This is a genomic window from Pseudomonas sp. PS01297, assembly GCF_029959305.1.
Lineage (GTDB): Bacteria > Pseudomonadota > Gammaproteobacteria > Pseudomonadales > Pseudomonadaceae > Aquipseudomonas > Aquipseudomonas helleri.
In genome coordinates this window covers 1-57,671 of record NZ_JASCPQ010000010.1, presented here as the reverse complement: position 1 = coordinate 57,671, position 57,671 = coordinate 1, and the positions used below count along the sequence as shown (strand labels likewise).

Annotated in this window: 48 protein-coding genes (1 of these 48 running past the window's edge); 26 read left to right on the top strand and 22 right to left on the bottom strand. The window is 58.4% G+C overall.

Annotated elements, in window-relative coordinates; translation table 11 throughout:
- From QMX84_RS05745 to QMX84_RS05710, 8 genes are all read right to left on the bottom strand, one after another.
- Positions 1-1,086 carry the 5' end (the start) of an HD domain-containing phosphohydrolase gene (locus tag QMX84_RS05745; protein WP_282363381.1) on the bottom strand. The gene continues 1,866 nt to the left of window position 1, outside the view, so 1,086 of the gene's 2,952 nt are visible here — the first part of the coding sequence; it begins with the start codon at positions 1,084-1,086; its stop codon lies off the left edge, out of view.
- A 96-nt stretch (positions 1,087-1,182) separates the two neighbouring features.
- Positions 1,183-4,806, bottom strand: coding sequence for a transporter substrate-binding domain-containing protein (locus QMX84_RS05740; RefSeq protein WP_278939688.1), 3,624 nt, complete (start codon positions 4,804-4,806; stop codon positions 1,183-1,185).
- 8 nt (positions 4,807-4,814) lie between these two features.
- Positions 4,815-5,441 carry a response regulator transcription factor gene (locus QMX84_RS05735; protein WP_048368731.1) on the bottom strand — a complete coding sequence of 209 codons (627 nt, stop codon included), beginning with the start codon at positions 5,439-5,441 and terminating at the stop codon, positions 4,815-4,817.
- A 408-nt stretch (positions 5,442-5,849) separates the two neighbouring features.
- The gene (locus tag QMX84_RS05730; protein WP_282363379.1) at positions 5,850-7,181 is read right to left on the bottom strand and encodes a deoxyguanosinetriphosphate triphosphohydrolase; all 1,332 of its coding nucleotides are present in this window, start codon (positions 7,179-7,181) and stop codon (positions 5,850-5,852) included.
- Between the two features lie 138 nt (positions 7,182-7,319).
- Entirely contained in the window at positions 7,320-7,661 is a 342-nt protein-coding gene (locus tag QMX84_RS05725) for a hypothetical protein (protein ID WP_262126472.1), read from the bottom strand.
- The gene (locus tag QMX84_RS05720; protein WP_048368729.1) at positions 7,658-8,035 is read right to left on the bottom strand and encodes a phage holin family protein; all 378 of its coding nucleotides are present in this window, start codon (positions 8,033-8,035) and stop codon (positions 7,658-7,660) included. The genes QMX84_RS05725 and QMX84_RS05720 overlap by 4 nt, the downstream gene beginning before the upstream one ends.
- Before the next feature lies 1 nt (position 8,036).
- Positions 8,037-8,351, bottom strand: a complete 315-nt coding sequence (locus QMX84_RS05715) for a DUF883 family protein (RefSeq protein WP_048368728.1) — start codon at positions 8,349-8,351, stop codon at positions 8,037-8,039.
- Positions 8,352-8,509: 158 nt separating this feature from the next.
- On the bottom strand, positions 8,510-10,246 hold the full coding sequence (locus QMX84_RS05710) for a monovalent cation:proton antiporter-2 (CPA2) family protein (protein ID WP_282363378.1): 1,737 nt from the start codon (positions 10,244-10,246) through the stop codon (positions 8,510-8,512).
- Between the two features lie 248 nt (positions 10,247-10,494).
- Here QMX84_RS05710 and QMX84_RS05705 point away from each other — a divergent pair, with 248 nt between their 5' ends.
- The 3 genes from QMX84_RS05705 to QMX84_RS05695 all read left to right on the top strand — a co-directional run bounded on the left by QMX84_RS05705 (position 10,495) and on the right by QMX84_RS05695 (position 13,157).
- Entirely contained in the window at positions 10,495-10,734 is a 240-nt protein-coding gene (locus QMX84_RS05705; RefSeq protein ID WP_282363377.1) for a glutaredoxin family protein, read from the top strand.
- 56 nt (positions 10,735-10,790) lie between these two features.
- Positions 10,791-11,681, top strand: coding sequence for a pseudouridine synthase (locus QMX84_RS05700; protein ID WP_262126468.1), 891 nt, complete (start codon positions 10,791-10,793; stop codon positions 11,679-11,681).
- A 198-nt stretch (positions 11,682-11,879) separates the two neighbouring features.
- Positions 11,880-13,157 carry an outer membrane protein transport protein gene (locus QMX84_RS05695; protein WP_048368725.1) on the top strand — a complete coding sequence of 426 codons (1,278 nt, stop codon included), beginning with the start codon at positions 11,880-11,882 and terminating at the stop codon, positions 13,155-13,157.
- 98 nt (positions 13,158-13,255) lie between these two features.
- Here QMX84_RS05695 and QMX84_RS05690 read toward each other — a convergent pair whose 3' ends face one another.
- Positions 13,256-13,477: a YgdI/YgdR family lipoprotein gene (locus tag QMX84_RS05690; RefSeq protein ID WP_048368724.1), complete on the bottom strand. Its 222-nt coding sequence runs from the start codon at positions 13,475-13,477 to the stop codon at positions 13,256-13,258.
- Between the two features lie 101 nt (positions 13,478-13,578).
- Positions 13,579-14,148, bottom strand: a complete 570-nt coding sequence (mobA, locus tag QMX84_RS05685) for a molybdenum cofactor guanylyltransferase MobA (RefSeq protein ID WP_282363375.1) — start codon at positions 14,146-14,148, stop codon at positions 13,579-13,581.
- Positions 14,149-14,225: 77 nt separating this feature from the next.
- On the opposite strand from mobA, the gene moaB reads away from it, so the two are divergent.
- Together moaB and glp are read left to right on the top strand one after the other, a co-directional pair.
- On the top strand, positions 14,226-14,765 hold the full coding sequence (gene moaB, locus QMX84_RS05680) for a molybdenum cofactor biosynthesis protein B (RefSeq protein WP_048368722.1): 540 nt from the start codon (positions 14,226-14,228) through the stop codon (positions 14,763-14,765).
- Positions 14,749-15,975 carry a gephyrin-like molybdotransferase Glp gene (glp, locus tag QMX84_RS05675; protein ID WP_282363374.1) on the top strand — a complete coding sequence of 409 codons (1,227 nt, stop codon included), beginning with the start codon at positions 14,749-14,751 and terminating at the stop codon, positions 15,973-15,975. The genes moaB and glp overlap by 17 nt, the downstream gene beginning before the upstream one ends.
- A gap of 90 nt (positions 15,976-16,065) precedes the next feature.
- On the opposite strand, the gene QMX84_RS05670 is transcribed toward glp, so the two are convergent.
- Complete coding sequence (locus QMX84_RS05670; RefSeq protein ID WP_282363373.1) at positions 16,066-17,496, bottom strand: mannose-1-phosphate guanylyltransferase/mannose-6-phosphate isomerase; 1,431 nt, start codon at positions 17,494-17,496, stop codon at positions 16,066-16,068.
- A gap of 175 nt (positions 17,497-17,671) precedes the next feature.
- Between QMX84_RS05670 and yegS the strand changes: the two genes are divergently transcribed.
- The 3 genes from yegS to QMX84_RS05655 all read left to right on the top strand — a co-directional run bounded on the left by yegS (position 17,672) and on the right by QMX84_RS05655 (position 20,501).
- On the top strand, positions 17,672-18,565 hold the full coding sequence (yegS, locus tag QMX84_RS05665; RefSeq protein WP_262126464.1) for a lipid kinase YegS: 894 nt from the start codon (positions 17,672-17,674) through the stop codon (positions 18,563-18,565).
- A 116-nt stretch (positions 18,566-18,681) separates the two neighbouring features.
- Positions 18,682-19,617 (top strand): chemotaxis protein CheV, encoded by a 936-nt coding sequence (locus QMX84_RS05660; RefSeq protein WP_153355682.1) that lies wholly within the window; start codon positions 18,682-18,684, stop codon positions 19,615-19,617.
- Positions 19,618-19,694: 77 nt separating this feature from the next.
- Positions 19,695-20,501: an MOSC domain-containing protein gene (locus tag QMX84_RS05655; RefSeq protein ID WP_262126462.1), complete on the top strand. Its 807-nt coding sequence runs from the start codon at positions 19,695-19,697 to the stop codon at positions 20,499-20,501.
- 81 nt (positions 20,502-20,582) lie between these two features.
- Here the strand turns inward: QMX84_RS05655 and QMX84_RS05650 are convergent, their stop codons facing one another.
- Positions 20,583-22,511 carry a transglycosylase SLT domain-containing protein gene (locus tag QMX84_RS05650; protein WP_282363372.1) on the bottom strand — a complete coding sequence of 643 codons (1,929 nt, stop codon included), beginning with the start codon at positions 22,509-22,511 and terminating at the stop codon, positions 20,583-20,585.
- A 215-nt stretch (positions 22,512-22,726) separates the two neighbouring features.
- Here QMX84_RS05650 and QMX84_RS05645 point away from each other — a divergent pair, with 215 nt between their 5' ends.
- Complete coding sequence (locus QMX84_RS05645) at positions 22,727-24,643, top strand: ATP-binding cassette domain-containing protein (RefSeq protein WP_048368810.1); 1,917 nt, start codon at positions 22,727-22,729, stop codon at positions 24,641-24,643.
- A 74-nt stretch (positions 24,644-24,717) separates the two neighbouring features.
- Here QMX84_RS05645 and QMX84_RS05640 read toward each other — a convergent pair whose 3' ends face one another.
- Positions 24,718-25,158: a universal stress protein gene (locus tag QMX84_RS05640; protein WP_048368809.1), complete on the bottom strand. Its 441-nt coding sequence runs from the start codon at positions 25,156-25,158 to the stop codon at positions 24,718-24,720.
- Between the two features lie 115 nt (positions 25,159-25,273).
- On the opposite strand from QMX84_RS05640, the gene QMX84_RS05635 reads away from it, so the two are divergent.
- The 7 genes from QMX84_RS05635 (at position 25,274) to QMX84_RS05605 (ending at position 33,695) form a co-directional block, all read left to right on the top strand.
- On the top strand, positions 25,274-25,711 hold the full coding sequence (locus tag QMX84_RS05635) for a hypothetical protein (protein ID WP_123750242.1): 438 nt from the start codon (positions 25,274-25,276) through the stop codon (positions 25,709-25,711).
- 432 nt (positions 25,712-26,143) lie between these two features.
- Positions 26,144-28,291: a fatty acid oxidation complex subunit alpha FadB gene (gene fadB, locus QMX84_RS05630; RefSeq protein ID WP_123750243.1), complete on the top strand. Its 2,148-nt coding sequence runs from the start codon at positions 26,144-26,146 to the stop codon at positions 28,289-28,291.
- 27 nt (positions 28,292-28,318) lie between these two features.
- Positions 28,319-29,494 (top strand): acetyl-CoA C-acyltransferase FadA, encoded by a 1,176-nt coding sequence (gene fadA / locus QMX84_RS05625; RefSeq protein ID WP_048368713.1) that lies wholly within the window; start codon positions 28,319-28,321, stop codon positions 29,492-29,494.
- 86 nt (positions 29,495-29,580) lie between these two features.
- Positions 29,581-29,817, top strand: a complete 237-nt coding sequence (locus QMX84_RS05620; RefSeq protein WP_048368808.1) for a DUF1653 domain-containing protein — start codon at positions 29,581-29,583, stop codon at positions 29,815-29,817.
- Positions 29,818-29,931: 114 nt separating this feature from the next.
- On the top strand, positions 29,932-32,559 hold the full coding sequence (gene topA, locus QMX84_RS05615) for a type I DNA topoisomerase (protein ID WP_153334238.1): 2,628 nt from the start codon (positions 29,932-29,934) through the stop codon (positions 32,557-32,559).
- A gap of 262 nt (positions 32,560-32,821) precedes the next feature.
- Positions 32,822-33,343 (top strand): DUF6586 family protein, encoded by a 522-nt coding sequence (locus QMX84_RS05610; protein ID WP_048368711.1) that lies wholly within the window; start codon positions 32,822-32,824, stop codon positions 33,341-33,343.
- A 118-nt stretch (positions 33,344-33,461) separates the two neighbouring features.
- Positions 33,462-33,695, top strand: coding sequence for a hypothetical protein (locus tag QMX84_RS05605; protein WP_019408701.1), 234 nt, complete (start codon positions 33,462-33,464; stop codon positions 33,693-33,695).
- Between the two features lie 74 nt (positions 33,696-33,769).
- Here the strand turns inward: QMX84_RS05605 and sulA are convergent, their stop codons facing one another.
- A complete protein-coding gene (sulA, locus tag QMX84_RS05600; RefSeq protein WP_048389319.1) occupies positions 33,770-34,243 on the bottom strand; it encodes an SOS-induced cell division inhibitor SulA in 474 nt (157 codons plus the stop codon).
- An 11-nt stretch (positions 34,244-34,254) separates the two neighbouring features.
- Positions 34,255-34,863: a transcriptional repressor LexA gene (lexA, locus tag QMX84_RS05595; protein WP_048368709.1), complete on the bottom strand. Its 609-nt coding sequence runs from the start codon at positions 34,861-34,863 to the stop codon at positions 34,255-34,257.
- Between the two features lie 261 nt (positions 34,864-35,124).
- Here lexA and QMX84_RS05590 point away from each other — a divergent pair, with 261 nt between their 5' ends.
- The 3 genes from QMX84_RS05590 (at position 35,125) to QMX84_RS05580 (ending at position 37,776) form a co-directional block, all read left to right on the top strand.
- Positions 35,125-35,832, top strand: coding sequence for a TetR/AcrR family transcriptional regulator (locus QMX84_RS05590; protein ID WP_048368707.1), 708 nt, complete (start codon positions 35,125-35,127; stop codon positions 35,830-35,832).
- Between the two features lie 170 nt (positions 35,833-36,002).
- On the top strand, positions 36,003-37,013 hold the full coding sequence (nagZ, locus tag QMX84_RS05585) for a beta-N-acetylhexosaminidase (protein WP_048389317.1): 1,011 nt from the start codon (positions 36,003-36,005) through the stop codon (positions 37,011-37,013).
- Between the two features lie 25 nt (positions 37,014-37,038).
- Complete coding sequence (locus QMX84_RS05580; protein WP_262125664.1) at positions 37,039-37,776, top strand: S-methyl-5'-thioinosine phosphorylase; 738 nt, start codon at positions 37,039-37,041, stop codon at positions 37,774-37,776.
- Between the two features lie 67 nt (positions 37,777-37,843).
- On the opposite strand, the gene QMX84_RS05575 is transcribed toward QMX84_RS05580, so the two are convergent.
- Positions 37,844-40,546 carry a DEAD/DEAH box helicase gene (locus QMX84_RS05575; protein WP_262125665.1) on the bottom strand — a complete coding sequence of 901 codons (2,703 nt, stop codon included), beginning with the start codon at positions 40,544-40,546 and terminating at the stop codon, positions 37,844-37,846.
- A gap of 24 nt (positions 40,547-40,570) precedes the next feature.
- Positions 40,571-44,020, bottom strand: coding sequence for a transcription-repair coupling factor (gene mfd / locus QMX84_RS05570; RefSeq protein WP_262125666.1), 3,450 nt, complete (start codon positions 44,018-44,020; stop codon positions 40,571-40,573).
- A 287-nt stretch (positions 44,021-44,307) separates the two neighbouring features.
- On the opposite strand from mfd, the gene QMX84_RS05565 reads away from it, so the two are divergent.
- Positions 44,308-45,771: a glyceraldehyde-3-phosphate dehydrogenase gene (locus QMX84_RS05565; protein ID WP_153334247.1), complete on the top strand. Its 1,464-nt coding sequence runs from the start codon at positions 44,308-44,310 to the stop codon at positions 45,769-45,771.
- A gap of 152 nt (positions 45,772-45,923) precedes the next feature.
- On the opposite strand, the gene QMX84_RS05560 is transcribed toward QMX84_RS05565, so the two are convergent.
- Entirely contained in the window at positions 45,924-47,207 is a 1,284-nt protein-coding gene (locus QMX84_RS05560; protein ID WP_048389313.1) for an MFS transporter, read from the bottom strand.
- 523 nt (positions 47,208-47,730) lie between these two features.
- Here QMX84_RS05560 and sthA point away from each other — a divergent pair.
- Complete coding sequence (sthA, locus tag QMX84_RS05555) at positions 47,731-49,125, top strand: Si-specific NAD(P)(+) transhydrogenase (RefSeq protein ID WP_048368700.1); 1,395 nt, start codon at positions 47,731-47,733, stop codon at positions 49,123-49,125.
- Positions 49,126-49,167: 42 nt separating this feature from the next.
- On the opposite strand, the gene QMX84_RS05550 is transcribed toward sthA, so the two are convergent.
- Both QMX84_RS05550 and QMX84_RS05545 read right to left on the bottom strand, forming a co-directional pair.
- Entirely contained in the window at positions 49,168-49,890 is a 723-nt protein-coding gene (locus QMX84_RS05550; RefSeq protein ID WP_048368699.1) for a glycerophosphodiester phosphodiesterase, read from the bottom strand.
- A 52-nt stretch (positions 49,891-49,942) separates the two neighbouring features.
- Positions 49,943-50,527 carry a PilZ domain-containing protein gene (locus tag QMX84_RS05545; protein WP_262125667.1) on the bottom strand — a complete coding sequence of 195 codons (585 nt, stop codon included), beginning with the start codon at positions 50,525-50,527 and terminating at the stop codon, positions 49,943-49,945.
- A gap of 94 nt (positions 50,528-50,621) precedes the next feature.
- Between QMX84_RS05545 and QMX84_RS05540 the strand changes: the two genes are divergently transcribed.
- From QMX84_RS05540 to QMX84_RS05530, 3 genes are all read left to right on the top strand, one after another.
- Positions 50,622-51,869, top strand: coding sequence for a lipoprotein-releasing ABC transporter permease subunit (locus tag QMX84_RS05540; RefSeq protein ID WP_282363371.1), 1,248 nt, complete (start codon positions 50,622-50,624; stop codon positions 51,867-51,869).
- Positions 51,870-51,876: 7 nt separating this feature from the next.
- A complete protein-coding gene (gene lolD / locus QMX84_RS05535) occupies positions 51,877-52,560 on the top strand; it encodes a lipoprotein-releasing ABC transporter ATP-binding protein LolD (protein WP_173430604.1) in 684 nt (227 codons plus the stop codon).
- Positions 52,561-52,621: 61 nt separating this feature from the next.
- Positions 52,622-53,866: a lipoprotein-releasing ABC transporter permease subunit gene (locus QMX84_RS05530; RefSeq protein WP_048389308.1), complete on the top strand. Its 1,245-nt coding sequence runs from the start codon at positions 52,622-52,624 to the stop codon at positions 53,864-53,866.
- A 75-nt stretch (positions 53,867-53,941) separates the two neighbouring features.
- Here the strand turns inward: QMX84_RS05530 and QMX84_RS05525 are convergent, their stop codons facing one another.
- Entirely contained in the window at positions 53,942-55,297 is a 1,356-nt protein-coding gene (locus tag QMX84_RS05525) for a heavy metal sensor histidine kinase (RefSeq protein WP_282363370.1), read from the bottom strand.
- Complete coding sequence (locus QMX84_RS05520) at positions 55,297-55,977, bottom strand: heavy metal response regulator transcription factor (protein ID WP_123750253.1); 681 nt, start codon at positions 55,975-55,977, stop codon at positions 55,297-55,299. The genes QMX84_RS05525 and QMX84_RS05520 overlap by 1 nt, the downstream gene beginning before the upstream one ends.
- A gap of 153 nt (positions 55,978-56,130) precedes the next feature.
- On the opposite strand from QMX84_RS05520, the gene QMX84_RS05515 reads away from it, so the two are divergent.
- Both QMX84_RS05515 and queF read left to right on the top strand, forming a co-directional pair.
- Complete coding sequence (locus QMX84_RS05515; protein ID WP_262125674.1) at positions 56,131-56,667, top strand: cupredoxin family protein; 537 nt, start codon at positions 56,131-56,133, stop codon at positions 56,665-56,667.
- Positions 56,668-56,736: 69 nt separating this feature from the next.
- The gene (queF, locus tag QMX84_RS05510) at positions 56,737-57,567 is read left to right on the top strand and encodes an NADPH-dependent 7-cyano-7-deazaguanine reductase QueF (protein WP_282363369.1); all 831 of its coding nucleotides are present in this window, start codon (positions 56,737-56,739) and stop codon (positions 57,565-57,567) included.
- Positions 57,568-57,671: the final 104 nt, after the last annotated feature.

Genomic DNA, 57,671 nt, shown 5'->3' with positions numbered 1-57,671 from the left:
CCAGCCCAATGGCAAGCACAGCAGCAACATTGCCAACGCCACCAGCGTGCCTTGCCAGCGCAGCCGATAAGCGTCGGCCAGCAACTCGTCCTCCGGCACCATGAGCGCTAATTGCAACCCGTTGGAGCCGCCATCCTGCACCTTGGCCAACGACACGATCCATTGGCGATGGCCGTCATCAAGGTGGTGGCTGGCGTCTACGCCCTGGTTGATCAAGCGCTCCAGGGCCGGATTGAGTGACGTGACTTTGGCCAATTGCGTGGGGCTTTCTTCGCTTAACAGCTTGGCGGCGTCCGGGTACGCCACCGCCTGACCGCTCTCATCGAACAGGACGATTTGCGTGTTGGGGGTGATCAAGTGTTTGGCGAGGGTACTGGACAGCTCAGACAGCGTCAGGTCGGCGGCGATCACCGTCTTGGCCGAACTGCGCTTGGACAGAGTGGTACCGATTTCGCCGGTCGAGAAAAACAAGTACGGGCTGGTAGTGGATTGATCAATACTGGCGTGGCTTGGGATATACCAACTGCGCTTGCGCGGGTCGTAGCTGTCATTAATGGCGGTGCGCTGTGCCAGCAACGTCAACGACTCGTCATAAAAAAGCTTGGTGGATTCGGTGCCCTGGGTTTTGCCCGAGCGTTGCACGGACCACACCTCATAAGTGGCCTGTGCGGGGGCTTTTTGCCGATTTTTGATCGCCTCTGTGCGCAAAGGGCGGACCTGGAAAAAATTGCCCTGATTGTCGCCCATGTACAACGCTGACAACGCCGGGTTGTCATCCAGTGCCTGGACGAAGGTGGGGAGCAGTTCCATTCGCGCGTCGAATTGATCGGTCTGCACCGCCGGGTTGCGCGCCAGCAAGTTCAAGGTGTTGCGCAGCGGCTGATAGGTGTTCAGCAGATCCAGCTGCACGTCTTGCTCGATCTGGTCGAACAGCTTCTGGCTGCTGTCGAGGATGATGCGGGTATTTTGCAGGTAATTGAAAACACCCAGTGCGACGCCCATCAGGAGCAGCAGTAAGGTGAACACCACGCTGATATGAATATGCAGCGGAAACTGCCGCTGATGGGCGGGCACGGTAAAAGGCATGACATGTCTCCGCAGGCATCAGGGCGCTGATGCCTGTAAGCATAGTAAGCCGTGGCCAATCTGCCTGTGGATTGGCCGTTTTGTGCAAACAAATAGTCAGGTGGCTGCGGCGCGCTGGGCCAGCTCGCGCAGCAATGTCAGCTCAAGCGTCCTCATGGCGTGTTGTACGCCCAGACTGCAATCCTGGAGAGTGGCCTGGCTGGCGTGTTCGAGACGTTCACACTGGTTGATCAGTTGCACGGCTCCGACGATACGTGCTGCGCCTTTGATCCGGTGCGCAATGGCGGCAAACGGTTCCAGACCGTCCTCAACAGTCAGTTTTCTCAGGGTGCTGAGGTCCTGCTGGTTGGTGCGCAACAGCTCTTCGAGCAGCAGCTTTATTCGCTTGTCATCCTGGCCGGACAGCGCGTAGAGATTATCAATGTTGAAGACGTCCGTTGCGCAGGTCAGTGGCTCAAGGGCGGTTAATCGCTGGCTCAGCAAGGTCAGGCTGATGGGTTTGAACAGGCAGTCATTCATGCCCGCTTCAAGGCAGCGCTGGCGCTCTTCGGGTTGCGCGTTGGCGGTAAAGCCCAGGATGGTGCAAGGCACGTGCTGTGCGGCGTGTTCGTGGCGGCGAATAGCACGTGTGAGGTCGTAGCCGTTCATGACGGGCATGTTGCAGTCGGCAATCACCAGGTCGAAAGCGCCGCCTGTCCACAGTTCCAGCCCGGCTGCGCCATTATGCGCCGTGGTGAACTGGTGCCCCAGGTAACTCAATTGCTGGCACATCAGTAAGCGATTGGCCGGATGGTCATCCACCACCAGCACATTCAATTGCCGAACGGCGGGTGCAATGGCCGGTTCTTGCGCCTCGGTTTTGGCGCACGGTGCGAGGGTCTTGACGTTGAGTTTGATGTGGATCTGCGTACCGATGTCGGGCTGGCTGTTCAAGTTCAAAGTGCCGCCCATCATCTGGCACAGGCTGCGGCAAATCACCAGGCCCAGCCCCGCACCGCTGAGCGCCAATTGGCCGCAGTTTTCTGCCTGGGCAAAGGGTTCAAACAAGCGGGCCTGATCGAAGGTGCTGATGCCAATCCCGGTATCGATGACGTTTAACTGCAACTCCACCTCGTCAGCAATGCCGGTCGCCAGCATCTTCAGTTCAAGCGTGACCTGGCCGCGCTCGGTGAACTTGATCGCATTGCTGACCAGGTTGGTCATGATTTGCTTGAAGCGCAGGGGGTCGAGCAGCACATCGGGGGCATTGTCTTCGGGGGCGAAGATCAGCACCAGGCTGAGGTTCTTTTGCCGGGCCAGGCCATCAAACACCCTGACCACCGAGTTGGCCAGCTCGCGCAGGTTCACCCGCTCCGTGCTCAGGTTGAGTCGCCCTGACTCGATGCGGGCGATGTCGAGGATGTCGCCGATCAACTCCAGCAAGTCTTTGGCCGAGTTGTAGGCGACCTCAATGGAGGGGCGTTCCAGATAGCCCTGATCGGCGCGCTTCAAGGTGAGTTCAAGCATGCCGATGACGGCGTTCATCGGTGTGCGGATTTCATGACTCATGGTCGCCAGAAAGGTGCTTTTGGCGCGGTTGGCGTCATCTGCCTGTTCTTTGGCGGCGCGCAGTTCATCCATCAATTGGCGTCGGTCGCTGATATCAATCCAGCCACCGATAATGCCCTGGACTTCGCCCAAGGAGTCCCGATACGGCAGGATCCAGTGGTAAATGGTTTGCGTCTTGCCACCGATATGCAGCGGTCGGTCAACGATCATCGGCGTGCCTTCGCGCATTACGCGCTGGTAATCCGCCTCGTAGTCATGGGCTTCATGCTGATTGTTGAGCAGGCTTTGGGTCTGCATCACGTTTTTGCCGATCACGTCTTCGCGACGGGCCGAGAAGGCCTGCAAATAGCTGTCGTTGCAGGTTTGCAGAATACCGGCGCGGTCGCGCACATAAATGGGGTGCGGGGTGCCATTGACCAGCGCACTCATGAACTCAAACTGGTCGCTGAGCGCGCGCTCGGCTTTTTTTCGCTGATTGATCTGGCGGCGCATGTACGCATTCCAGACCAATGACAGCAACAGCAGCAGGCTGGTGCCAATAATGATCTGGTAAATCAGGCGATGGTAATTGCGCCAGTAACTGTCGGACGCCGGTACATAGCCGCGCCAGCGGCTGTTGATTACGCCCAACTCGTCGGGGCCAATGCTTAGCAGGGCTTTATTGAGTATGGAGCCGAGTTCGGTGGCATCCCGGGCTGTGGCGAGGGAGAACATGGCCGGTTGGGTGCCCAGGGTTGTGCTGATCTGCAAGCGGTCCTGGAACAGTTGCGAGGCGAGCAGGTAGTTGGCGATGACCAGCGTATTGACGGCGCCATCAGCTTTGCCTTCGGCCAGTAATTCAGTGGCCTGGTAGATGTCATCGGTCTCGACCAGGGTGATCTGCGGGTACTCGGCAACTAGGTAGTCGGTCAACGGGTTGCCGTGGGTCAATGCCAGACGCTTGCCGGCCAGTTGATCGAGGCTGGTGGGTTGCTCCGCACCTTTGCGGTTGAGCAACACAAATGAGTTTTCGAGATAGGGACGACTGAAGGCCAATGCGCTTTCTCGCGAAGCGGAGGGGCTGATGGCCGAAATGATGTCGGTATCGTGTTGCTGAACCATGTGCATCATGGTGCTGAGGCTGCGCTCGCGCTGGATTTCGAAGCGCAACCCGGTGCGCAGGCGCACCACTTCCAGGAGGTCAGCGGTAATGCCGCGGAAATTGCCGTCGGCATCAAAAAAAGTCAGGGGGGCCAAGGTTTCATTGACCGCCACTTTGACCACCGGGTGCTTGACCAGCCAACGCTCTTCGCGCTCAGTGAGTTGCAGTTTTTGATCGGTAAGCAGCAGGTCGCTGCCTGCGCTCCAGCGTTTGGCAATGCTTTCACGTTCGCTGTTGGGCACGGCCAGCAGGGTGGCGTTGATCATGTCGAGCAATTGCGGATTGTCGCGGCGTACGGCAAAGCTGAAGCCGTGGGCTTCATGCTTGCCAAAATTGGCCATTTTGATGTTCTTCAAATAGCCCTTGTTGATCATGTAATGGGTAGAGATGGTGTCACCCAAAAACACGTCGGCCTGATCGAACGCCACCGAGTTAATGGCGTTTTGCGTAGAGGGGTAAGACTGGATGATGGCGTTGGGGTAAAGCGCCTTGACCTCATCCAGTGGCAAATAGTGGTAGACCATGCTCAGCCGCAGGCCCGCCAGGCCGTCAGAGAGAGAGCGGGTCTCCCCCTCACGGGTGACCAGTACCGGCTGGTCGATGGCATAGGGGGCTGACAGCAGCAGGTTTTGATTGGCCGCTTCAAAACCATTCGACGTGCCCAGCACGTCGATGCTGCCGTCTTCCAGTGCCTGGATGGCTGCATCGCGAGACGCGAAGCGTTTGACTTTGATCGATACATTCAGTGCTTTAGCGAGGATGCCTGCGTAATCAGCGGTCAGGCCTTCGAAATCCTGACCGCTGACGGTCATGTCAAACGGTGGGTAATCGGGGGCGGAGGCCCCCAACTGTAATTCACGTTTTTCGTGTAACCAGTAACGCTGTTGTTTATCCAGCGGGACTTCCATGTGATAGGTGCCCGAGCGGCTGAGCAGGGGAAAGCTTTCGGGTTTGGGTAACTCGGCAAACACGGGTGCGCACAGGAGCAGTCCTGCGAGCAGATAAAGGTAATACGTTAACCGCATGGGCATCCTGTTTCTCACACTAGGGCGTTGCGTTTAGCCAATTCAATGAGGTCGACCAAAGAATTGGCTTTAAGTTTTTGCATGAGCCGTTTTTTATAAGTACTCACGGTTTTATTGCTAAGAAACATACCCGTGGCGATTTCCTTGTTTGTTTTGCCTTGGGCGAAGAGCTTGAGAACCATCAGTTCCCGGTCGTTGACTAATTTGAACAGCTCAAGCTCCGAAGAGTTGTGCCCTTCAATATTTTCAGGAGTCAATGCTTGACTTGGGAAGTAATTGTAGCCAGAGAATACAGCCTTAATTGCACTGACAAGTTCACTGAGTTCTTCTTGTTTACACACATATCCCGCTGCCCCCGATTGCATGCAGCGCATGGCAAACAACGCCGGTGACTGGGCCGTCAAGACCAGGGTTTTGAGGGTTGAGTTCATGGCGTTAAAGCGCGCCAGTACTTCCAGTCCGTCGAGTTTGGGGATGCTGATATCGAGAATGATCAGGTCAGGGACACATTCGCGAATCATTTGCATAGCATCTACGCCATTGTCGGTTTCACCGACTATTTCATAACCTTCATGTTCTAACAACATACGAATGGCCAAGCGGATTACTGGATGATCGTCGACAATAAAAATCGTGTTCATATTGAATTCCCATAAAGAGCTGCATAGAAAGCGCGCACCTTAGCTCAGATATATGGATTGAGACACGAAGCGATCAGCCTACAAACGTAGTATGGGAATATTCCTACATTAAATAAGGCGTGAACTCACGAATTGCTCGGGGAGTGGCGGCGGTTTAATATCGTGCTGAATCGTTTGATGGCTGTTTTGCCGTTAGTGTGTTTATAGAGTCTTATTAAAATTAGGACTATTCCTACATATACTTCTGTTTTTGTGTGGCGACTTTTTTGTCCGGATTTAAGTACTTGGTCACGTACATTTTTCTTGGTCTTGAACTACGTAGTGTTTAAAAAATAAAAACGGTTACAACGTGTGTGGTCATCACCTTGTGGTCGTTGCTTGTGCAGCGGCCACAAGGTGATGCCTTGCTCAGACAGGGCTCGAGCGGCCGGTCATCTCCTTGGCCATTTCGGTGGCATAGCTATCGGTCATGCCGGCAATAAAGTCGATGATGCGCATAAACGAGCGATGCAAGGGCCAGCTCGGGTCCGGGGCGTTGTGGCCGAGCAAATCGAGGATGCGACGGTTTTTGAACGATAAGGTTTTGTGCCCATGTTGTTCCAGTGCCGCGCCACAAAAAGCGTTTAACAAGATTTCCAGCGTGGTGTAAGCGCCGATTTCATGCAGGGTTTTGCGCTTGTCCTGGAAGATCTTTTTACGCGCCATGTTCTTGGCGTCCAGCACGCAGCGCTTGGCCGTGCCGTGCATGTGCTCTACCAGATCGCCGGGCAGCGTACCCGCGAGCAAGGCGTCCTGCTGTTCGACAAAGGCGCGGGCGGCGGCGTTGGTCAGGTGCTCAATGGCCTTGCCGCGCAAAATGGCCAGCTTGCGGCGTTCAGAGTCTTGCGGGCCGAGCTGGCGATAGGTCTCGGGCAAATCATCGCCCACCAGATTCAATAGCAGGGACTCGACCTCGGCGTATTGCAGCAGGTCCATCTCCAGGCCGTCTTCAAGGTCAATCAAGGCGTAGCAGATGTCGTCAGCGGCCTCCATCAGGTACACCAGCGGATGGCGCGCCCAGCGTTGCTCTTCGATTTGCGGCAGGCCCAACTTGTGAGCAATCCCTTCGAGCAAATGCAGCTCGCTTTGATAGCAACCGAACTTGTGCTTTTTGTACCCCAGAGAGTCGGCATGCCGGGCGGTCCACGGGTACTTGAGGAACGTACCGAGGGTGGCATGGGTTAGCCGTGTGCCACCGTCGAACTGATGGTATTCAAGCTGTGTCAGCACCCTGAACCCTTGGGCGTTACCTTCAAAGTTCAAGAAGTCATTGCGCTCGGCTTCGCTCATATCGTCCAGCCAGCCCTTGGCCGCAGCCTGCTGGAACCAATGGCGGATGGCATCTTCACCGGAGTGGCCGAAGGGCGGGTTGCCGATGTCGTGAGCCAGGCAGGCCGATTGCACCACCATGCCCAGGTCGGCGGGGTCGCACCATTCGGGCAGGGCGCTGCGAATGGTTTCGCCCACGCGCATGCCCAGCGAGCGGCCGACGCAACTGACCTCCAGCGAATGGGTAAGGCGGGTGTGAATGTGGTCGTTGCTGCTGACCGGGTGCACTTGGGTTTTGCGCCCAAGCCTGCGAAAGGCGCCGGAAAAAATAATCCGGTCGTGATCCTTGTGAAAGGGACTGCGCCCGAGCTCTTCGGCGCTGTAATGAGGTTTTCCGAGACGTTCGCGGTTAAGCAGGGTTTGCCAATCCAAGGCGCAGCGCTCCATCAAATGACTGATGCCGCAGCTTCTCGCTTCAGGCGGGTTGGTGCAAGGCTTGGCGCTTAAGTTAAGCCGCGAGCATGCCCGCGATCTTTTGATCATGAACACCAAAAGATCGCGAGCTGTGCGTCAGGGCTTGCGCGAAGAACCCTGAATCACCAGTTTGATCAACGGCAACAACCCGGTGGTCAGTCCGATTAAACGGGACACGCCACCGGCGCCTTTGCTTTTAGTGCCTTTGCCGGTCAAAAAACCCAGCAGAGTCACCACCGCCACACCCCACAGCGGGGCGTGCTTGATCCCCAGGTGTTCTTTCCAGTTGCTGGTGACACCGCGCATTTTGTGCAACGGCTCCAGCAATTGTTGCGACTCATGACGAATCTCCTGGCGGTGCATTTCCATGCGCAGGCGAATCAGCATTTTGCGCATGTCACGGCGCGAAGCGTTTTGCGGCATTTCAGGCAGGCTCATGGCAACAAACGCTCCCGGTCTTTGGCCAGCTCTTCGAGCGTGGCGTTGAAAGGAGAGGACTCATCAAACACGGCCGCTTTAAGGCGCAAACCACAGAACGCCGCTGCCAGGGTGTAAAAGACGCAGAGCCCGATAATGCCGGGCAGTCGATAACTGTCCCAGAGCACGATCAGCACCAGCGCCGACAGGCCGAGCAGCAATAACAACCCGAACACCAGTGCCAGCCCGGCGAACAGCAACAGGCTGACGGTCCGTGCCTTCTGTTCTTGCAGCTCGATGCCCAGCAACTCGACGTGGCTGTGCAGCAGACCCAGAAACGCGGCACCCAGGCGCCGCGGTGAGGAACGAGGGGAGCCGGATTCTTCGTTTGTCATATCAGCGCCGGGTGGCCAGCAGGCCAATCAAAAAGCCGACCCCGGCAGCAATGCCGACCGATTGCCACGGGTTGCTCTGTACATAGTCTTCGGCAGCCGTCACCGCAGCTTCACCGCGTTCGTGCAAGGACTCTTTGGTGTCCTCCAGCGATGCACGCGCCTTGTCCAGGCTCAACTTGATCTTGTCGCGCAGTTCATCGGCCTGATCACCGGCCAGCGCAGCGCTGTGTTCCAGCAGGCGTTCTGCGTCGTTGACCAGCGTCTGGAGATCGGCTTTGAGGATTTCTTGAGCATTCTTTGCTGTTATGCGGGCCATGATTAACTCCGTGTGTGGCTTCTTGATGGTTCGAGTGTAGGCATTCGCTGAAGGTTCACTACTTTTCTTCACATCAGATCAATGCGCTGACCTGCTGTTGCCCTGGAACACTCAGACTAGACGGCTTAACCCCGAGCGGAAGCAAACCTTACCTTAAATCATTCGTCGTCGCGGGGAAAACCCGGTGTGTCCAGTGGCTCGCTGCTCTCAAAACAACCTTCCAGCAAGTGATAGCGGTTATGCCGCACTTCATCGACGCGGTGGCGTACGGTTCTTTCGGGCAGCCCCAGCAATATCAGGGCGTGTGAGGCCAGCATCAAGCTGGATTCAAGCAATTCGGGCACCACTTCGGTGGCGCCAGCGGCTTTGAGCTCGGTAAGCCGGCTGTCGTCGCGGGTTCTGACCAGAATCGGCACTGCGATGGTGATGAGGCGGGCTTCTTTCAGCACGCTCATGGCGATTTCGGTGTTGTCCACGGCAATCACCAGCAAACGGGCACGATCAAGGCCCACCGCCCGCAACAAATCGCCACGCCGGGCATCACCGTAATGCACAGTGCTTTCGGTTTTGTTGGCTTTCTGGATCTGATCCGGGTCGTAGTCCAGGGCGATAAAGTCCTGATTTTCACGTTGCAGGAAGCGCCCGATGGACTGACCGACGCGGCCAAAGCCGCAGATCACCACATGCCCCTGCAACTCGGCACTTTGCTCGGTGATTTTTTCCAGCTCGGCTTCTTCGTTCGAGGTGTGGTGCAAGCTGGCGGCGATGCGAGGTGCGGCGCGCAGCAGCAGGGGGGTGAGCAACATCGAGCAGAACGTAGCGGCCAACAAGTAAGGGGCGTATTGCGACGGGATCAGCGCATTGAGCTGCATTTGCGCCATCAGCGCGAAACAGAACTCACCGCCTTGGGCCAATGCCAGGCCGCTGCGCCAGGCGGTCTCGCCGTCGCTGCCGCGCAGCTTGACCAGCGTCGCCACAACTGCGCCTTTGATGAGCATCAGCGCCAAGGTGAGGGCGACAATCAAAAAGCCGTGGTGCAGGAACAATTGCAGGTCGATGAGCATGCCGATGCTGACGAAAAACAGCCCCAGCAGAATGTCGCGAAAAGGCCGGATATCGGCTTCGATCTGGTGTCGGTAGTGGCTTTCACCCAGCAACATGCCCGCCAGGAACGCGCCGAGCGCCGGGGACAACCCCAGCAAGTGGGTCAACCAGGCCGTGACCAGCACGATCACCAGGGCCAGCAACACAAACAGTTCGGCAGAACGTGAGGCCGCCACTTCATGAAACAGGCGCGGCAGTACGAAGCGGCTGGTGATGAGTAGGCCGACAAACAGAATCACGGTCTTGCCCAAGGTGATCGGCAGCGCCCAATACCAGGCCTGTTCGCTGCTGCCGGCAAACACCGGTACCAGCGTCAGCAGCAATACGGCCACCACGTCCTGGAACAGCAACACGCCAATCGCGTTCTGGCCGTGGGGGCTGAAAATTTCCCCCAGGCTGGTCAGCTCTTTGCTGACGATGGCCGTGGAAGACAGGGCCAGGCCTGCGCCCAGCAAAAAGGCGCTGCTGGCTGACATGCCAAAGGCCAGCAGCAAGCCGCCCAGGACCACGGCGGTACAGATGACTTGCAGGCTGCCGAGGCCAAAGACCACGCGGCGCAGCTTGAGCATTTTGGGCAGCGAGAACTCCAGCCCCAGCGAGAACAGCAAAAACACCACCCCCAACTCGGCGAGGTCCGGCAGGTCCGGGCTGTTATTGACCCAGTTCAGCGCCGTTGGGCCGATGAACAGGCCAACGCACAAATAACCCAGCACCGGTGGCAGTTTCAGGCGTCGAAACAGGGCAATGACCACCAATGACGAGGCGAGGATGATTAACAAATTGGCAAACACTAAGCGCTTCCTTCACTCATTTTTCTAGCTGAGCACTCTGTAGCCGCTGATGCGCTACGAGGCTGCGATGGGCTGCGAAGCGGCCCTGTAAGGGCCACAAGAGCACGCCAGTACGTAGCGTAGTCGCAAGCAGCGGTGTAAAGCGATTGCTCTGATCAGCTTTGCTGCATAAGCGCTGTCGACAGGCGGGTCGACGTGCCCGGGCAAGGCTCCTAAACTGAATGCCCATCCCACACAGGTTAATGATCATGCTTCCCGAATGTCAGTTGCTCGGCACCGTGGGTTGCCATCTGTGCGAAGTGGCTGAAGACGTCGTGATGCCGTTGGTGCTGGATAACGGCTTGCTGGTTGAGCTAATTGATATCGCCGACAGTGAAGAATCTGTTGAGGCCTACGGCTTGCGCATCCCCGTATTGCGTCGGGTCGACACCGGCGCTGAACTGGACTGGCCGTTTGACACTGAGCAGGTTGCCCACTTTCTGCTGTAGCTTGTGGCGCACTGTGCGCGATAATCGCGGGCTGCTTTTCTTGCCCAGAGTTATTTATGTCGACCCAGCTTTTCAACGCCGCCGAGCATCAAGCCAGCACCTTGTACTTGCCACCGGGTCATTGGCAGACGGTACTCGACTGTTTGTGCGACCACTTTCGGGCAATCAGCCGTGAGCAATGGCAAGATCGAATCGCCCGTGGCCGGGTGCTGGACGCCCATGGCGTGCCGATCAGCCCGCAGTTGGCGTACAAAGAAGGCCTGCGCATTCATTACTTTCGTGAAGTGCCTAACGAAACGCCGATTCCGGTGCAAGAAACCATTTTGTATGCCGACGAGCATTTGGTGGTGGCAGACAAACCGCACTTTCTGCCCGTGACCCCGGCGGGCGAGTACGTCGAGCAAACCCTGCTGCGCCGTTTGATCCGCACGCTGGATAACCCCAATCTGGTGCCATTGCACCGGATCGACCGGCACACGGCGGGGTTGGTACTGTTCTCTGCGAACCCGACCAGCCGCTCGGCGTATCAGTCGTTATTCCCTACGCGCAACATTGAAAAACGCTACGAAGCCATTGCCCGGGCCTTGCCAGATCTGGCATTGCCGCGCGTGCACAAAAGCCGTCTGGTGGAGGGCGAACCATTTTTCCGCATGCAAGAAGGGCCTGGCGCCAGTAATACCGAAACCCGAGTCGAAGTGTGCGAGAAAAACGGCGATCTGTGGCGTTATGCGCTGTACCCGGTCACGGGCAAAAAACACCAGTTGCGCGTGCACATGGCAGCGCTGGGAGCGGGAATCTGCAACGATCCGTTTTATCCCGAGGTCATCAAGGACGCCGTGGATGACTATGCCAAGCCCCTGAAGCTGCTGGCGCAAGGCCTGCGTTTTGCCGACCCGCTGACCGGCGAGGAGCGTTTTTTCGAGAGCCGGATCCACCTTGACTGGTAATTGAGCGTCGCGAAAATCCTGACGAAACCGGGCAGTCAGATTGGGTCTCGAGGGTCTTGATGAGAGCCGAAAAACTAGCCAAAGTCGCTGAAAATGCCCGGATTGTCGGACAAAAACAAACATGAAAAACTCTTCATAAACTGCCTCCTCGAAGATTGGTAGCTTCCTCAGCGCTGCCCACTCATTCGAGTTCTAATAATGAATAAAAAAATGCTCAAAAGCGCTTTGGCGCTCTCTGTTGCTGTTGCCTCGACTCAACTGCTCGCCGGCGGTTTTGCCCTCAACGAACAAAGTGTCAGCGGGATGGGAACCGGTTTTGCCGGGCGTTCCTCTTCTGCCGACGATGCCAGCACCGTGTATGGCAACCCTGCCGGGATGTCTCGCCTCAAGCAAAACGAAGTCAGCGTTGGCGCCACTTACCTTGATGCCAAATCCACCATCAAGGACGCCAGCTCTACGCAGTTTGGCGCTGATAACCCGGGCACCAACAAAGGTGACATGGTACCCGGCATTGGCGTGCCGTTCGGCTACCTGGTCACTCCGATTGACGAGCATTGGGCCTTTGGTCTGGGCGTTTATGCCCCGTTCGGCCTGGTGACTGACTATGAAAGCAGCTTCCAGGGCAACGGCTTTGGCAGCAAAAGCAAAGTGCAAGTCATCACTACCCAGCCGACGGTCAGCTATGCCTTTAACGATAAAGTCTCGGTGGGTTTCGGGCCGACGTTCAACCGTCTGACCGGCGAGCTGGACTCCAAAGTGCCGGCGTTTGGCCTGGGCAATGAAACCGTCAAGATCAAGGGCGACGACAACGCTATCGGTTTTAACGCCGGGCTGTTGGTGCAGGCGCTGGACAGCACCCGCTTCGGTGTGACGTATCACTCGCAAGTGGTTTACCACCTGAGCGGCCACACCAACGCCTCGGGCCTGCTCTCTGATCTGGTGGACGGAGGGCCGCAGCGTTACGGCGCCAAGCTGAACATCACCACGCCGTCGTCGGTGGACTTCTCGGTCACTCATCAACTTAACGATGACTGGACCCTTTATGCGGGCAGTACCTACACCCGCTGGAGCCAGTTGAAGAAAATCACCGTCAACAACTCCGGCGTGTCTGACGGAAGCAGCGAACTGGCTTCAATTACCGAGGTGCAGAACTGGCATGACACGTGGTCGCATGCCATCGGCGCGGCGTACCGGGTCAATAAACAGCTGGTATTGCGCACGGGTTTAACGCTGGACCAGACCCCCACCAACAACACCGATCGTTCGGTACGGATTCCTACGGGAGACCGGACTGTATTCAGCGTGGGTGCCGGTTGGACACCCGTGGATAACCTGACCTTCGACGTTGCCTATTCCTACCTCAAGGAACAGCCGATCAAGGTTCATGACAGCCAGCCCGCGCTGGGCCTGACCTACGACGCCAAGTATGAAAACAGCGCCAATGGCTTTGGTGGCTCGGTGACCTATCGTTTCTGATCGTGCAGTCTCAGCAACAGCCAGATTTTTTGCAGACGCGTTAAACAACAAAACCCGCACTTGGCGGGTTTTGTTGTTTAACGCATAAACCCGAAGGCTTACAGTTCTTTAACGGTACGAACCTGGTCTTTGTTGATGCGGGTTTCTTTACCGTCCAATTGTTTGAACTGGTAAAAGCCCGACGACGAGTCGTACTTAGGGGCGTCGACTGTCTGGATTTCACGGCCATCGTTGAGTGTGATCACGCTTGGCGAGGAGCAACCAGCAAGGGCGGCCAGGCCTGCAGTGAGCATAAGAGCGGCCAGAGTCCGATGAGTCATGTTTATCTCCAACAAATAGGGGTGCTGTTATTAATCACTGTCCTTGAGACGTATACATCGCTCTCAAGTTCCGTGGTTAGCCACAAGAACAGCGCGTTAGCTTATATCAGTAAGTCAGCAGTGTTGAAGTTGCTTAACCGTGAATCATTTTCGGGGCATTGTACGGGCTGTGCATTGAGCTGGAACATGATTTTTCGCGGTCTGCGTTCGCCCGAGTGCCAGGCCGCTTCGAATGCCGGTGCCAGTGCCGTCGGGATCACACAAAACAACGGCTCCCAGTGTTCGCCCTGACGCACCATGTGCGGTGTGTCCGGCGCGAGGGCGGCTGCCGCGAGCAGGGTGCTGAGCAGCTCGCCATTGACCCTGGGCACATCGCACGGCAGCACCAGCAGGTGTGAATGCCGGGCTGCCGCCAGGCCCGCCCGAATGCCTGCCAGTGGCCCGTCAAAGTCATCATTGCCATCGCTCACCAACTGGTCGGCATAGGCGGCGTAGCGGTCGTGGTTGCGATTGCAGGAAATGATCAAGTCATCGGTCAGCGCGCGCGCCGCCTGCTGCACATAAGCAATCAACGGCTGCCCGCGCCACGGCACCAGGCCTTTGTCCTGGCCACCCATACGCTGGCCCCGGCCCCCGGCCAGAAGCAAAATCGAACTCTGAAACGGCTGCATGAATGGGCTACGCTCCGTCTGTCTAATAAGGGCGTGATATAACACCCACCTGTTTTTCCTACAACCGGACCCCGTTTATGAAAGCCAAAGTTGATGCTCCTTTCGTTCCTTTGAACATTGCGGTGTTAACCGTCAGCGATACCCGGACCCTCGAAACCGACACCTCCGGGCAAGTCTTCGTCGATCGTTTGAGCGAGGCCGGGCACCATTTGGCGGCGCGGGTATTGCTCAAGGACGACCTGTATAAAATTCGCGCCCAGGTGGCGACCTGGATTGCCGATGATGAAGTGCAAGTGGTGTTGATCACCGGCGGCACCGGCTTTACTGCGCGTGACAGCACGCCAGAGGCGGTGAGCTGCCTGCTCGACAAGCAGGTCGATGGTTTTGGCGAATTGTTCCGCCAGATCTCCGTGGCCGATATCGGTACTTCGACCGTGCAATCACGCGCCTTGGCCGGTTTGGCCAACGGCACGCTGGTGTGCTGCCTGCCGGGTTCGACCAACGCGGTGCGTACCGGTTGGGACGGCATTTTGGCCGAGCAACTGGATGCCCGTCACCGCCCTTGCAACTTTGTCGCGCACTTGAAGCAGGCACCGGCCTGTGAAACCCGTGGGTAAGCCGGGGCGCATGGGCGACTTGATGCCCGTTGAAGTCGCTCTGGCGCAATTGCTGGCGCTGGCCGAGGCCGCGCCGATCCGTGACAGCGAGTCAGTGCTGCTGGCCGACAGTGACGGGCGGGTGCTGGCCGATGACCTGGTGGCAAGCCTTGATTTGCCGCCGTGGCCCAACAGCGCCATGGACGGTTACGCCCTCAACCTGGCCGACTGGTCGGGCGAGCCGCTGCCTGTCAGCCAGCGGATTTTTGCCGGGCAAGCGCCAGAGCCGTTGACGCCGGGCACCTGCGCACGGATCTTCACCGGCGCGCCGGTTCCGCAGGGCGCCGATTGCGTCGAAATGCAGGAAAACGCTCAGGTCCAGGCTGATGAGCGGGTGTTGTTCACTGAGGCGCTGACCGTGGGGCAGAACATTCGTCCTCAAGGGCAGGAAACCACCGTGGGCGAAACCGTACTGCTTGCCGGTACCCGGCTGGGACCGATCGAGCAGGGCTTGGCGGCGTCTCTGGGCTGCGCCACGCTCAAGGTAATCCGCCGGGTCAAAGTGGCGGTGTTGTCGACCGGTGACGAGCTGATTGAGCCGGGCCAGCCGTTGGGGCCGGGGCAGATCTACAACAGCAACCGCGTGGTGCTGTGCAGTTGGTTGAAGCGCATGGGGTGTGAGGTGGTCGACGCCGGGATCTTGCCCGACGACCTGCCTGCCACCCGGCAGCGTTTGGCGGAGCTGGGCGCGGTTGACCTGATCTTGTCCACGGGCGGGGTCTCGGTGGGGGAGGCGGACTTCCTTGGGATAGCCCTGCGTGAAGAAGGAGAACTGGCCTTGTGGAAACTCGCGATTAAACCCGGAAAACCCCTGACCTTTGGGCATTTTCGCGGTGTGCCGGTGATTGGCTTGCCGGGTAACCCGGCCTCGACCCTGGTGACCTTTGCATTGCTGGCCCGGCCTTACTTGTTGCGCCGTCAAGGCGTGCAAGCCGTTGCGCCGTTGAAGTTTCAAGTGCCAGCCGGATTTGTCTGGGCCAAGCCGGGCAATCGCCGCGAGTACCTGCGTGGCCGGCTGGATCAAGGCCGGGCAATCATTTACAAAAACCAGAGCTCAGGCGTTTTGCGCAGCGCCGCCTGGGCCGATGGGCTGGTGGAAGTGCTTGAAGGCAGCACGCTGGCTGAAGGCGACGGGGTCGGCTTTATCCCGCTAAGCGAAGTGCTGGGCTAACCTGCAAACGCGTAGGAGCTGCCGCAGGCTGCGATCTTTTAGCGATCAAAAGATCGCAGCCTGCGGCGGCTCCTACGCGTTTATGGCGCTTTAGGGCGTTTCTGTGCGCCCATACACGTCATTGAAACGCACGATGTCGTCTTCCTCTACATAGTCCCCGCATTGCACTTCGATCATCACTAACTCAACGTCGGTTGGATTCACCAGGCGGTGCGCGCGGCCTGCTTTGATATAGGTCGATTCATTGCTGCCCAGCACAAACTGCTGGTCGCCATTGGTCACCTGCGCGGTGCCGCTGACGACGATCCAGTGTTCGCTGCGATGGCGGTGCATCTGCAATGACAAGGCACCTTGCGGTTTGACCACGATGCGTTTGAGTTTGAACCCGGGGCCTTCCTCCAGCACGGTGTAACTGCCCCAGGGCCGTGTCACGCTTCGGTGCAGGCGATACGTATCGTGGCCTTGTTGCTTGAGCGCCTGAGTGATGTATTTAACATCCTGGCTGCGGGCCGCATCGGCGATCAGCAGCGCATCGGAGGTGTCGATGATGATCAAATCCTTGAGGCCCACCCCGCCGACCAGCCGCGTGGGCGAGTCGATGTAGCAACCCTGCACATCGTGCAGCACGGTTTGCCCGGTGCATTGGTTGCCATCGGCATCGGCGGGGCTCAATTCACGTACTGCCTGCCAACTGCCAATGTCACTCCAGCCCAGTTGGCAGGGCACAACGGCGACTTTTTTCGAGTGTTCCATCAGCGCGTAGTCGATGGAAATGTCGGCTGCTTGAGCGAAGGTCTGGCTGTCGAGTTCGCGATGGCGTTGCTGCGGGCCTTCAAAAACCGGGCTGTGCTCAAGGCACAGGCTCACGGCCTGGAGGATCTGCGGTGCATGTTGCGCAAGCTCTTGCAGCAGGCTGTCGACGCGCATGCAGAACATTCCGCTGTTCCACAGGTGCTGGCCGCCCTCCAGGTACTGCTGGGCGGTGGCCGCATCCGGTTTTTCAATGAAGCGCGCCACGGCACACCCGTCGCCTTTTTCGATGTAGCCAAACCCCGTCTCGGCCCTGGTCGGCTGAATGCCGAACGTCACCAGCCAGCCTTGATCGGCCAACTGCCGGGCACTGTCGACGGCCTGCTGAAAGGCCGCGATGTCGCTGATCAAGTGATCGGCCGGCAGCACAAGCAGGTGCGCATCTGCTCCGTAGCGTTGGGCAACGTGCAGCGCGGCAGCGGCGATGGCGGGGGCGGTGTTGCGGCCGAAAGGCTCAAGGATAAAGTCCAGCGCGACGTCCTCCGCCGGCTGCTGGCGATAGTCGTCGAGCGTACGGAAATACACGTCGCGGTTGGTCACGGTCAGTAACTGGCGCACATCCGGCAAGCCGATGGCGCGTTGAAAGGTCTTTTGCAGCAGGCTCTGACCATCGGGCAGGCGCATAAAGGGCTTTGGCATGGCTTCACGCGACACCGGCCACAGTCGGGTGCCCGCGCCACCGGCGATGATGCAGGGAATGAGTGGGCTCATTCAGAACGCCTCCAGGGGCAATGGGCTGCGGTTGGGGGGAGGGAGTCTGACGGGTTCTGACGGTTTGATCGACCCGTTGACGGCCCTGAAAGGTTTTTTTGCAAATAAACCGACGGAGTTGGGCCTTTCTTGATCGGTTGTTGTCCAACCATACGGACTGACCAGGAGATGCGGCATGAGTGCAGGAAAGGCATTTTTGATTTTGCACGGCAAGCAAGCCATGAATGAAGACGTTCGGGCCGCTGTCGAGCAGCAACGTGCAGGCGGGCGTGAGCTGACGGTGCGCCTCACGTGGGAAGCCGGGGACGCGCAGCGTCTGGTGGGCGAAGCGCTTGAGGCCGGTTACGAGCAGTTGATTGCAGGTGGCGGTGACGGCACGTTGCGTGATGTGGCCGAAGCGATGGCGCAGGCGCAGACCTCTGCCAGCCTGGTGCTGTTGCCGTTGGGCACGGCCAATGACTTTGCCCGTGCAGCGGGGGTACCGCTGGAACCCGGCCCGGCCTTGGGGCTGCTGGACGTACCGGCCCGGCAGATCGATTTGGGTGAAGTCGGCGGGCAGTACTTTTTGAACATGGCCACCGGCGGCTTTGGCAGCCAGGTCACCGCCAATACTTCAGAAGACTTGAAAAAAGTCATCGGCGGCGCGGCGTACCTGTTTACCGGGCTCTCGCGTTTTACTGAGTTGCAAGCGGCCTACGCCGAGCTGCAAGGCCCCGATTTTCAGTGGCAAGGCCAGTTACTGGCGCTGGGCATTGGCAATGGCCGACAGGCGGGCGGTGGGCACGAGTTGTGCCCGCAGGCATTGGCCGATGATGGCCTGCTGGACGTGAGCATCCTGCCCGCGCCACAAGAGGTGGTGGGGACGGTGAAAAACCTCATGGCGGGCGGCTGGGGGCTGGATAACCTGTTTGTTCGGGCACGACTGCCGTGGGTAGAGATCAAGGCCGCGCAAGGGCTGGCGCTTAACCTCGATGGCGAACCGCTAACGGGCGATAGCTTGCGCTTCAGCGCTCACAAAGGCGCGTTGCGCGTGCATTTGCCGCAAAACTCACCGCTGTTGAGTTCATAAAAGCGAAAGATGTCATCTGGCCATTATTTTTAGGGCGTGAGGGCAGGGAAGGGTTAAGAATCGACATGTCGTGTCGATAGCCTAGGACCTTTCGCACACACGCCCAGGAAATATCTATGGCCGGCATTCTCGACACGGTAGACCAGCGCACACAGTTGGTCGGTGAAAACCGACTGGAACTTCTGATGTTTCGTCTTGCAGGGCGGCAGTTGTTCGCAATCAACGTGTTCAAGGTGCAAGAAGTGTTGCAGCTGCCCAAGTTGACCCTGATGCCCCATCGCCATCGGCATGTGTGCGGGGTCATCAACTTGCGCGGCAAGACCCTGCCCGTCATCGACCTCTCCCAAGCCATCGGCATGCGCCCGGTGGTGCCGGGGCCAGACAGCACGATCATCGTCACCGAGTACAACCGCTCGATTCAGGCCTTTTTGGTGGGCAGTGTGGACCGGATCGTCAACATGAACTGGGAAGCCATCCTGCCGCCGCCCGCCAGCGCCGGGCGTCACCATTATTTGACCGCCATCAGCAAGGTTGACGAGCAACTGGTGGAAATCATCGACGTAGAAAAGGTCTTGGCCGAAATCGTGCCTTACAACGCCAAAGTCTCCCCTGACAAGCTGGCCGACCCGGTGCTGGAGCGGGCGCGTGGCCGTGAAGTGCTGCTGGTCGATGATTCCAGCGTGGCCCTGGCGCAGTTGCGGGAAACGTTGTCGCAGTTGGGGATCAAAATGCATGTCGCCAGCGACGGCCTTAAAGCCTTCAACATGCTCAAGGCCTGGGCCGACTCCGGGCAGGTCATGACCGACAAGCTGCTGATGGTGTTCACTGACGCGGAAATGCCAGAAATGGATGGTTACCGTTTAACCACAGAAATTCGTAACGATCCGCGTCTGCGCAGTTTGTATGTGGTACTCCACACCTCCTTGTCCGGCAGCTTCAACGAATCGATGGTGAAGAAGGTGGGGTGTGACAACTTTCTGTCTAAATTCCAGCCGGACAAATTGGTAGATGTCGTTCGTCAGCGCCTGATGCTCGACGAAGTGCCTGCCTGATCCTGTCTCAATGGGGGATCTTTGCAGGCCCGAAGGCTTCTATACTGTGGCTTTTTTACCTTGCAGGGATCTGACCCATGCTTCGTCTGAGTGCGCTGTATCGCTTCCCACTGAAATCCGGCAAAGGCGAAAGCCTGCCGCAAGCCCGACTGGACAAGCTGGGACTGGTCGGTGATCGACGCTGGATGTTGGTGGACGAAGCGAGCGGACGATTCCTGACGCAGCGCACCGAGCCCAAAATGAGCCAGTTGTCGGCCCTGTGGAATGCTGCGGGCGGCCTGACCTTGAGTGCCCAGGGCTTTTCGCCTCTGGAGGTGGCGTTGCCAAACCCGGACGATAACTTGCGCGGTGTGACCATTTGGCGCGACACCTTGCGTGTGCCGGATGCCGGGGATGAGGCGGCGCAGTGGCTAAGCGGCTTTATCGACAAACCGGTGCGTCTGGTGCATGTGCCGCTGCAACGCGCGCGCATGACAGAGTCGGGCTACGGGCAGGATGATGACAAAGTGGCGTTCGCTGATGGCTACCCTTTGCTGTTGATTGGTCAAGCCTCGCTGGATGACCTTTCGCAGAAAGTAGGGCGCTCGATGGAGATGCTGCGCTTTCGCCCCAACCTTGTTATTGAAGGCAGCGAAGCGTTTGCCGAAGACGGCTGGAAGCGCATCCGTATTGGCGATGTTGAGTTTCGTGTGGTCAAGCCGTGCTCGCGTTGCATCCTCACCACGATCGACCCGCAGACCGGCGAGCGGGACGCCAATCGTGAACCGTTCGCGACCTTGAACAACTATCGCAAACAGGAAGGTGGCGCGATGTTTGGGCAAAACTTGGTGAACGACGGCGAAGGCGTGCTGGAAGTCGGCATGCCAGTCACCATTCTGGAATAACGGTAGGGGCGAGCTTGCCTCACGATCTTTTGACCTTAAAAAGATCGCGAGACAAGCTCGCTCCTACAGGGGTTTCGTTAATTATTGATCATCAAAATACCGCTCATGCCAGTCCACCAGCGGCTGTGGCACGTTGAGCTTCTGCCCGTAGATCACCGAATAAGACAGCACGTTCTGCACGTATTGGCGGGTTTCGTCGAACGGGATGCTTTCGATCCACACGTCAAAGCCCAGATGGTTGGCGCCTTTCAGCCATTGGCGTACACGGCCCGGGCCTGCGTTGTAGGCCGCTGAGGCGAGCACGCGGTTGCCATTGAACTGGCCGTGTACCTGGCTCAAGTAGGCGGCGCCCAGCTGGATATTTTTGTCCGGGTCCAGCACTTGCTGTGGCGAGGCCAGCGGGATGCTGAATTTGCGGGCAGTCTCTTTGGCGGTGGCGGGCATCAATTGCATCAAGCCGCTGGCGCCCACGCCGGAGCGGGCGTCATCCATAAAGGCGCTTTCCTGACGGGTAATGGCGAATACCCAGCTTGAATGCAGGCCGCGGACTTTAGCTTCGCGTACCAGGGTGTCGCGGTGCGCCATCGGGAAGCGAATGTCCAGATCGTCCCAATACTGCGCCTGACTGATGGTACGAATGGCCGGGAAATACCACTTCAGGTCGTAAGCCAGTTTGGCCTGGGCGACCATCTCGTCACGGTTGAAGTGGCGGCTAACGTAGTACCACTCACGCCGACCATCAACCACTTGGCCCCGCGCGTGGAACTCCAGGGCACGCTGAATACCCGGTGTGTTGCGTACTTTATTGACCAGTTGCGGGCTGAGCACCAGCGGCTTGTTGTTGAGCTTGTAAGGCGTTTGCGCCCGATCGGCGGCGAGGAAGCCGTAGAAATCACGTTCCTTGGCGACATTCTTGAGCAGCACCAGCGCTTGCGGGTTTTTCGGCTCGGCCAGCTCTAGGCTGCGGGCCTGCCAGTAGCGCCAGCGGTTAGTGGTTGCGAGGTCTTGCGGCAGTTTTTTGGTCAACTGATACGCGTCTTCCCAGCGCGCCAGGCGCAACAGCAGGCGCAGGCGCCACTCGGTGACGGTGTTGTCACGCAGCTCCGGGTCGTACTGGGTCATGATGGCCAGGCCGCGGCTGTCGTAACGACGGGCGAACGTCAGGCCGATTTCCCGGGCGATTGACACTTTTTCGTCACGGGAAAAGTGCATGTTGTTGGCATAGGTGTCGAGCAGCGACGCGGCTTTTTCCGGGTCCTGGCGGGCGAGGCGGCGCAAGCCCAGGCCGACCGCATCCGACATGGCTTCGCTGGCTGGCAGGAACACCGATGGCTGGCTGAGCATGTCGGGCTTTTGGGCCACGGCGATCATCAGTTTGGCTTGCGGGCCCAGTGTGGTCAGCCCGCTGGCCAGTGAGGTGGCCAGCGCATAGTTGCGTGCTTCGGCGGCGAGTTTGACCCGCTGCCAGCGCTTTTGCTCGGTCAACTGGCCTTTTGCTGCCCATTGCCCGAACAGGGCGTCGCACGCGGTAGGTTGAGCTTTGCCCACCAGCCAGAGTTTTTCGGCGCTGGCATAGCCTTCAGCCTTGAGGTTGTGGCTGATCTGGTATTGGCCATTGAGGCAGTCCAGCTCGGTGAAATTGAGCTTGGGGTCGTAATATTTGACGAAGGTTGCCCAGTCGCCACGCTCGGCCAGCCAGCGTAACCAGCGCAACCTCATCCAGTTGGATTGTGGCAGATCGCCATGCTCGGCCAAAAACTGTTCGATTTCGGCGTTACTGGCAGATTTCAGGCGTGCGGTCAGCTCGTCGTAGGCCAGGTAAGGGGTCAGCGGGTACGTGCGCAGGGCGGCGGCATTTTGAAAGTAAGGGCCGGAGTCACCTTTGGCCAGGGCGCGCTTGGCGTCATCGTACAGTTGGCGTTGTTGGGTCAGGTCTGCAGCCAGCGTGGATTGCACGGCGCAGGTAGAGAGCAGCAGGCAGGATAAAAAGTTGAAAAGGCGACTGCGCATGAGGCTTCCGTACAGATTGAAAACACGACACGTGCAGCGCTCGGCTGCACAGACTGTGTCGTAGCTTAGCCTTTTGCCGGCAACCCGTGAAAGCCTTGGCGGCTAACCGGTGCATCTTGTTCAGAAATGAACGGTAGACGCGCCCGTACACGAAATACCCGGCCGCCTGCGGGCTCAAATCAGGTAGAATGCGCGCCCAGTTTTTGGAGAAGCTCATGACCCTGCTCAAATTCAGCGATGTGTCCCTTGCTTTCGGCTCTACGCCGTTGTTGGACAAGGTGTCCTGGCAGATCGCCCGTGGAGAGCGGGTGTGCATCATCGGCCGCAACGGCACCGGCAAGTCCAGCATGATGAAGCTGGTTAAAGGTGATCAAAAGCCTGACGACGGCTCTGTCTGGCGCGCACCCGGGCTCAAGATTGGCGAATTGCCGCAAGAGTTGCCGGTAGCCGACGGACGGACAGTGTTCGACGTGGTGGCTCAAGGTCTGGACGGTGTCGGCGAATTGCTGGCCCAGTACCATCACCTTAGCCAGAACATCGTCACCGATGCCGACCTGGACAAACTGATGCACGTCCAACAAGACCTTGAAGCCCGTGATGGCTGGCGCTTGCAGCAATTGGTCGACAGCACCCTGAGCCGCCTGCAGTTGCCGGCTGACAAAACCCTCGCCGAGTTGTCGGGTGGCTGGCGTCGTCGCGTCCTGCTGGCGCAAGCACTGGTTTCCGAACCTGACTTGCTGCTGCTCGACGAACCGACCAACCACTTGGACATCGGCGCGATTGCCTGGCTGGAAGAGGCCTTGAAGGACTTCCAGGGCGCTGTGCTGTTCATTACCCACGACCGTTCCTTCTTGCAGAACCTGGCAACCCGGATTCTGGAGCTGGACCGGGGTGGCCTGATCGACTGGAACGGCGACTACGCCAGCTTCCTGGTGCACAAAGAAGCCACCTTGGCCGCAGAAGAAACCGCCAACGCGCTGTTCGACAAGCGTCTGGCTCAGGAAGAAGTGTGGATCCGTCAGGGCATCAAGGCCCGTCGTACCCGTAACGAAGGCCGTGTTCGTGCCTTGAAAGCCTTGCGTGTAGAGCGCAGCGAGCGTCGTGAGCGCACCGGCAAGGCCAACATTCAGCTCGATACCGCTGAAAAGTCCGGCAAACAAGTGATGGTGCTGGAAAACGTCAGCTTTGCTCACCCGGGCGGCCCGTTCCTGGTCAAAGACTTTTCGATGGTCCTGCAGCGCGGCGACCGCATTGGTCTGCTGGGCGCCAACGGTACCGGCAAGACCACGTTGCTCAAGCTGATGCTGGGCGGCCTGCAACCCACCGACGGCAAAGTGGAAGAGGGCACGCGCATCGACGTGGCGTACTTCGACCAATTGCGCCACCAGTTGGACCTGGAAAAGACCGTGATCGACAACGTGGCTGAAGGCCGCGACTTTATCGACATCGACGGTCAAAGCCGCCACGTCCTCAGCTATCTGGGTGACTTCCTGTTCAGCCCGCAGCGTGCCCGCACGCCGGTCAAGGCGCTGTCGGGTGGTGAGCGTGCGCGTCTGTTGCTGGCCAAGTTGTTCAGCAAACCGGCCAACTTGCTGGTACTCGACGAACCGACCAACGACCTGGACGTAGAAACCCTCGAGTTGCTCGAAGAAGTGTTGTTGACCTTCCAGGGCACTGTGCTGATGGTCAGCCACGACCGGGCATTCCTCGACAACGTGGTCACCAGCACGCTGGTCTTCGAAGGTGAAGGCAAGGTACGTGAATACGTGGGTGGTTATCAGGACTGGCTGCGTCAGGGCGGTTCGCCGCGTCTGCTGGGCGTCACCGAAAGCAAGTCGGGCAAGGCTGACTTGAATTCGGCGGTGGTCACCGCGGCACCGGCACCGGCCGCTGCACAGCCTGCACCTGCGGCGAAAAAGAAGCTCAGCTACAAGCTTCAGCGTGAGCTGGAAGCGTTGCCGGGCGACATCGATGCCAAAGAACAGGCTATTGCGGCTGTCGAGGCTGAAATGGCCGAAGCTGGCTTCTATCAGCGTCCTGCTGCTGAAACCGCAGCAGTGATTGCCAAGCTGGAGAAGCTGCAAGCCGAGCTTGATCAATTGGTTGAGCGTTGGGCCGAGTTGGATGCCTGAGTGACGGTGCGTTGAAACAAAAAGCCCGGCCCTTTAATCAGGGGCCGGGCTTTTTGTTGGGCGCAAGGCGGGCCTTACTCGGGTTTTTTCAGGCTCACGGCCAGTACATCGCACGGTGCGCCGTGCAGTACGTCGTTGGCGGTAGAGCCCAGTAACAGCGCCAGACCGTGGCGGCCATGGCTGCCGACGACGATCAGTTCGCAGCCGTGCTCTTTGGCAAAGCCGTGGATTTCCTGGCGTGGCTGGCCGTATTTGAGGTGGCAGTTGTCTTTGGACAGTTGTGGATAGATGTCGATCAGGCGCTCAAGACGCGCCTTGGCCTGGTCGAACTGCTGTTGCTGAAGCTGTGACAGGTCCATGGGGACGTCACCACCAAAGGCCATCGCCATGGGCTCGACGATATGGATGAGCGACAGTTTTGCATTGTTCGCTTCAGCGCTGGCGCTGGCGCGATAGATTACGGGGTCGCATTCTTCGGTCAGGTCGACGGCAACTAAAATATGTTTGTAGGGCATCGGCGAGGTCATGTGAAGCGTTCCTGTAAGGGAGATTAATGATGAGTATGGCCCGTTTATTGAGGCGTGTTATGGATCGGGATCAACTCGTTTATAAAGTGATGAGAGTAGAAATATGACGGTATGGATCGTGGTGTCAATCCTGGTGCTGGTTCTGAGCCCTTTGGCCTGGCTGCGACCTTCGCGGCGCCAGAGTGGTCGCATGGCATTACGCATGGAAGCCCGGCGCATGGGGTTGGCAATGCAACTGGCGAGCCAGGAGTGGCCGCACTGGCTTGAACCTGAGCCGCCGGGCTCGTGTGCGCAGTTTCATCGTCCGCGTCGGGGTACTAAGCCTGAAGTCTGGTGCTATTGGCAATCAGCGCCGGGAATATGGGTCAATCAGTGGCGTGAAGTCTGCACGGATGAACGCTTGCTGACCCAGTTCAATAAATTGCCGGCCAACGTGTACAAAGTTGAAGCCGGGCCACAAATGATTGCCTTGTACTGGGGCGAAAAAGGCGAGCCAGACGTCCTGCAAGCCATTGATCAAGTGCTTAAAGCCCTGGCGTAAGCCGCTTTCTACCTTGCCTCGGACCGTAGGAGCTGCCGCAGGCTGCGATCTTTAAAATCTAAAGATCGCAGCCTGCGGCAGTTCCTACCGTTGATTCTTCCTGCCGGTAAAAACCCCACGCCGCACTCAGCAAATCCCTGTCTATCCTTGTCTGCTCTTGCGCGGGTTTTAAATCTGACCGGTGAGTCGTTTTGTCATCCTTGTTTTGGACAATTGACAATCGTTGGCTTTTCCGTGAATGTGTCGACACCCAAATCAAACGGGCGTATGAATCGGGTGTTTGTCTTGTCAGACGATGCTCGCAGAATCCCGACTATCGCGTTGGCGGGTGTGCCTGGCGGATTGGCATCAGCATTGACACAACGGTCAATGACAGCCAGACGCTAGCGTCCGACGTGTACTGTTCAGCTTCCATATCGTGGAGATCAGTTGATGATTTACGAAGGTAAAGCCATCACGGTTACGGCTCTTGAAAGTGGCATCGTCGAACTCAAGTTCGATCTCAAGGGTGAGTCCGTCAACAAGTTCAACCGTCTAACCCTGAATGAATTGCGTCAGGCAGTGGATGCGATCAAGGCAGATGCTTCGGTCAAGGGTGTCATCGTTTCCAGTGGCAAAGACGTCTTCATCGTCGGCGCTGACATCACCGAATTCGTCGAAAACTTCAAGTTGCCGGATGCCGAGCTGATCGCGGGCAACCTCGAAGCCAACAAAATCTTCAGTGATTTCGAAGACCTCAATGTCCCGACTGTTGCCGTGATCAATGGCATAGCGTTGGGTGGCGGTCTGGAAATGTGCCTGGCTGCGGACTTCCGCGTCATGGCCGACAGCGCCAAGATCGGCCTGCCAGAAGTCAAGCTGGGCATCTACCCGGGCTTCGGCGGCACCGTCCGTCTGCCACGTCTGATCGGCGTTGATAACGCAGTTGAGTGGATCGCCTCGGGTAAAGAAAACCGTGCCGAAGACGCGCTGAAAGTCAGCGCGGTTGATGTCGTGGTGCCGGTTGCCAAGCTGACAGACGCTGCACTGGACGTGATCAAGCGCGCCATCAGCGGCGAACTGGATTACAAGGCCAAGCGCCAGCCAAAGCTTGAAAAACTCAAGCTGAACGCGATTGAACAAATGATGGCTTTCGAAACCGCCAAAGGTTTCGTTGCAGGCCAGGCTGGCCCGAACTACCCGGCGCCGGTTGAAGCGATCAAGACCATCCAGAAAGCCGCGAACTTCGGTCGCGACAAAGCGCTGGAAGTGGAAGCGGCAGGCTTTGCCAAACTGGCCAAAACCTCGGCTTCGAATGCCTTGATCGGCTTGTTCCTGAACGATCAGGAACTGAAGAAAAAAGCCAAGATCTACGACAAGATCGCCAAAGACGTGAAGCAGGCCGCCGTTCTTGGTGCCGGCATCATGGGTGGCGGTATTGCCTATCAGTCGGCTTCCAAAGGTACGCCGATCCTGATGAAGGACATCAACGAGCACGGCATCGAGCAAGGTCTGGCAGAAGCCGCCAAGCTGCTGGTGGGCCGCGTTGATAAAGGTCGCATGACCCCGGCCAAAATGGCTGAAATCCTTAACGGTATTCGTCCTACCTTGTCTTACGGCGATTTCGGCAACGTCGACCTGGTGGTCGAAGCCGTTGTTGAAAACCCGAAGGTCAAGCAAGCGGTACTCGCTGAAGTGGAAAACCACGTGCGTGAAGACGCCATTCTGGCTTCCAACACCTCGACCATTTCCATCAGCCTGCTGGCCAAAGCGCTCAAGCGTCCTGAAAACTTTGTCGGCATGCACTTCTTTAACCCGGTGCACATGATGCCGCTGGTTGAAGTGATCCGTGGCGAGAAGTCCAGTGATCTGGCGGTTGCCACCACGGTTGCCTACGCCAAGAAAATGGGCAAAAACCCGATCGTGGTCAACGACTGCCCGGGCTTTTTGGTCAACCGCGTCCTGTTCCCGTACTTCGGCGGTTTCGCCAAGCTGGTCAGCGCCGGTGTCGACTTTGTGCGTATCGACAAAGTGATGGAAAAATTCGGCTGGCCGATGGGCCCGGCCTACCTTATGGACGTGGTCGGTATCGACACCGGTCACCACGGCCGTGACGTAATGGCTGAAGGCTTCCCGGATCGCATGAAAGACGACCGTCGTTCTGCAGTCGATGCGCTGTACGAAGCCAACCGCCTGGGTCAGAAAAACGGCAAAGGTTTCTACGCCTACGAGGCGGACAAGAAAGGCAAGCAGAAGAAAGTCGTGGATTCGAGCGTGCTTGAAGTGCTCAAGCCGATTGTCTACGAGCAGCGCGACGTCACCGACGAAGACATCATCAACTGGATGATGATCCCGCTGTGCCTGGAAACCGTGCGTTGCCTGGAAGACGGCATTGTTGAAACGGCAGCCGAGGCCGACATGGGCCTGGTCTATGGCATTGGCTTCCCGCTGTTCCGTGGCGGCGCGCTGCGCTACATCGACTCGATCGGTGTGGCAGAGTTCGTAGCCTTGGCTGATCAGTACGCTGAACTGGGCGCGCTGTACCACCCGACTGCGAAGCTGCGTGAAATGGCCAAAAACGGTCAGAGCTTCTTCGGTTAAGCGCCCCATTAGAGTGAGAGTGAAATTATGAGCTTGAATCCTAGAGACGTGGTGATTGTCGACTTCGGTCGCACCCCGATGGGCCGCTCCAAGGGTGGCATGCACCGCAACACCCGCGCCGAAGACATGTCGGCGCACCTGATCAGCAAAGTGCTGGAGCGCAACAGCAAGGTTGACCCGGCTGAAGTCGAAGACGTGATCTGGGGCTGTGTTAACCAGACCCTGGAGCAAGGCTGGAACATCGCGCGCATGGCGTCGCTGATGACCCAGATCCCGCACACGTCGGCGGCACAAACCGTGAGCCGTCTGTGCGGCTCGTCCATGAGCGCACTGCACACCGCCGCGCAAGCCATCATGACCGGAAACGGTGATGTGTTTGTCGTGGGCGGCGTCGAGCACATGGGCCACGTGAGTATGATGCACGGCGTTGACCCTAACCCGCACATGTCGCTGTACGCAGCAAAAGCGTCGGGCATGATGGGCCTGACCGCTGAAATGCTTGGCAAGATGCACGGCATCACCCGTGAGCAGCAGGATGCCTTTGGCGTGCGTTCGCATCAGTTGGCCCACAAGGCAACGATTGAAGGCAAGTTCAAGGACGAAATCATCCCGATGCAGGGGTATGACGAAAACGGCTTCCTGAAAGTTTTCGACTACGATGAAACTATCCGTCCGGAAACCACCCTGGAAAGCCTGGCCGCCTTGAAGCCAGCCTTCAACCCTAAAGGCGGGACCGTGACTGCGGGCACTTCGTCGCAGATCACCGACGGTGCTTCGTGCATGATCGTCATGTCCGCCCAGCGCGCCAAAGATCTGGGTCTGGAGCCGCTGGCCGTGATCCGCTCGATGGCACTGGCAGGTGTGGACCCGGCAATCATGGGCTATGGTCCAGTACCGGCAACACAAAAAGCATTGAAGCGCGCAGGCTTGAATATGGCCGATATCGACTTCATTGAGCTTAACGAAGCTTTCGCTGCACAGGCCCTGCCAGTGCTGAAAGATTTGAAAGTGCTCGACAAGATGAATGAGAAGGTTAACCTGCACGGCGGTGCAATTGCTCTGGGCCATCCATTTGGATGCTCGGGTGCTCGCATCTCCGGCACTTTGCTCAATGTGATGAAGCAAAATGGCGGCACTTTCGGGTTGTCCACCATGTGCATTGGTCTTGGCCAGGGCATTGCCACTGTCTTCGAACGCGTTTAAAGCGTTGCGTTGATGGAAGCCGGGGCCATGTGCCCCGGTTTTTGTTTTTAGGCTTTTTTTTATTTTTTCTTGCAGGGGGCCGCAACATGCCGCTACAACCTGGGCTCTATCAGCATTACAAAGGGCCGCAATATCGGGTATTCAATGTGGCTCGCCACTCTGAAACCGAAGAGGAAGTGGTGTTTTACCAAGCCCTGTATGGCGATTTCGGCTTTTGGGTTCGCCCGCTGAGCATGTTCCTTGAGACGGTCATCGTTGACGGTGAGCAAGTCCCGCGTTTTGCCTTGATTGAGGCTGAACCGAGCATTTTTTCCCGGCCATGAGGCTTGGTCGCGCAGAACCCTGTGCTTGACCTCACCTTGTAGCCACTATATATAGCGGTGCCGCGTCAGGCGCTCACCGCCTTTCACTTCTAGAATTCAGGAATTTTCTGATCCATGGGCAAATCGCTGGTCATTGTGGAATCCCCGGCTAAGGCCAAGACCATCAACAAGTACTTGGGCAACGAGTACGTGGTGAAGTCGAGTATCGGCCATATCCGAGACCTGCCCACCAGCGGTTCGGCTAGCGCCAGTAAAGAACCTGCTGCCAAGCGTGGCAAGGCAGCGGCGGGCGAAGCGCCGGCCCTGTCGCCTAAAGAGAAAGCTCAAAAGCAGCTGATCTCGCGCATGGGGGTCGATCCCGAGCATGGCTGGAAAGCCAAGTACGAGATCCTGCCCGGCAAGGAAAAGGTCATTGAAGAGCTGCGCCGGCTCGCCAAAGATGCTGACACCATCTATCTCGCAACCGACTTGGATCGCGAGGGGGAAGCCATTGCCTGGCACCTGCGCGAAGCCATCGGGGGTGACGACAGCCGCTATAAGCGCGTGGTGTTCAACGAGATCACCAAGAAGGCGATTCAAGAAGCCTTCTCCAAGCCGGGCGAGCTGGATATCAACCGTGTGAATGCACAGCAGGCGCGTCGCTTCCTCGACCGCGTGGTGGGCTACATGGTCTCGCCACTGCTGTGGGCCAAAATTGCCCGTGGCCTGTCGGCTGGCCGTGTGCAGTCGGTAGCGGTCAAGCTGGTGGTTGAGCGTGAGCGCGAGATTCGTGCGTTCAACCCCGAAGAATACTGGGAAGTTCACGCAGACCTGGGCACTGCCAAGGGTGCGAAAGTGCGCTTTGATGTGGCCCGCGAAAACGGCGAAGCCTTCAAGCCGCTGAACGAAGCCCAGGCCATGGCTGCGCTGGAGAAGCTCAAGGCTTCCAGCTACACCATTGCCAAGCGCGAAGACAAACCGACCAGCAGCAAGCCGTCGGCACCGTTTATTACCTCCACCCTGCAACAGGCCGCGAGTAACCGCTTGGGCTTCGGGGTGAAGAAAACCATGATGATGGCTCAGCGCTTGTATGAAGCGGGCTACATCACGTACATGCGTACCGACTCCACCAACCTCTCGGCCGATGCGGTCGCGATGGCGCGCACTTACATTGAAAGCGAGTTCGGCGAGTCGTACCTGCCGCCGACGCCTAACGTGTACAGCAGCAAGGAAGGCGCACAAGAGGCTCACGAAGCGATTCGTCCTTCAGACGTGAATATGCACCCGAGCAAGCTGTCGGGCATGGAGCGCGATGCTGAGCGCCTCTACGAGCTCATCTGGCGCCAGTTCGTGGCGTGCCAGATGCTGCCGGCCAAATATCTGTCGACCACCGTCAGCGTGGCCGCAGGCGACTTCGAGCTGCGTGCCAAGGGTCGTATCCTCAAGTTCGACGGTTACACCCGCGTAATGCCGCAAATCACCAAGCCTGGCGATGACGATGTACTGCCGGACATGGCTCAGGGTGACGTGCTCAAGCTGATCCAACTGGACCCGAGTCAGCATTTCACCAAGCCGCCTGCGCGTTATTCGGAAGCGAGCCTGGTGAAAGAGATGGAAAAACGCGGTATTGGTCGTCCGTCGACCTACGCAGCGATTATCGGAACCATCCAGGACCGCGGTTACGTGGCGTTGCACAACCGTCGTTTCTACTCCGAGAAAATGGGCGACATCGTTACCGAGCGTCTGTCTGAGAGCTTCTCTGACCTCATGGACTACGGCTTCACCGCCGGCATGGAAGAGAACCTCGATGACGTCGCACAAGGCGAGCGCGACTGGAAAAACGTGCTGGACGAGTTCTACGGCGACTTCAAGAAAAAGCTTGAAGTAGCAGCAGCACCGGACGGCGGCATGCGTGCCAACGAACCGGTCATGACCGATATTCCGTGCAAGGAATGCGGTCGTCCGATGCAAATCCGTACGGCCTCCACCGGCGTGTTCCTGGGTTGCTCGGGTTACAGCCTGCCGCCTAAAGAGCGTTGCAAGGCCACCGTCAACCTGGTGCCGGGCGATGAAATCGCTGCGGATGATGAGGGTGAGTCCGAGTCTCTGGTGCTGTTGGGCAAACACCGCTGCCCGATCTGCAGCACGGCAATGGATGCTTACCTGCTGGATGAAAAACACAAGCTGCACATCTGCGGTAACAACCCGGATTGCGTGGGTTACGAGATCGAAGAAGGCAACTACCGCATCAAGGGCTACGAAGGGCCGAGCCTGGAGTGCGACAAGTGCGGCAGTGAGATGCAGCTCAAGACCGGGCGTTTCGGCAAGTTCTTTGGTTGCACCAATTCGGAGTGCAAGAACACTCGCAAACTGCTGAAAAGCGGTGAAGCGGCGCCACCGAAAATGGACCCGGTGAAAATGCCGGAGCTCAAGTGCGAGAAGGTCGACGACACCTACATCCTGCGTGATGGTGCTTCGGGGTTGTTCCTGGCGGCGAGCCAGTTTCCGAAAAACCGTGAGACCCGCGCACCGTTGGTGATCGAAATCATCCCGCACAAGGATGAGATTGATCCTAAGTACCACTTCTTGTGTGAAGCGCCGAAGAAAGACCCGGAAGGTCGCCCGGCCGTGATTCGTTACAGCCGCAAGACCAAAGAGCAATACGTACAGACCGAAGTGGACGGCAAGCCGACCGGCTGGCGTGCGTTCTACGACGGTGGTAGCTGGAAAGTAGAAGACAAGCGCAAAGAAAAAGACGCTTGAAACTGAACTGACCTCACTACATAAACCGCGCAAGGGCTGCATGCCTTGCGCGGTTTTTTTGATTTTGGGTGGGGCAGCTTCGCTACCCATCGCAGCCTTCGTGCCTCGGCAGCGACTACTGGCGGTGCAGCCTGTAGGAGCGAGCTTGCCTCGCGATCTTTTGATCTTGGGCAAAAATCCTCTCGTCATGGCCTTGCGCCCTTATCCCCTATACCTGAGACTGCTGTCAGCCCTTACCCCATTCGCTGTGGAGCGCCTCAACATGGCTCACGAACTCTATACCCGTACCAATCAGAAAATATATTTCGCCGGTTTGGCCCTTGAGGCCATGAACAAGGCCGGGGAGGGGCGGGCCATGAATGCTCAGGCGCTGGTTCAGGCTGAACGCGAATCGGCCATTTTTCATTTGTATGGGGCTTTACTCGGCTTATGCCATGAAATCGCCGGCTTTTATCGCTTGCCTCAAGCAAACGCTCCGCGGGTCGAGTTGCTGCTGACTCAAGAAGTTTTGGACGCCATAGCCATTCCAGAGTTGGCAGAAATGGTCGAACTGGCCAGAGCGCCGCATACCTGGCTGGCGCAATTGGTTGCCACTCACGCAGCGTTGTACCAGCCGTTGCAGGCGCCGAAGAAGGTTAAGGCAGACGTTTTTCAGCCCCTGATTGAGGCGGTCAATCTGGAGGATGAAGCGCCCGAAGAATTAAGCCGGGAGACGCTGGAGGAGTGGCGCCAAAACCTCAAAAGTTTGGCCATCAGGTTTCGTGACGGACTAAATGAGTGTTGAAGGTCGCGGATAAAACTGTACAGTCATTCATCAGTCGGTAATGAAACAGGCTCATATCCTGGAAAAATTACAATGGATGACTGATATAATCCCGCGCTTTCGTGGAGAACAAACCTTTATGCCAACGTCCTTTCTAGAAATTGTCGAATTACCAGACGGCCGTATCGAGTTGCGCCGGGCTGAAGACGAGGGGTCTTTGGTGACGCTTAACTTTTCTGAAGATGCCAAGGCCTTTCTACAAGGTCAGCACGTAGAGGTGGCCAAAGCCATGCTCAGCGTCGGTGTTCAGATGGCAGGCCGATTGGCCGAAGGCGAGCTTGAAAAAGATGAAGGCCCGCGCATCCTGCACTAAGTGTTCAGGCTGGCAGGCATTACTGGCAGGCTTGTGCAGGGCGCGCAAGCACTGTGGCAGTTAGTGACAACCGCTTAACCCAAACGAATATTCAGGCTTTGCCCGTGGCCGGTACGTGCTGCGCTGACCAATTGTTGGCGAGCGCCGGCAGTCAGCGGGTTGATCCAGCTGACCACAGTATGGCTACGGCCCAGGCGCAGTGCTTCGCAAGTCAGTTGCAAAGCACTTTTGTTGCCGTTGGGTTGCAGGAGCAGAATGCGCTCGCGGTTCAGCCCTGCCTCGCGCAACCAGCTTTGAGTCAGGCTGGCAGGCGGGGCAATCAGGGTCAGCCAACGGTCGTCTTGTTGCTCGCTGAGTTCGCGAAGCATGGGCGCCAGCAGGTTCAGGCAGTTTCCGGCAGCACCGCGCAGCGACAATTCACTGAAAACTTCAGGTTCGGCGCTCCAGGGTGCATCGAGCACTTCTTTGATCGCAGGGGCCATGGGTTGTGCCATGAACACTTCGAACAAGGGGAGTTGTGCTGGCAGCGGTGTGTGTGGGAACTGCATGACGTCTCCTATTAGCGGCGTATGACGCCGACGCTCAGGCCTTCGATAACCAGTTCCTGCTCTTTGAGATTGACCTCAATGGGCTGGAAATCCGGGTTTTCAGCGATTAGCCAGACCTTGTTGCCTTCGCGCTTGAAGCGCTTGACGGTCACTTCGTCGTCGATACGGGCTACCACAATCTGGCCGTTGCGGGCTTCGCGGCAGGTATGCACAGCCAGAAGGTCTCCATCAAAGATGCCGACGTCCTTCATGCTCATGCCCTGGACCCGCAGCAGGTAGTCGGCACGCGGATGGAAGAACGTCGGGTTGATGTTGCAGGACTCTTCGACGTGCTCTTGCGCCAGGATCGGCGCGCCGGCAGCGACCCGGCCGATGATGGGCAATGTGGATTCGTCGGCCTTGGCTTCAAAGCCAGGGATACGAATACCGCGCGAGGCGCCCGGGGTCATTTCGATGGCACCCTTGCGAGCAAGGGCCTTGAGGTGTTCTTCAGCGGCGTTCGGAGACTTGAAGCCCAGTTCCTGTGCGATCTCGGCACGGGTGGGCGGGTATCCGTTGTCATCCAGGCATCGCTTGATGAAGGCCAGGATCTCAGCTTGGCGTGGCGTCAGTTTTAACATGGTGATCGCTCTGTCTTTTTATACAGTGACTGGGATTATATACAGTGAAGGCTTATTGGCAATCCTCCATTTTCTGCCGTCCGCTGGACGGTCATCAATGCTTTGCAGGCTTAGCCTTTTAGAAGGCAAAGCCTTGCTGGCGGCGGCTGTGGTTAAATGCGAGACCGCCCGGTCGCAAACCGAACACGCCGCCTTGACTTTTTACAGGTCGAAACGTATGTTTCAAACAGATGTTTTAATGTTTTGTCAGGCGGAGTAGCCATGGCCCAGTCGGAAACCGTTGAACGTATCCTTGATGCTGCTGAGCAGCTGTTCGCGGAAAAAGGTTTTGCTGAAACTTCATTGCGGCTGATTACCAGCAAAGCCTCGGTCAACCTGGCGGCGGTCAATTACCATTTTGGTTCCAAGAAAGCCTTGATCCAGGCTGTTTTCTCGCGTTTTCTGGGGCCGTTCTGCGCCAATCTGGACCGCGAACTGGAGCGCCGTCAGGCCAAGCCAGAGCAGCGCCCCAGCCTTGAAGAATTGCTGGAGATGCTGGTCGAACAGGCGCTGGTAATCCAGCCGCGCAGTGGTAATGACCTGTCAATATTCATGCGCCTGCTGGGCTTGGCCTTCAGCCAGAGCCAAGGGCACTTGCGGCGTTATCTCGAAGACATGTATGGCAAGGTGTTTCGCCGCTATATGTTGCTGGTTAATGAAGCGGCCCCGCAGATCCCGCCGATTGAGCTGTTCTGGCGCGTGCACTTTATGCTGGGTGCGGCAGCGTTCAGCATGTCCGGGATCAAGGCCTTGCGGGCCATCGCTGAAACCGATTTTGGGGTGAACACCTCGATCGAGCAGGTGATGCGCCTGATGGTGCCTTTCCTTGCGGCCGGCATGCGTGCCGACAGCGGTGTCACTGACCCGGCCATGGCCAGCGCACAGCTTCGCCCCCGGACCAAAACCCCGCCGGTTGCCGCCAAGGTTTGACCGCGTGCGGGTGGGCGCGGCAGCTTTGTTCCGCTAAGCTAGCCGCCATGCCCAACCTAGACTTACTCCCGTCTCGCTCTTCGCCGCTGCCGCTCTGGCACGCGGCGCGCCGTGCTGTGCCTGGTGCGAAGAGCCGGTTGATAAGCGCTTTATTTCTTTAAGGATTTCCCATGAGTTCTGCCTTGCAAGGTTCCTTGATGGTGGACGTCGCCGGTACCTGGTTGACGGCTGAAGACCGGCAATTGCTGCGCCAGCCTGAAGTGGGCGGCCTGATCATCTTTGCCCGCAACATTGAGCACCCGCGTCAGGTGCGCGAGTTGAGTGCATCGATTCGCGCCATTCGCCCGGATTTGCTGCTGGCCGTCGACCAGGAAGGCGGCCGCGTACAGCGTCTGCGCCAAGGTTTTGTCCGCCTGCCGGCGATGCGCGCAATCGCCGATACCCCCAACGCCGAGTACCTGGCCGAGCAGTGTGGCTGGATTATGGCCACTGAAGTGTTGGCGGTCGGGCTGGACCTGAGTTTTGCTCCAGTGCTGGACCTCGATTACCAGCGCAGTGCGGTGGTGGGGACTCGCTCGTTTGAAGGTGACCCTGAGCGCGCCGCCCAATTGGCAGGCGCCTTTATTCGCGGGATGAATGCGGCGGGCATGGCAGCGACCGGTAAGCATTTTCCGGGGCATGGGTGGGCAGAGGCTGATTCGCATGTCGCCATCCCGACTGATGAACGTAGCCTGGAGCAGATTCGCAGCCATGATCTGGTGCCATTTGCCCGTCTGAGCAAGCACTTGGCAGGCGTGATGCCTGCGCACGTGATCTACCCGCAAGTCGACAGCCAGCCTGCCGGGTTCTCCCGTCGCTGGTTGCAGGACATTTTGCGTGGTGAACTGCAATTTGACGGGGTGATTTTCAGTGACGACCTGTCGATGGCGGGTGCCCATGTGGTCGGCGATGCGGCGAGCCGCATTGAGGCAGCCTTGTCTGCCGGGTGCGACATGGGCCTGGTGTGTAACGACCGTGCGGCTGCAGAGTTGGCCCTCAGTGCTGCTCAGCGCCTGAAAGTCACGCCTTCTGCGCGTATTGCGCGGATGCGTGCGCAAGCCTGGGCCAGCACCGACTACCGCCAGGACCCGCGCTGGCTGGTGGCCACGGGCGCCCTTAAAGATGCTCAATTGATTGATTAATGCACGTTTTCAAGAGGCAGATTCAATGACGGTTTACGCAATTATTGGTGGCACGGGGCTGACCCAACTCGACGGCTTGACCATCAGCCGTTCGCTGGCGTTGGATACGCCTTACGGCCCGACTTCAGCCGATATCCAGATCGGTGAATATGGCGGCCGTGAAGTGCTGTTTCTGGCCCGCCACGGCCATCCGCATCGGGTGCCGCCGCATCAAGTCAACTACCGCGCCAACCTGTGGGCATTGAAACAGGCAGGTGCCGAGGCGATTTTGGCAGTGAATGCCGTGGGCGGGATTCACATGGCGATGGGCACCGGGCATTTCTGCGTGCCGCACCAGTTGATCGACTACACCAGTGGCCGCGAGCATACCTATTTCGCCGGTGATCTGGAGCACGTAACCCACATCGACTTCAGCTTTCCCTACACCGAAGCCCTGCGTGAAAAACTGATCAGCGCACTGGCGGCCGAAGGCTGTTCCTACAGCACTCACGGTGTGTACGCTGCAACCCAAGGCCCGCGCCTTGAAACTGTGGCTGAAATCGCCCGTCTTGAGCGTGATGGCTGCGACATTGTGGGCATGACCGGCATGCCTGAAGCGGCGTTAGCGCGCGAGCTGGACCTGGACTACGCGTGTCTGGCGCTGGTGGTAAACCCGGCAGCGGGCAAGACCACGGCGGTGATTACCATGGCTGAAATCGAGCAGGCGCTGCACGACGGCATGGGCAAAGTTAAAGCGACCCTGGCGCGGGTGTTGACGGGTTAACACACGTCTTGCCTCGCGACCTTTTTAAAAGATCGCGAGGCAAGCTCGCTCCTACAGACAGGTTTTTTTAGCGTTTTTCGTTTTTAGGCGGCAATGGCGCGAACAAGGCGTCGATGTCGTCGTCTTGCAGTTTCCAGTCTCCGGCAATTCGCCCATCGAGTACGCCTGCCGCCAAATCTGATTTTTCCTGCTGCAGGTGCTGGATTTTCTCTTCCACGGTGCCGCGCGCAATCATCTTGTACACAAACACCGGTTTTTCCTGGCCAATGCGATAGGCGCGGTCGGTGGCCTGGTTTTCGGCGGCCGGGTTCCACCACGGGTCGTAGTGGATCACGGTGTCGGCTTCGGTCAGGTTTAATCCCACACCACCCGCCTTGAGGCTGATCAGGAAGATCTGCAGCTTGCCGCTCTGGAAGTCCTTGACCGGCGTACGTCGGTCGCGGGTTTGCCCGGTGAGCAGGGCGTAGCGGATGTTGCGCTTCTTCAGTTCGGCTTCGATCAGTTCCAGCATCGAGGTGAACTGCGAAAACAACAGGATGCGCCGCCCCTCGGCAAACAGTTCTTCAAGCATGGTCATCAAGCTGTCCAGCTTGCCCGAGGTGCTGCCTTTTTTCGGCGGGGTGTTGCTGACCAGGCGCAGGTCGCAGCACACCTGGCGCAGCTTGAGCAGCGCTTCGAGAATGATGATCTGGCTACGGCCTACGCCTTTGCGGGTGATTTCGTCGCGGACCTTTTTATCCATCGCCAGGCGCATGGTTTCGTACACGTCGCGCTGAGCTTCGTTGAGGTCGACCCAATGGATGATCTCGGTTTTTGGCGGCAGCTCGGTGGCGACTTGCTCTTTGGTGCGACGCAACAAAAACGGTTTTATCCGGGCATTCAGGTGCTGCAACCGCTCATCGCTGCCCTGGCGCTCAATCGGTACCCGGTAGTTGTGGTTGAAGGTTTTAATGTCGCCCAACCATCCGGGAAGCAGGAAGTGAAACAGTGACCAGAGTTCGCCCAGGTGGTTTTCCAGTGGCGTGCCACTCAGGCACAGGCGCTGGCGGGCCACCAGCTCGCAGGCGGCCAGTGACGCCTTGCTGCCAGGGTTCTTGATGTACTGCGCTTCGTCGAGGATCAACACGTGCAGCGCCAGTTTGGCCAACTGCACACTGTCTTTGGGCAACAGCGCGTAGGTGGTTAGGATCAGGTCGTAGTCGTTAAGGTGGTCGAAGTGTTTTTTGCGCGTTGCGCCCACCAATGCCAGCACCTTGAGTTGCGGGGTGAAGTGCGCGGCTTCGTCCAGCCAGTTGGGGATCAGGCTGGTGGGCATTACGACCATGGCCGGGCGGTCGAGGCGTCCGGCATTTTTCTCGCAGAGAATATGCGCCAGTGTTTGCAGGGTTTTGCCCAGGCCCATGTCGTCCGCAAGAATGCCGCCGACTTCAAGCTGGCGCAGTGACTGCATCCAGCTCAACCCTTCCAGTTGATACGGGCGCAGGTTGGCATTGAGCCCTTCGGGGGCGTCGACGCTGAAGTCTTTGATGTCGCGCAGGCGTTGGGCAAAACCGCGGATGTGCTCGCCGCCTTCCCAGCGCAACGGCATGGCGTCCAGCGCATTGAGACGCGGGGCGTCAGCACTTTTGATGCGCAATGCGGTGGCGCCCGGCTCACCCAGATAGAACTCGTCCAGGGTCGCCAGTACCGGTTTCAGGCGGCCGTAGGGCAGCGCCACTTGCAGCGGGCCGTGGCCGCTGTTGGGCGTGGCCGGGATATTCACCAGAATCAGTTCGTCGTCGCGGCGTCGGGCGAGTTTTTCGGGGCTGAGGATGTCGGTGTGCGAGCGCATCAGGTTCAGCAGAATCGGCAGCAAGCTCAGGCGCTGGCCGTTGACAATAATCCCCAGCTCCAGGTCGAACCAGTCGTGCTCCGGGGCTTCGTCGACGTTGGCGTACCAGTCTTCGATCGGCGACAGGTCAAAGCCGAAATCTTCGTCAATCTGTAGCTCCCAGCCTTGCTCGCGCAGGCCGGGCATCTGGTTCAGAGTGAAGTTGAGCCAGGCGCTGTCGTTGACCATTTCAAACAGCTCGCCGGCGCTCTCCGGCAGGGCTTTGCTCTGGCGGGTAGCGATTTTGAAGCCCAGCTCGCGCAACTGCTCGCGAAAGGCGTTTTCTGCCTCGGGCTGACGTTTGATGCGCAGGGTTTGGTGCTCCTGGCGTATCAGGATGTCTGCGGCTTTGTGCCCGCTGGCGTAGTGATCCAGGTAATTGAATGACAGCGCGGCGCGGTGCTGGGTGTAGCGCTGCATTTTCCCGTTGCGCGGTTCGAAGGCGCTGAATTCGGCGCTGGCCAGCCACAGCCGTGGCGTTGGCTGCACGTCTTCACTCAGCACTTCTGGGAGGTTGTTGGGGCGGCGCGAGTCGAGTACGGCCTGGAGTTTTTCCAGAAGCTCGGCGTCCTGGGCAGCAGCGGGGTAGTTCAAGGTGTCTTCAATCTTCAGTAAAACGGCAGCGGTGTGCTTGCAGTTAGTGCGTACAGGGCAAGTACAGTTCGCGCTCACCAGCAGCAGGGTGCCTTTGGCGGACTCGCGCAACTGTATGGTCTGGCGATAGGTGTTGTCCCCGGAACCCTGACAACTGGCCGTGATCATGCTGTCGCCGATCTGCGCGATTCTGACACGGTTTTCCCGGGCGTAGCGGCGGCCACGCTCCAGGCTTTGTTCTTTGAAACGACTGACCCAAGTCGGTGCGAGCGGCTTGGTCAGTCGCGGGTTCAGGTTCGGGGGCATGGGTGTTTCATTGCGCAGGTCCCATTACGACGACTTCGGCGTGAGGCGCTCCAGGAGGGCCTCGATGACATTGAAGCGCTCGTCCGGACGTTCCATCGGCACCATAAATTTAAACAGCGTGGCGCCTTCGAATTTATAGCGGTTGGGCTGGCTTTGGATCAGTTTGATCAAGGTCAGCGGATCAACCGGTGTGTCGGAGGCAAACTCGACACGCCCGCCTTGTGGCCCGGCGTCGATCTTCTTGATACCCAGATGTTCGGCCTGCAATTTGAGCAGGGTAATACGCACCAGATTCTTGGTCGGCTCCGGGAGCAGGCCAAAGCGGTCGATCATCTCGACCTGCAAGTCTTTGAGACCGTCTTCGTCGGTGGCCGAGGCAATGCGCTTGTAGAGGATCAGGCGCGCATGCACATCCGGCAGGTAGGCTTCTGGAATCAGTGCGGGGACGCGCAGGTTGATTTCAGGTCCGCCGCCCAATGGCTGCTCAAGGTTGGGCTGCTCGCCCTTACGAATCGACTTGACCGCGCGCTCGAGCATTTCCATGTACAGGGTAAAACCGACCGCCTGGATCTGGCCGCTTTGGCCGTCGCCGAGCAGCTCGCCCGCACCACGGATTTCCAGGTCGTTGGTGGCCAGAACAAAACCGGCACCCAGGTCCTGGGTGTTGGCGATGGCTTCGAGGCGCTTTTGCGCATCGCCGGTGATTTGCTGGCGCGGTGGCGTCAACAGGTAGGCGTAGGCCTGGTGGTGACTGCGCCCTACACGGCCGCGTAATTGGTGCAACTGCGCCAGGCCGAATTTGTCCGCACGCTCGATGATGATGGTGTTGGCGCTCGGCACGTCGATACCGGTTTCGATGATGGTCGACGCGATCAGTACGTTAAAGCGCTTGTGGTAGAAGTCGCTCATCACCTGTTCAAGTTCGCGTTCGCGCATCTGACCGTGGCCGATACCGATCCGCGCTTCTGGCACCAGGGCTGCCAGTTCGGCGGCACATTTTTCGATGCTTTTAACGTCGTTGTGCAGGTAGTACACCTGGCCACCACGGAGCAATTCACGCAGCAGGGCCTCTTTGACCGTGCTGTTGTTTTGCTCCATGACGAAGGTGCGCACCGACAACCGGCGCGCCGGGGGCGTGGCGATGATCGACAGGTCACGCATGCCCGACACTGCCATGTTCAGCGTGCGCGGGATCGGCGTGGCGGTGAGGGTCAGAATGTCGATTTCACTGCGCAGCGCCTTGAGTTGTTCTTTTTGACGCACCCCGAAGCGGTGTTCTTCGTCGATGATCACCAGCCCCAGGTTTTTGATTTTGACGTCGTCCTGCAGCAGCTTGTGCGTGCCGATCACGATGTCGATCTTGCCTTCGGCCAGATCGGCCACGGCCTGGTTGATCTCTTTGGCGGACTTGAAGCGGCTCATCACTTCAACGCGCACCGGCCAGTCTGCAAAGCGGTCGCGGAAGCTGTTGTAGTGCTGTTGGGCGAGCAGGGTGGTTGGCACCAGAATCGCCACCTGACGGCCGCCGTGCACGGCAATAAAGGCCGCGCGCATGGCCACTTCGGTTTTACCGAAGCCCACGTCGCCACACACCAGACGGTCCATCGGCTTGGGCGACAACATGTCGGCGCGCACGGCCTCGATTGTGGTTTGCTGGTCCGGGGTTTCTTCAAACGGGAAGCCGGCACTGAAGGTGGCGTAATCGGCCTTCGGGTCGGCAAACGCATGGCCTTCGCGGGCGGCGCGGCGGGCGTAGATGTCGAGCAGCTCGGCGGCCACGTCACGCACTTGTTCAGCGGCCTTGCGTTTGGCTTTTTGCCAGGTCTCGGAGCCCAGGCGGTGCAGCGGCGCCAGTTCGTCATCGCTGCCGGTGTAGCGGGCAATCAGGTGCAGGTTGGCTACCGGCACGTAGAGCTTGGCGCCCTCGGCGTACTCGAGGGTGAGGAACTCTGCCACCTGATTGTCGACTTCCAGCGTCGCCAGCCCCTGATAACGGCCCACACCGTGGTCAATATGCACCACCGGCGCGCCTTCGCGCAGTTCGGTGAGGTTTTTGATCACTGCGTCGTTGTTGGCGTCGGCGCGTTTTTCACGGCGTCGACGTTGCATGACGCGTTGCCCGAACAGCGGGCTTTCGGCGATCAGCGCCAGCGCCGGGTCATCCAGCAGCAAGCCTTCATCCAGCGGGGCGATGGTGATCGCCAAGCGGTGTTTGCTGGCGACAAAGTCAGGCCAGTTGTCGACGTTTTTCGGCCGCAGTTTCAGGCGCTCGAGCAGTTCGAGCAGCACTTCGCGGCGCCCGGCCGATTCGGCGGTGAACAGCACCCGGCCATCAAACTGCTCCAGGAACCCGGACAGCGCCGCCAACGGCTGGTTGGCCTTGGCTTCAATGGCCAGGTTCGGCAGCGGTTGCGCCGGGAAGCGTTCGCGACCGCTGCCTGCGTCGATGTCGTCCTGGCTGGCGACCACGCGTGGCCAGCTTTTAAGCCGGGCGAAGCAGTCTTCAACCGGCAGGAACAATTCTGCCGGGGGCAACAACGGGCGCGACGGATCGATGCGGCGTTCTTCGTAGCGGTTGCGCACATCCGACCAGAAGTTCTCTGCCGCTTGCTCGATACCTGGCAGCGAGAACACTTGCGTGTCCCCCGGCAGGTAGTCGAACAGCGTCGAGGTTTCGTCGAAAAACAGCGGCAGGTAATACTCGATCCCGGCCGGGGTGATCCCGCTGGTCAGGTCCTGAAAGATCGGGCAGCGACGGAAGTCGACATCGAAGCGCTCGCGAAAGCGCGCCTTGAAACGGGTCACGGCGTCTTTTTGCAGCGGGAACTCGCGGGCCGGCAGCAAGCGCACCGACTCCACTTTATCGATTGAACGCTGGGTCTCCGGATCGAAGGTGCGCAGGGTCTCGATTTCATCGTCGAACAGGTCGATCCGGTACGGCAGTTTGCTGCCCATCGGGAACAGGTCGATCAACGCACCGCGCACGGCGAACTCGCCATGCTCATACACCGTGTCAACACAGCGATAACCACTGGCCTCAAGGCGCGTGCGCATTTGCTCGACATCAAGCTTTTGCCCCACGTCCAGCACCAGGCTGCTGCCCAGCAAGAACTTGGTCGGCGCCAGGCGATGTAGGGCGGTAGTGATCGGCACTACCAAAACACCGTGGTCCAGCTCTGGCAGCCTGTAGAGGCTGGCAATGCGCTGGGAAATGATGTCCTGGTGCGGCGAGAACAAGTCGTAGGGCAGGGTTTCCCAGTCGGGGAAATGCAGCACCGGCAGTTCGGGGGCGAAAAAGCGTAATTCCTGCTCAAGGCGTTCAGCGCTTTGGCTGTCGGCAGTCAGGAGCAGGGTGAAGCGCTTGGCGGCGCTGGCGGCCTCGGCAATGGCGAGGCTCAGGGCAGCACCGGGCAGATTGCTCCAGTGCTGTTTACCTGCTGTAGCAGGGAGTTTGGGTAGACGCAGGACGGGCACGGAAGGTTGAGCTCCAAGCGTTGCGGCAAAGAGGCTAAGTGTAACGGCCAAGGGGATGGCTGTCAGTTGCCGTCTTTAATGGAGTCTTGAATTCACCGCTTCAAGGCGTAAAACAGTGGGCCAGAGGGCGTTGCAGCACGGCTTGAAGCCGCAAAAAAGCCCATTGTTAGAAAATTATTTACCTTTATTTATTGGTGCTTAAACGTTTCAGTTGAGGTGTGTGACAGGCGTGCATTGCCCATGTCTGGACACAACTGCATAATGTAGCCCCTTTTTTCAGCCCCTACATGTGGAAGGTTCCCGTGACTCAGAAGCCCGACCAGTGTCTTGGTGAATGGATCGACCGTGAAGCACTCGCAGAAGCGATGATTCCGCTCATCGGTCAGCTTTACCGCAATAACAATGTGGTGAGTTCGATCTATGGCCGCAGCCTGATCAACCGTTCAGTCATTGCGATTCTCAAAGCGCACCGCTTCGCCCGTCATCGCCAGTCCGATGACAGCGAATTGTCCGTGCACGAAACTTTCCCGCTGCTCAAAGCGATGAGCGAGCTCAAGCTCGGCGCCGCGTCGGTAGACCTGGGCAAGCTGGCAGTCAAGTTCAAGGCTGAAGGCAATGGCCGTACGGCCGAGCAGTTTGTTCGCGAAGAACTGGCCGATGTGGTTGGTCAGCAAAACGCTTCTGCACGTAAAGGCACTGACGTTGTGCTGTACGGCTTCGGTCGTATCGGCCGTCTGCTGGCCCGTATCCTGATCGAAAAAACCGGTGGCGGCGACGGCCTGCGTCTGCGTGCCATCGTTGTGCGCAAAGGCGCCGAAAACGATCTGGTCAAGCGCGCCAGCCTGTTGCGTCGTGACTCGGTGCATGGTCCGTTCGACGGCACCATCGTGGTCGACGAAGAAAACAACACCATCACCGCCAACGGTAACCTGATCCAGGTGATCTACGCGAAGAACCCGACTGAGGTGGACTACACCCAGTACGGCATTCAGAACGCCCTGCTGGTGGACAACACCGGTGTATGGCGTGACGCCGACGGCCTGGGTCAGCACTTGCAGTGCCCGGGTATCGACCGCGTTGTTCTGACTGCGCCGGGTAAAGGCAAGCTGAAGAACATCGTTCACGGTATCAACCACGGCGAAATCACCGCAGACGACAAGATCGTTTCTGCGGCATCCTGCACCACCAACGCCATCGTGCCGGTGCTCAAGGCTGTCAACGACAAGTTCGGTATCGTCAACGGTCACGTTGAGACTGTTCACTCGTACACCAACGACCAGAACCTGATCGACAACTTCCACAAAGGCGATCGCCGTGGCCGTAGCGCCGCGCTGAACATGGTGATCACCGAGACCGGTGCTGCGACAGCTGCTGCCAAGGCATTGCCTGAGCTGGCTGGCAAGCTGACCGGTAACGCGATCCGTGTTCCGACGCCAAACGTGTCGATGGCCATTCTCAACCTGAACCTTGAGAAGCCGGCTACCCGCGAAGAAATGAACGACTACCTGCGTCACATGGCGCTGCACTCCGATCTGCACAAGCAAATCGACTTCGTGAGCTCCCAGGAAGTGGTATCGACTGACTTCGTGGGTTCGCGTCACGCCGGTGTGGTGGATGCTGAAGCGACTATCTGCAATGACAACCGCGTTGTGCTGTACGTGTGGTACGACAACGAATTCGGTTACAGCTGCCAGGTAGTGCGCGTGATGGAAGACATGGCCGGGGTTAACCCGCCAGCGTTCCCGCGCTAAGCACTCGCTGCAACTAAAAACGCCCCGACTGGTTCGGGGCGTTTTTGTGTGCGGCATTTAAAAACTCAGTAGGAGCGAGCTTGCCTCGCGATCTTTTAAACGATCAAAAGATCGCGAGACAAGCTCGCACCTACAAATATGTGCAGGTCCGCTTAAGCCGCTTGCGCCACGCGCAACTGGTGCTTGTTACCGCGAAACAGTGCCACGGTGGCAATCAGGCCCAACACGGCGGCACCGGTGAGCCACAGGCCGGGCGCTGCTTTGTTGTCCAAGGCGTGGATCAGGTAGGTACACGCGGCCGGGGTAAAGCCGCCGAAGGTCGCGGTTGCCAGGCTGTAAGCCAGTGAGAAGCCTGTGGTGCGCACTTCTGCGGGCATGATTTCGGTCAGGGCAACCACCATTGCACCGTTGTACGAGCCGTACAGGAACGACAACCACAACTCCACGATCAGCAAGTGGCTGAAGCTCGGGTTGGCCACCAGCCAGGACAACGCCGGGTAGGCGGTGAGGATGGCGAGAATGGTTGCGCCCAGCAGCAGCGGTCGGCGACCGATTTTGTCAGACAGTGCGCCCATGATCGGCAGCCAGATAAAGTTCGACAGGCCGATGCAGACGGTCACCAGCAACGCTTCAAGATCTGACAGGTGCAGCTCGGTCTTGCCGAAGGTCGGGGTGTAGGCGGTGATCAGGTAGAAAGACACAGTGGTCATGACCACCAGCGCCATACCGCCCAGTACCAGGCCAAAGTTCTGGCCGATGGAGGTTATGATTTCGCGCAGGGTAGGGCGATGTTTGCGGGCTTCGAACTCCGGTGTTTCTTCCATGGACTTACGGATGACAAAGATCACCGGCACGATCATGCAGCCGATCAAAAACGGAATCCGCCAGCCCCAGTCGCCCATGTCTTCCGGGCTCAACCAGTGGTTCAAACCAACGCCCATCAAGCCTGCGAAAACCACCGCAGCCTGTTGGCTCGCGGACTGCCAGCTCACGAAGAAGCCTTTACGGCCCGGTGTGGCGATTTCCGCCAGGTACACCGATACGCCGCCCAGCTCCACGCCCGCCGAGAAGCCTTGCAACAGACGGCCGAGCAACACCAGCAGCGGTGCCGCGACGCCCAGGGTGGCATAACCCGGTACGCAGGCAATCAGCACGGTGCCCATGGCCATCAGGGCCAGGGTAATGATCAAACCTTTCCGACGGCCGTGGCGGTCGATGTAGGCACCCAGAAAAATAGCGCCCAATGGACGCATCAGGAAACCGGCGCCAAAGGTCGCCAGGGCAAGCATTAAGGATGCGAAAGCGCTGTCACTGGGGAAGAAGGTTTTGGCAATGGCCGTGGCGTAAAAGCCAAAGACCATGAAGTCAAACATTTCGAGAAAGTTGCCGCTGACAACGCGAAAAATCGCTTTGCCTTTGCCTGTACTGGAGGCCATCAGAAATCACCCGCTGTTATCTGTTTTATGCGTAATCCATGTTTGTTGCTTGTCCACACTGCAAGATCAAGGCGCACGCCGTTGTACAAAACAGTTTTGTAACGATATGTGTATCAAGCCGTTCAGGCAACTTTTGTTGCTGTTGCGCGTCGGATTCAAGTGCTAGGGGCCCGCAAAGGCTGGCGATTTTTTTTGATTAATCCTGGCAGGGTGAGCGAGATGCTCCGGCGAATTTTGGTCTTTTGATGATTTTTGGTGCGCAAAATGAACGCAACATTATGTGCATTACCGCTTTCTTGCTTTTGAGTGAACGCGGCTTTTGGCGAGGCTGACATGAGGGTGAAATGCAAACGGTGATGTAGTGCAGACAAAATTAGCCTACGACAAGACCAAGGGTTAATGTTCGCCGCGGTCAGGCTTCTATAGACTGTGCCCCACGTTTTGATCCTTCATGGCGCTGGCCGCGACATGATTTAGCCGTAGGTGCCCAAAGCGGTGCCACGGCCTGTTCTGAGGAGTACGCATGGCTGTCTACAACTACGATGTAGTGGTACTGGGCTCTGGCCCTGCAGGAGAAGGCGCGGCAATGAACGCCGCTAAAGCAGGGCGCAAGGTAGCAATGGTCGACAGCCGGCGTCAGGTCGGCGGCAACTGCACGCACTTGGGCACGATCCCGTCCAAAGCCTTGCGTCACTCGGTTCGCCAGATCATGCAGTTCAACACCAACCCGATGTTCCGGGCCATTGGTGAGCCGCGTTGGTTCTCGTTCCCGGACGTGCTTAAAAGCGCTGAAAAAGTCATTTCCAAGCAAGTGGCTTCGCGCACCGGTTACTACGCGCGCAACCGCGTTGACCTGTTCTTCGGTACCGGCAGCTTCAACGACGAACAGTCCATCCAGGTGGTATGCCCTAACGGCGTGGTTGAAACCCTGATCGCCAAGCAAATCATTATCGCCACCGGCTCGCGTCCTTATCGCCCGGCCGATATCGATTTCACCCACTCGCGTATCTACGATAGCGACACCATCCTCAGCCTGGGCCACACCCCGCGCAAGTTGATCATTTACGGCGCTGGCGTGATCGGTTGCGAATACGCATCGATCTTCAGCGGTCTGGGTGTATTGGTTGAGCTGGTCGACAACCGTGGGCAATTGCTCAGCTTCCTCGACGCCGAAATCTCCCAGGCGCTTAGCTATCACTTCAGCAACAACAACGTCACTGTTCGCCACAATGAAGAGTACGAGCGTGTTGAAGGCGTTGAAAACGGCGTGATCCTGCACCTTAAATCCGGCAAAAAGATCAAGGCAGACGCCTTGCTCTGGTGCAACGGCCGTACCGGCAACACCGATCAACTGGGCCTGGAAAACGTCGGCCTCAAGGCCAATGGCCGTGGCCAGGTGCATGTGGATGAAAACTACCGCACCGACGTGCCGAACATCTACGCCGCAGGCGATGTGATTGGCTGGCCAAGCCTGGCCAGTGCTGCTCACGACCAGGGCCGTTCAGCCGCTGGCAGCATTGTCGACAATGGCAGCTGGCGCTTCGTCAATGACGTACCGACCGGTATTTACACCATTCCGGAGATCAGCTCGATCGGCAAGAACGAGCAGGAACTGACCCAGGCCAAAGTACCGTACGAAGTGGGCAAGGCGTTCTTCAAGAGCATGGCGCGTGCACAGATTGCCGGCGAGCCTCAGGGCATGCTGAAAATCCTGTTCCATCGCGAAACCCTTGAAGTGCTGGGCGTTCACTGCTTCGGTTATCAGGCTTCAGAAATCGTACACATCGGCCAGGCGATCATGAACCAGCCGGGCGAACTGAACACCCTGAAGTACTTCGTGAACACCACGTTCAACTACCCGACCATGGCCGAAGCCTATCGGGTAGCCGCTTACGATGGCCTCAACCGGCTTTTTTAAGTGGCTCCGGCCGGTGGCCTGAGCCGGCCGGGGAGACCGATTTCAGCCATTCCCAAGGGTGGCAGTGGCCAAACCGGGAAAGTCTGTAATCAGGCTGTCGACGCCGAAATCAGCGAGTCTGCGCATCAGTGCAGGCTCGTTGACTGTCCATACCGACACATGCAAGCCCTGACGCTGAGCCTTGGCCAGACGTTCAGGCGTGCAGAGTGTCCAGTTCAATGCCAACATCTCGCAACCGTAATTCTGGGCGACCTTCAGCGGGTCGAGCCAGGCGTACTCGGCTACCAGGCCGCGTGACAGGTCCGGGGTCAGTTCCAGCGCGGCCTTGAGCACTTCCCGCGAGCTGGAGGTGACGGTGACTTTGTCCATCAGGCCATGGCGTTCAGCCATTTCGCGGATCGCCAGCACGGTGGTGGCAGCGCGGGTGCGTGAGGCGCTTTTGACTTCCAGTTGCCAGTGCTCAAAGTTGCACTTTTCAAACAGTTCTTCCAGACGCGGAATCGGGCACGGATGCACCCAGCCCGGGCCGCCTTTACGTGCGTCATAGGTCACCAGGTCGGCAGCGGTTTGTTCAATCACCTTGCCGCGTCGGTCGGTGGTGCGTTTGAGGGTCGGGTCGTGGATCACCATCAACTCGCCATCTTTGGACAAGTGCAAATCCAGTTCGCAACGACGGACGCCGTGCTTGAGGCATTGCTCAAAGCTGGCAAGGGTGTTTTCCGGTGCTTCGCCTTTGGCGCCGCGATGGCCATAAATCAGGGTCACAATTGCTCCTTTATGCAGCATTCACTGCGTCTACAGAGAGGCCGTTGAAGGCTTACTCGGTCGTTGGATCGTCTAAGTCGCGCGCCAGGCGCCGTGCCTGAGCCTGTTTTTGCAAGATATGGCGTGCCAGCAATTGGCGCTGGGTTTCGCTCAGTGCTTCAAATTCTGTCGCTATCCAATAACGCCCGGCGTCGGCCCGGCATTCAATGACCCGGGCGCGCAGCAACAACCCCAAGGCTTGCGGCATCAGCACCAGCTTGACCGATACATGGCTATCAACCGGGTACGCTTGCGGGTGGTGAAAGTCGATACCGCCTTCGGACAGGGTGACTGGCTGCAGTTCGCCGACTTTACCCAGCACGGTTTGCGCGACGATCTGGCTGAGCAGGTCGACGCGTTTGTTCAGGGTTTTAAGGTAACTGGACAGCGTGCGGTCGCGCTCACTGATCTGGCGCAACAGGTGTTGGGACTCGAATTCGCTGAGGTGCAATTCACTGAGCAAATTGAAGAGCGGGGATGCATCCTGCAACACTTTACCGCTGTCGACCTCGGCGGCCGACAGTGGGGTGATTTCCAGTGCGATCACATCCTCGATACGGTAGTATTCGCGGCGATTTGCTTCATCTAATGTCGACATGGCGAACCCATGATGGCGGCTGTGGTCAGAGTGTAAAGCTGCTTATCAGGCCCCGCCACAAGGACGCCTTCTTTTCCCCAGAACAAGCCCCGACATGTTCAGACCTCTCTTCGTATTTATTGGCACGCGTTATACCCGTGCAAAGCGTCGCAATCATTTTGTGTCGTTTATTTCCCTGACTTCAATGATCGGGCTCGCTCTTGGCGTGGTCGTGATGATTGTCGTGCTCTCGGTGATGAACGGCTTCGATCATGAGATGCGCACCCGCGTGCTGGGCATGGTGCCCCACGCGACCATCGTCGGCGATCAACCGATTACAGACTGGCAAAGCCTGGCCGCCAAGGTCCAGCAGAACCCGAAAGTGGAGGCTGTTGCGCCGTTCACCCAGATGCAGGGGTTGCTGACCCATGATGGCAATGTGCAGAAAGTCCTGCTCAATGCCATCGACCCGGTGCAGGAGCGCAAAGTCTCGATCATCGATCACTTCATGCTGGAGGGGCAGCTCGACTCCCTGACGCCCGGCAGCTTCGGCATCATTATTGGTGACAAGGCTGCCAAGGCGCTGGGCGTGGGTGTAGGCGACAAGCTGACATTCGTGGCCCCGGAAGTGTCCGTGACCCCAGCCGGCATGTTCCCGCGCATGAAACGCTTCACCGTGCAGGGCATTTTCCATGTTGGTGCGGGCGAGATCGACGGCTACCTCGGTCTGACCAATTTGCAGGACCTGGCGCGCATGCAGCGCTGGAAGCCTGATCAGGTACAGGGCTTGCGCCTCAAGTTCGGTGATTTGTTCGAGGCCCCGCGCGGCGCGTGGGAAATCGCCCAGCATTTGGGTGACAGCTATTACGCCCGTGACTGGACCCGTACCCACGGCAACCTGTACCAGGCCATCCGCATGGAAAAAGCCATGATCGGCCTGCTGCTGTTGCTAATCGTGGCCGTAGCCGCGTTCAACATCATTTCCACGCTGGTGATGGTGGTCAATGACAAGAAAGGCGACATCGCCATTCTGCGGACCTTGGGCGCGACACCGGGCACCATCATGGCGATCTTTATGGTGCAGGGCACGGTGATTGGCGTGGTTGGCACGGCCATCGGCGCGGTGGTGGGCATCCTTGCCGCGCTGAATGTGAGCGCTGCGATTTCGGCCCTCGAAGGCCTGATCGGTCACAAGTTTCTCAATGCTGACGTGTACTTTATCGACTACCTGCCGTCGCAATTGCAGGCGCAGGATGTGTTGATGGTGTGCGGTGCGGCGTTGGTTCTGAGTTTCCTCGCGACCTTGTACCCGGCCTGGCGTGCTGCGCGCACCCAGCCTGCGCAGGCGCTTCGTTATGAGTGAGTTGGGCATGAAAGAACAAGCAGTGTTGAGTTGCCGCGACCTGGGCAAGGCCTACGAGGAAGGCCCGGAGTCGGTGGTGGTGTTATCGGGCCTGCAGTTAGAGCTGCACCCGGGTGAGCGCGTGGCGATTGTCGGTACCTCGGGTTCGGGTAAAAGTACCTTGCTGAACCTGCTCGGCGGCCTCGATACCCCGACCACCGGGAGCGTGTGGCTGGCCGGCGAAGAGTTGTCGGCGTTGGGCGAAAAGGCCCGTGGCCTGCTGCGTAACCGCTCGCTGGGCTTTGTGTACCAGTTCCACCACTTGCTGCCGGAGTTCACCGCACTTGAGAACGTGTGCATGCCGCTGCTGATCGGCAAAACCCCGATCCCGGAGGCGCGCGAGCGTGCCACAGCGTTGCTGACCCGTGTCGGCCTGGGCCATCGCCTTGAGCACAAACCCGCCGAGCTGTCCGGTGGTGAGCGCCAGCGTGTGGCAATTGCCCGTGCACTGGTGAACAAGCCGGGGCTGGTGATGCTCGATGAGCCCACCGGTAACCTCGACTCGCACACCGCCCAAGGCATTCAGGATTTGATGCTGGAACTCAGCACCTCGATGCGCACCGCGTTCCTGGTGGTGACCCACGACATGAACCTGGCCCGGCAGATGGATCGCGTGTTGCACCTTCAAGAAGGTCGCCTGACCGCGATTTGATCGGCCAAGCCCGACGCTGAATCACGGCGTCGGGCCTTTTATTTTTATACGGTGCCCGCGAATGTTCAGACCGTTATCGATTTTTATCGGCACGCGCTATACCCGCGCCAAGCGCCGCAATCGTTTTGTTTCGTTTATCTCCATGACCTCGATGATCGGCCTCGCCCTGGGCGTGCTGGCGATGATCGTGGTGTTGTCGGTGATGAACGGTTTTCAGCGCGAGATGAGTAACCGCATCCTCGGCATGGTGCCGCACGCAACCATCGTTGGCGTCAAGCCGATTGATGACTGGCGCCCGGTGGCCGAAGCAGCGATGAAAAACCCGGAAGTCACGGCGGCTGTGCCGTTTACCGAGATGGACGGCATGTTGTCGTACAAAGGCTCGATGCAACCGATCCAGATCAGCGGTGTGGATCCGGCATTGGAAGGGCAGGTGTCCATTGTCGCCAAGCACATCGTGCAGGGCAAGCTTGAAGACCTTAAGCCGGGCGAGTTCGGTGTTGTGCTGGGGGATATCACGGCGCGGCGTTTTCGCTTGAGCGTCGGTGACAAAATCACCTTGATCGTACCCGAGGCCAGCACCGCACCCGGCGGGATTACCCCGCGCTTGCAGCGTTTGAACGTGGTCGGCATCTTCAAGGTCGGCGCTGAGCTGGATGGTTCGATGGGCCTGGTGAACATGGCCGATGCTGCGACCATTCAGCATTGGCAGCCTAATCAGGTGCAGAGCGTACGCCTTGCGGTCAAAGACTTGTACGCAGCGCCAAAAGTGTCGCAGCAAATTGCTGCCGGGCTGGGCGCGGACTACAAGGCTGATGACTGGACCCATACCCAGGGCAGCCTGTTCAGCGCCATGAAAATGGAAAAAACCATGATCGGCCTGTTGCTGCTGATGATTGTCGCCGTGGCGGCGTTCAACATCATCGCCACCTTGATCATGGTGGTGAACGACAAGGGTGCGGACATCGCGATCTTGCGCACCATTGGCGCGACGCCGCGTCAGATCATGGCGATTTTCATGGTGCAGGGCACGGTGATCGGCATCGTCGGTACGTTGATCGGTGGCGTACTGGGCGTGATTGCCGCCTTGAATGTCAGCGAGCTGGTGGGCTGGATCGAGCGGATTTCCGGGCAGCATATTTTCAGCTCGGACGTGTACTTCGTCAGCAACCTGCCGTCAGAGCTGCAAGGTGGCGACGTCGCGTTGATCTGCGGCGCGGGGTTCTTGTTGAGCTTTTTGGCGACGTTGTACCCGGCCTACCGCGCGGCCAAGATCGAGCCTGCACACGCGTTGCGGTATTCCTGATTGTAGGAGCGAGCTTGCCTCGCGATCTTTTAAAGATCAAAAGATCGCGAGACAAGCTCGCTCCTACAGGATGGGTCAGGTGTTGCGTGGCAACTCAATCACAAACTGTGTCCAGCCTTCCTGCGATTCACACCTGATCTGCCCGCCATGGGCGCGAATGATCGATTGGGTGATGGCCAACCCCAGCCCTGCATGCTCACTACTGCCTTCGCTGCGCGCCGGGTCGGCCCGGTAAAAACGGTCGAACAAGCGCGGCAACAAATCGGCACTGATTCCGGTGCCGGTGTTGGACAGGCTGATGCGTACAGCGGTCGCCGCTTCGCTGATCACCACCTTGATTTCCCCGCCAGCCGGTGTGTAACGCAAGGCGTTATCCAGCAGGTTGGAAAGGGCGCGCCGCAACATGCTGCGGTCTCCGGCGATTTGGGCATGGCCTTCGCGGGTCAGTTCGATCTGTGAATCTTCGGCCAGCAACGCATAAAACTCCAGCAGCGAATCCACCTCATTGGCCAGCTCCAGGGGCTCGCGGCGCGGGGTCAGCAAGCCGTGGTCGGCTTTGGCCAGGTACAGCATGTCGTTGACCAGTTGGGCCATCCATTGAAGTTCTTCAAGGTTGCTGTGCAGCGCTTCTTTGTAAGCTTCGATGTCTCGCGGCCGGGTCAGGGTGACTTGGGTGTGCGTCAGTACGTTGGACAGCGGTGTGCGCAGTTCATGGGCAATATCGGCGGAGAACGCCGACAGGCGCTGAAAGGAGTCGTCGAGGCGCTCCAGCATGGCGTTGAAGGCGATGGCCAGCTCCGCCAGTTCGGGCGGCATCTGTGCGTGAGGCAGGCGGGCATTCAACGAGTCGGCGGACACGCTGCCAGCAATCGCGCTCATACGGCGCAGCGGGCGCAACCCGCTACGGGCCGCCCAGGCACCGAGCAGGGCGGTGGCCAGTGCCGAAAGCCCGACCGTCATCCAGATCAAGTGCTGCATGCGTTGCAGAAAGTGCTGGTGATGGGTGATGTCGAGCAATAACGTCAGTTGCGGCGCATCAGGGTTGTCAGTGCGAGGGTTGAGGACCCGGTAATCGGTGCCATTGATCTGCAGGCTGCCCAGCCCCGGCTGTGTAGGCAACTCCAGCGGCAAGCGCGTCGAACTGTCAAACCACAGGTGTCCGTCCGGGCCGCGCACTCGTACCGCCAGGTCGGGCTGATGGCTGAGGTCTTGCAGCAGTGCCGGCAAGCGTTGCTTGAACATGTCGAGGGAATCCACGCCATGCAATGTGCTGCGCAAGACCGCGAGCCGGCTTTCCATCAGTTGTTGATCAAGCTCGACGAAGTGCATCTCGCTGGCGCGGCCAAACAACACCCCGGCAAATAACGAGACGACCGCCGTGCAGCCGGCAAACAGCAGGGCCAGGCGAGTGCTCAGTGACAGACGCCGCATCAGGGCGCGCGCTCTTCAAGCACGTAACCCATGCCGCGCACGGTGTGGATCAACTTGTGTTCATGGTTGTCGTCGATTTTCAGGCGCAGGCGGCGAATCGCCACTTCGATCACGTTAGTGTCGCTGTCGAAGTTCATGTCCCACACTTGCGAGGCGATCAACGATTTGGGCAGCACTTCGCCCTGGCGGCGCAACAATAACTCCAGCAATGAAAACTCTTTGGCGGTGAGATCGATGCGCTGACCGGCGCGTTCGACGCGGCGGCGAATCAGGTCCAGGCGCAAGTCGGCCAATTGCAGGCTGGTCTCTTGGGTAGTGCTGCTGCCGCGCCGTAACAAGCTGCGCACCCGGGCCAGCAGTTCAGAAAAGGCGAACGGTTTGACCAGATAATCATCGGCCCCCAGCTCAAGGCCATGCACGCGGTCTTCTACGGCATCACGGGCGGTCAAGAACAGCACGGGAATATCCAGCCCGGCGCTGCGCACCGCTTGCAAAATCTGCCAGCCGTCGCGACCGGGCAGCATTACATCGAGAATCAGCAGCGAGTAATCGCCCGTCAGGGCCAAATGCTGGCCAGTGATGCCGTCGGTGGCCAACTCGGTGGTAAAGCCTGCCTCGCTCAAGCCTTGGCGCAGGTATTGGCCGGTTTTGGCCTGGTCTTCGACAATCAGCAGTTTCATGGGCAACTCATCACAAAATTCACCTCAGCCTTATACAGGGCGGCTTTGTTCGTAGGGTCAAGCTTACAAAGTTGTAATCTAGCGGTCAGTTGAATGCCAGTCGCGCCGCTTTAAGGTGGTACAAAGTCTGACTGCATGTTTCTGGAGGTAAGTATGGCGGTACACAAGCGTTTGTCTCTTGCGGGTTGTTTGCTGGCGCTGAGTTTGCCGGTCATGGCCTCGCCGGGGGAGCACTTTGACTTTGGTCATCCGGCGCCTGCCGCCAGTGCCGCGCGCACGGTGGAAGTCGACATGACCGACATTGCCTTTAACCCCAAGACGCTGGATGTAAAAGCCGGCGAGACCGTGCGTTTTGTGCTGGTCAATAAAGGCCAATTGCTGCACGAATTCAACCTGGGGCACGCGGCTATGCACGCGGCGCATCAAAAAGAGATGCTCGACATGCAGCAGAGCGGCATGTTGACGCCCACCGGCATCAATCACGCAGGTATGGATCACTCGGCGATGGGGCATGGCGGGATGAACATGCCGGGCATGAAGCATGATGACCCTAACAGCGTGCTGGTGGAGCCGGGTAAAACGGCCGAACTGACCTGGACCTTCAGCAAAACGGACAACCTGGAATTTGCCTGCAATGTGCCGGGGCATTACCAGGCGGGCATGGTGGGGCAGTTGAAAGTTGCACCTTAAATCGGTCTGATCGTCTGCGGGGGCTGAAAGCCTGTAGAATTGCCGGGTTTTTCTAGCCAGGTTTTTGTCATGCATCCCGCAGCCGAACATTCGCCGCTGGGCAAGTCCAGTGAATACATCAGTACCTACACCCCGTCCTTGCTTTTCCCGATCCCGCGTGCGGCGAAATGGGCGGAGCTTGGGCTGAGCGCCGACACGCTGCCTTATGTGGGAGTGGACTTCTGGAACTGCTTCGAACTGTCGTGGCTATTGCCCTCGGGCAAGCCCGTGGTGGCCATTGGTGAATTCGCGTTTGCCGCTGATTCGCCGAACATCGTTGAATCCAAGTCTTTCAAGCTGTACCTGAACTCGCTGAACCAGACCGTGTTTGCCGACACGCAAGCCTTGGAAGCCACCTTGCAGGCGGATTTGTCAGCCGCTTCTGGTAAGCCTGTGAGCGTGCGTGTGCGCAGCTTGAATGACGTTCAAGCAGATGGCGTAGGCGTTTTGCCGGGTGTATGCATTGATGATCTGGACATAACGGTCAGCGATTACGCGCACCCGCGTCCTGAGTTGCTCAAGTGCGACGCCTCGCAGGTTGTGGAGGAGAGCGTGTACAGCCACTTGCTCAAGTCCAACTGCCCTGTCACCAGCCAGCCAGACTGGGGCACCGTGGTGGTGGAGTACCGTGGTGCAGCGCTGGATCACGCCAGTTTGCTGGCGTATCTGGTGAGCTTTCGCCAGCACTCAGACTTCCATGAGCAGTGTGTCGAGCGGATTTTTCTCGATGTGCAGCGTTTGCTCAAACCCGAGAAATTGACCGTATATGCGCGCTACGTGCGCCGTGGCGGGCTGGATATCAACCCGTACCGCAGTACCGAAACGGTTGAATTCAACAACCTGCGGTTAGTGCGTCAGTAAAACCATTTGATCGTGTAGGAGCGAGCATGTGGGAGCGGGCTTGCTCGCGATTGGGCCGACAAGGTGTATTAGATAGACCGAGTTGTCGGCATCGCGAGCAAGCC

Excerpts from the sequence above, each read along its gene's own strand:
- QMX84_RS05740 (WP_278939688.1), bottom strand. The coding sequence starts at position 4,806 with ATGCCCATGCGGTTAACGTATTACCTTTATCTGCTCGCAGGACTGCTC.
- QMX84_RS05735 (WP_048368731.1), bottom strand. The coding sequence starts at position 5,441 with ATGAACACGATTTTTATTGTCGACGATCATCCAGTAATCCGCTTGGCC.
- QMX84_RS05725 (WP_262126472.1), bottom strand. The coding sequence starts at position 7,661 with ATGAGCCTGCCTGAAATGCCGCAAAACGCTTCGCGCCGTGACATGCGC.
- QMX84_RS05720 (WP_048368729.1), bottom strand. The coding sequence starts at position 8,035 with ATGACAAACGAAGAATCCGGCTCCCCTCGTTCCTCACCGCGGCGCCTG.
- QMX84_RS05715 (WP_048368728.1), bottom strand. The coding sequence starts at position 8,351 with ATGGCCCGCATAACAGCAAAGAATGCTCAAGAAATCCTCAAAGCCGAT.
- QMX84_RS05705 (WP_282363377.1), top strand. The coding sequence starts at position 10,495 with ATGCTTCCCGAATGTCAGTTGCTCGGCACCGTGGGTTGCCATCTGTGC.
- QMX84_RS05700 (WP_262126468.1), top strand. The coding sequence starts at position 10,791 with ATGTCGACCCAGCTTTTCAACGCCGCCGAGCATCAAGCCAGCACCTTG.
- QMX84_RS05695 (WP_048368725.1), top strand. The coding sequence starts at position 11,880 with ATGAATAAAAAAATGCTCAAAAGCGCTTTGGCGCTCTCTGTTGCTGTT.
- QMX84_RS05690 (WP_048368724.1), bottom strand. The coding sequence starts at position 13,477 with ATGACTCATCGGACTCTGGCCGCTCTTATGCTCACTGCAGGCCTGGCC.
- mobA (WP_282363375.1), bottom strand. The coding sequence starts at position 14,148 with ATGCAGCCGTTTCAGAGTTCGATTTTGCTTCTGGCCGGGGGCCGGGGC.
- moaB (WP_048368722.1), top strand. The coding sequence starts at position 14,226 with ATGAAAGCCAAAGTTGATGCTCCTTTCGTTCCTTTGAACATTGCGGTG.
- QMX84_RS05670 (WP_282363373.1), bottom strand. The coding sequence starts at position 17,496 with ATGAGCCCACTCATTCCCTGCATCATCGCCGGTGGCGCGGGCACCCGA.
- yegS (WP_262126464.1), top strand. The coding sequence starts at position 17,672 with ATGAGTGCAGGAAAGGCATTTTTGATTTTGCACGGCAAGCAAGCCATG.
- QMX84_RS05660 (WP_153355682.1), top strand. The coding sequence starts at position 18,682 with ATGGCCGGCATTCTCGACACGGTAGACCAGCGCACACAGTTGGTCGGT.
- QMX84_RS05655 (WP_262126462.1), top strand. The coding sequence starts at position 19,695 with ATGCTTCGTCTGAGTGCGCTGTATCGCTTCCCACTGAAATCCGGCAAA.
- QMX84_RS05650 (WP_282363372.1), bottom strand. The coding sequence starts at position 22,511 with ATGCGCAGTCGCCTTTTCAACTTTTTATCCTGCCTGCTGCTCTCTACC.
- QMX84_RS05645 (WP_048368810.1), top strand. The coding sequence starts at position 22,727 with ATGACCCTGCTCAAATTCAGCGATGTGTCCCTTGCTTTCGGCTCTACG.
- QMX84_RS05640 (WP_048368809.1), bottom strand. The coding sequence starts at position 25,158 with ATGCCCTACAAACATATTTTAGTTGCCGTCGACCTGACCGAAGAATGC.
- QMX84_RS05635 (WP_123750242.1), top strand. The coding sequence starts at position 25,274 with ATGACGGTATGGATCGTGGTGTCAATCCTGGTGCTGGTTCTGAGCCCT.
- fadB (WP_123750243.1), top strand. The coding sequence starts at position 26,144 with ATGATTTACGAAGGTAAAGCCATCACGGTTACGGCTCTTGAAAGTGGC.
- fadA (WP_048368713.1), top strand. The coding sequence starts at position 28,319 with ATGAGCTTGAATCCTAGAGACGTGGTGATTGTCGACTTCGGTCGCACC.
- QMX84_RS05620 (WP_048368808.1), top strand. The coding sequence starts at position 29,581 with ATGCCGCTACAACCTGGGCTCTATCAGCATTACAAAGGGCCGCAATAT.
- topA (WP_153334238.1), top strand. The coding sequence starts at position 29,932 with ATGGGCAAATCGCTGGTCATTGTGGAATCCCCGGCTAAGGCCAAGACC.
- QMX84_RS05610 (WP_048368711.1), top strand. The coding sequence starts at position 32,822 with ATGGCTCACGAACTCTATACCCGTACCAATCAGAAAATATATTTCGCC.
- QMX84_RS05605 (WP_019408701.1), top strand. The coding sequence starts at position 33,462 with ATGCCAACGTCCTTTCTAGAAATTGTCGAATTACCAGACGGCCGTATC.
- sulA (WP_048389319.1), bottom strand. The coding sequence starts at position 34,243 with ATGCAGTTCCCACACACACCGCTGCCAGCACAACTCCCCTTGTTCGAA.
- lexA (WP_048368709.1), bottom strand. The coding sequence starts at position 34,863 with ATGTTAAAACTGACGCCACGCCAAGCTGAGATCCTGGCCTTCATCAAG.
- QMX84_RS05590 (WP_048368707.1), top strand. The coding sequence starts at position 35,125 with ATGGCCCAGTCGGAAACCGTTGAACGTATCCTTGATGCTGCTGAGCAG.
- nagZ (WP_048389317.1), top strand. The coding sequence starts at position 36,003 with ATGAGTTCTGCCTTGCAAGGTTCCTTGATGGTGGACGTCGCCGGTACC.
- QMX84_RS05580 (WP_262125664.1), top strand. The coding sequence starts at position 37,039 with ATGACGGTTTACGCAATTATTGGTGGCACGGGGCTGACCCAACTCGAC.
- QMX84_RS05575 (WP_262125665.1), bottom strand. The coding sequence starts at position 40,546 with ATGCCCCCGAACCTGAACCCGCGACTGACCAAGCCGCTCGCACCGACT.
- QMX84_RS05565 (WP_153334247.1), top strand. The coding sequence starts at position 44,308 with ATGTGGAAGGTTCCCGTGACTCAGAAGCCCGACCAGTGTCTTGGTGAA.
- QMX84_RS05560 (WP_048389313.1), bottom strand. The coding sequence starts at position 47,207 with ATGGCCTCCAGTACAGGCAAAGGCAAAGCGATTTTTCGCGTTGTCAGC.
- sthA (WP_048368700.1), top strand. The coding sequence starts at position 47,731 with ATGGCTGTCTACAACTACGATGTAGTGGTACTGGGCTCTGGCCCTGCA.
- QMX84_RS05545 (WP_262125667.1), bottom strand. The coding sequence starts at position 50,527 with ATGTCGACATTAGATGAAGCAAATCGCCGCGAATACTACCGTATCGAG.
- QMX84_RS05540 (WP_282363371.1), top strand. The coding sequence starts at position 50,622 with ATGTTCAGACCTCTCTTCGTATTTATTGGCACGCGTTATACCCGTGCA.
- lolD (WP_173430604.1), top strand. The coding sequence starts at position 51,877 with ATGAAAGAACAAGCAGTGTTGAGTTGCCGCGACCTGGGCAAGGCCTAC.
- QMX84_RS05530 (WP_048389308.1), top strand. The coding sequence starts at position 52,622 with ATGTTCAGACCGTTATCGATTTTTATCGGCACGCGCTATACCCGCGCC.
- QMX84_RS05525 (WP_282363370.1), bottom strand. The coding sequence starts at position 55,297 with ATGCGGCGTCTGTCACTGAGCACTCGCCTGGCCCTGCTGTTTGCCGGC.
- QMX84_RS05520 (WP_123750253.1), bottom strand. The coding sequence starts at position 55,977 with ATGAAACTGCTGATTGTCGAAGACCAGGCCAAAACCGGCCAATACCTG.
- QMX84_RS05515 (WP_262125674.1), top strand. The coding sequence starts at position 56,131 with ATGGCGGTACACAAGCGTTTGTCTCTTGCGGGTTGTTTGCTGGCGCTG.
- queF (WP_282363369.1), top strand. The coding sequence starts at position 56,737 with ATGCATCCCGCAGCCGAACATTCGCCGCTGGGCAAGTCCAGTGAATAC.